Below are 44,455 nucleotides of genomic sequence, written 5' to 3'. Positions count from 1 at the left end.
CATTACTTTAAAGGCTCTGTCATAGAGTTTTCGTGTGCTACTCATCTTGCTTACAGATTAAGTTCAACTATATAATAAAGATAGCAATTGATCTTAACTTGATGTCCACTTAAAGATAGCAACTACATTGTGTATAATTCTATGCAATCAATCTATTGCGGTGAATTCCGATCAGATTTTGTTTTTGCTGTGAATGATGCGCAAGAGAAAAAATGACCAGAGTTCCGGTCAAAATAAAATCTGCGGTTAGTTATGTGCACCCATGGAAATGATCGGAGTTCTAGTCAAAAGCAAAATTGCCGTGATTAAAACGTAATTCATTAGCCTATAGATAGGACTGCTTTGCCATTACTAAAAAACAGTTTGCGGTGAACTATGCACAAATTGGAAATTTTCTCTAAAAACAGTCACTATCTTTTCCTAAGATTCGGAATGACTTAGATACCTTATTAATAAAAAAGGAGATACTTAAGAGTATCTCCTTTTTTATTAATAGTATAAAATCTCAGGCTACAGCCCGAAGAGCATCAGGTGTTGGTTCATTCTTACTGGTTTGTAATTGGCTGATCCAGGTTTGAGCAGCATTTAAGTCTGCAAATACTCTTAAAGGTACTATTCCGGATTGCTTATTCTGAAAATCGCTTAATGAAACAGACATAAAGAAATCTTCAGGCATAACATTTGCGCAGGCCTGATAACCTATTTTGATCATTTTGGGCATATATTCTTCATCCAGCCATTGCGTAATAGCTCCAAACCCACCTTCATAATCTCTCAGATCTGCAATCACATAGTTAGCTTCATAATAACGGAATGTTTCCCATATTCTCTCAAATCCACTTTTAGCCTCATCTGCTGATATGTAACCAGACCAGGAAGCTATAACTGCATTCAGTTCACGATTGTAACCTACAGATAGATATGAAGATTCCATATATTCATTTATTTTATGTATCAAAGGTGGTCTTTTTGATACATGTATTCAATTCAAGAATGGCTAAAAATTACACAGAGCAGGTATTCATTAAAAAAGTGTGCCTGAACCTGGATTCGTAAGTTTATCGATAGCTTTTTTGGCGATAAAACTCCTTTTTAAGTTTATTCTCCGATAGGCATCATATAACTAACTGATTCTCTTATTAATAATTGAGCCCAAAAAAGGTAAACCTTAAACGCCTTCTTTTTTCTGGAAAAACATAGATTGTCAGAGTAGTATAATAAAAAGGTGTGAAAAAGGAGGTTTTCTGTAAAAAAGATATTTTTCTTACAAGGAAAGATGTACCATATAGACGAAATAAAAATAACAGGCTGACTACTTTTCAGTGTCAATGGGAATATATGGGGTTAATACGGGGCAGAATATAAGTCTGGAATGTAGAATGAAATACTAATTGGATACTTCAGGGATAAGGATTTTTCCATCTTTCATCTCTAACTTCCGATCTGCCATATTAGCCAACTCTTCGTTGTGTGTGACAATTACAAATGTCTGGCCAATTTCATCTCTGAGTCTGAAAAAGAGTTGATGAAGTTCCTGGGCATTTTTGGAGTCAAGATTGCCACTTGGCTCATCAGCAAAAACTACCAGAGGTGAATTAATAAGGGCTCTTGCAACAGATGTACGTTGTTGTTCACCACCAGACATACGGGACGGAGTATGATCGAGACGGTTTTTGAGACCCAGCATAATCAATAATTCTGTCGCCCTGGCCTGTACTTTTTTAGCATCTTTATTACTTAAGTAGCCTGGAATACAGACATTTTCAAGTGCAGTAAACTCAGGAAGAAGATTGTGGAACTGGAAAATGAAACCTATGTTCTGATTTCTGAAATCCGCCAGTGCAGAACTGCGAAGATTCACAACGTCCTGACCATTGATACGTACAAGACCCGTATCAGGCTTATCCAATGTACCCATAATATGCAGAAGAGTACTTTTGCCTGCTCCTGAAGCTCCTACGATAGAAACAACTTCTTTGCGACGAATAACCAAGTCTATTCCTTTCAACACTTGTAATGTGTTATAAGACTTTGAGATATTTTTGACTTCTATCATGAATTATGGAGTATATGCACAAATGTATTTAATAATTCGGGAATATAGATACGTAATAGTTGTTTAGTTCTTACATTTTATTGGATAAATAATAGAGTAGAGCCCCTATATCTCACAATCTGTCAAAGTGGTTTTGTATAATTTATATGAGTATTAAACTAGTAATCAATATAATGCTTTTAAAGTCAGTATATCCATGATTTTCAGAAAATAAATGCAGATATAAATCCTCTGGTTCACCTGTACATACTTCCTCGGGATAATCGCTATCAATTAAAGCCGTGATATATTTATATTTAAATCATACATTCTGATATTCAGGATATTTTCCTTTCATCCCTTTATAGTAAGATTTCATCACTTCTACATCTTTTTCATAATCTCCAGTTGGATAAAAAACAGCCTTCAGCCCAGTTGTTTTTCTACCATAATCAAGATATGCCAGTACTATTGGTACATTGGCCCCCATTGCCACTCTATAAAAACCTGTTTTCCAATCTTTGACATATTTTCTGGTTCCTTCTGGTGGTATTAATAAAATCATTTCATTATGCTTGTTAAGCTCATCAATCATGGCATCTACTAAACCTCCATGTTTGGAACGGTCTACAGGAATTCCACCAAAGGCACGCATAATAATACCAAGAGGAAACCGAAACAACTCTCTTTTGGCAAGATAGTTTGTCTTGAGACGAAGAATAAGTAATGCTGCCATAGCAATAGGAAAATCCCAGTTGCTGGTATGTGGCAAGCCTATCATTACATATTTCTTCAATGTTGATGGAACTTCATTCTTCACTTTCCAGCCTATAAGCCAGAAATATAGCCGGGCTATAAAACGCATCATACAATAAGGATAAATCAACAATCAGCTAGCTGATATTTTTCCTGCGAAAATATGTGTTGTATCTGTTTAAACAAAACACATATTTTCGCCTTTTGTTTTATGGTACCCTTATTTTATTAAGCGATATAATTATTTGTATGATTCTGGCACACAAATACATTAACAGCAATCTATTGTTTCAGGTGCTCTATTTCCCTTCCCTTTTGTTTTTCTTCGTATAGATTTTTCAATTGCGGAGCTATTTCTTTTGTGTATTTATAACCAATAGAGAAGAGTTCCTGGGCTTTGCTGGCATCTAGTGTTGTAAAACGACAAAGTTCTGGTGGTTCGATGAAATAGTCACAGCGCAGGATTCTATCCTGGATATTATTTTGGATAGCTAATAATAAGCTGCGTTCCATAACTGTACGCATGTTAATTATTGGTAAGGTGTTTCCACATGGGTTACTATGTACACCCACTATAAAATTGCATTGATTGAGCAGAGGTTCTACGGGCAGATTATTGAGTATACCCCCATCGACCAGCAACTTATTGCCAACACGAAGTGGTTCAAATAAAACGGGTATACAACTGGAAGCCAGAATAGGTTGGATCAGAGGTCCGGAATTGAAGTAAACAATTTCGCCGGTCTGTATCTCGGTAGCATTAATCGTTAGTGGAATGTTGAGTTGTTCAAATGAATTATGGGGAAGATATGTTTCCAGAAATTTTTCTATTTTTCCTAGTTTCAGAAAGCCAGTTAATTGTGTTGAAAGACTAAATACAGAACGTATCTTAGCTTTCTGAAAAATATCCATAATATCTTTGGGCAGGTAGCCATTAGCATATAAAGCACATACAATACTCCCTGCACTTGCTCCCGACAGTCTTGTTGGGACAAAGCCTTCTTCCAATAACGCCTGAAGTACACCAACATGTGCAAATCCTCTTGCACCTCCTCCAGACAATGCCAAACCTATTTCCATATTCTAGCCCTGTATATGTTTATAAGATAGTTTATTACTGATTTGTTAGTGAAAGCCATTCTGCAAGTGCTCCCTGATTTTCTATCCGAATACCTTTTTCTGTATGTTGTACAACAGCACACTCTATAATGGGGTCATGCTCAAAGAATAATATCCATTCTTTCTCCACTGCCCGATTAAGAATAGTGGCTTTTTCATCCATTGTCAGAAGGGGCCTTACATCATAACTCATTACATAGGGTAACGCAATATGTCCTGCAGAAGGAATAAGATCGGCCATATACACGATGGTTTGATTACCAATCTGTATTTTAGGTAATAACATCGCTTCTGTATGGCCTTCTACAAACAGAAAGTCTATATTGGCAAAAGGGGAGGTTTTCCCTTCTTCAATCCAATGCAACTGACCACTTTCCTGTAAGGGTAGAATATTCTCTTTTAAGAAACTTGCTTTTTCCCGAGGATTAGGTTGTATTGCCCAATGCCAATGTCTGGGTGTAGACCAGTAACGGGCATTTTTAAAAGTCGGAAAATATTTCGTCTTATCTGTATTAGAGCTTACAGCTCCACCCACATGATCAAAGTGCAGGTGAGTCAGAATAACATCTGTAATTTCATCTGGAGAAAATCCGGCTTTCTGTATAGACTGTAACAGGCTGTCTGTACCATGCAGATAATAATAGCTGAAAAATTTTGCATCCTGTTTATTCCCCAAACCCGTATCAATCAGGATCAGACGATTGCCGTCTTCAATTAACAAACACCGCATTGCCCAACTACACAGATTATTTTCATCAGAAGGATTAAGTTTTTGCCAGATACTTTTGGGTACAACTCCATACATTGCTCCTCCATCCAGTTTAAAGAAGCCAGTATCAATTACATGAACCTGCATAAAAGAAAAAGTCGTTAAAGAGTTACAAGCAAGTTATTAGTTTTTCACATATAACCTACCATTCTCTATTAACGACTTTCCAATGGAGATATTTTCAGTAAATGAACTTCTATTAATCTTTGAATACACCCATTGAACCAAATTTTTCAATGCGTTGATTAATTCTTTGCTGAGGGCTTAGTGCTCCAAGCTCTTTCAGTGTATCTGTAATTACTTGTTTAATTGTTTGTGCCATACCTGTAGTATCTGTATGCGCACCACCAAGAGGTTCTGGAATAATGCCATCTACAAGACCAAATTGCTTCATATCTTCAGCAGTTAACTTCAGGGCTTCCGCTGCTTGCTCTTTGTAATTCCAGCTACGCCAAAGAATTGACGAACAGGATTCTGGAGAGATAACAGAATACCATGTATTTTCCAGCATTAGTACCCGGTCACCTATACCAATTCCCAAGGCTCCTCCCGAAGCACCTTCTCCAATGATAATACAGATTACAGGTACTTTCAGCATAAACATTTCGCGAAGATTACGGGCAATAGCTTCACCCTGTCCTCTTTCTTCTGCCTCAATACCTGGAAATGCGCCTGGAGTATCTATAAAAGTAATGATCGGTTTGCCAAACTTTTCTGCCATTTTCATCAGACGTAATGCCTTTCGATAGCCTTCCGGGTTGGCCATACCGAAATTACGTTGTTGGCGTTGCTTGGTATTACGCCCCTTCTGCTGACCAATGAACATTACTGTCTGCCCTTCTATGGTACCAAATCCACCCACCATTGCCGGATCATCCGAAACGGTACGATCTCCATGTAATTCTATGAACTGATCAGTAACAGAATAAATATAATCAAGGGTATAAGGCCGATCAGGGTGACGAGAAAGCTGTACCCTTTGCCAGCGCGTCAGATTTTGATAGGTTTCTCTTTTTAATTTCAAGATGTTTTGTTCCAGCGTCTTAACGGCTGATTGCATCTCAGGATCAGAACCTTCTGCGAGCTGCTTCATATCAGCTAACTTTGCTTCAAGTTCTGCTATGGGTTTCTCAAAGTCCAACAGCATGTGTGTGTAATTTGTTGCAGGGGTGCAAATTTAATAGTTTCCGTCAGAAAGTAAATGTGTGTGTATGTAAATTGAAAATCTAAACTGCAAAATACTGATAGTTAGTTCATTACTATGTAAATATTTTTATAGAAAACAGTATACCAGCCCCAAAAACACACACTAACTTGACTTTTGGACACATGTAAGAAACGAATAGATTATCCGTTATTATAAAATAACTATTTGTAGATAATCTATACTCGTTTTGTAGACTTTTAATATATTTGTAAAAATATACATAGACATGTTATCAAAGAAAGCTAAATACGCCCTTAAGGCGCTTTTTGTTCTTGCACGTGACTTTGGAAATGATGCAACCTTGATTGCTGAGATTGCTGAGCAAGAACGAATTCCTAAAAAATTTCTGGAAGCAATTCTATTAGATCTAAAGAACCATGGTATTTTATTTAGTCGTAGAGGGAAGACGGGAGGATATGGATTATTAAAAAGTCCGGATCAGATTACAATGGGCCAGGTAGTACGTATCATAGATGGACCACTTGCGTGGGTTCCCTGTGCACGGCAAAATGGATACCAGCCTTGTGATGAATGTAACGATGTGGAGACTTGTTCTATCCGGATTACTATGCGTAAGGTACGTGATGCAACTGCTGAAATTCTGGATAGTACAACACTTGCGGATTGTGTGCGTCTGGAAAAAGAACCCTTAGACTGGATCATTTAAGTGTATAAACAAATAGTGAATCTGGAGAAGATTGATGCATTATCCTCTTTTTCAGATTCGTTATTAATGTCCACTCCCGAATATCTTACCAAAAATAAGGTTCAGCACCTCCACAAAGATCAAGCCGATTACAATCCATTCCAATCGGGTACTTTCTCTGTTTTGTAGCAAATCTGTGAATAACTCAAGGTTGTCCTGAACTACTCTCAGCTCATAATCCAACGCTCTGAATCGGGTATTGATATCAAACATTTCCCGTAATCCATGATCCAACTTGGATAAATATTCACTTTCCCAGACTACATCTGGAGAGTTGAATACATATAGATTGTCTATAATACTATTCTTTACGTTGATAGTACGGCCAATGAAACGCAACAAGTTCTTGGGAGAAATTTTTACCTTACCCGCTTTTTCCAGTTCTTCTGCAAATCTTTTGGTTCCTTCCAGAATATCATCCCCTAACGATTCGTATGTTTCCAGCGCAACAGATTGAGCTGTATTTAACATAATAACTCGCACTGCATGTTCATTTATTTCAGGAACGATGAGAGACGTATAATTAAATGTGAGCTTTTTTTGTGGATTTACTTCTACCAGCAAGTCTTCCTTAAAATCCTCACGAACGGGGCGCTCACAAAAATTTTTTAAAAAACGGATTAAATCGCTTTTTTCGACTTCTGAGTGATCTACAAACACAACTACCCCATAGTTGAGAACATATAAGTATTTACTATGCTCCAGAACATAAAACACTTCATAGTTAGTTGCCAAGTAGGGTTCGCCTGTAAACTCGGAACGAAATGATTTAATGTTGATTTGTTCAGCAACTTGAAATGCTTCAACTTTTAACATAGAATGCGTTTTTATCGCAAGATAGTAATTTATGTTAAGGGGCTACTTCTTACTTATCAAATATGCAGGATAAGGCCTGTCGAAAACGCACAATCGGATACCAATGATAATTCCTGAAAATAAAATCAAAAAATATTTTATACGACATGCAACCATCTATCTGTTTTATGGGTCATGTATACAAAATCAACTTCATTAGATTGAAGTGAAGAGGAGTTTTGTGATCAGACTCCCGAAAGTTCCTAACTTTCGGGAGTCTCTATTTTTATGCTGATTTTGTACTATCAGATAGTATGTGGCTGTAAGGCAAAGTGAGGATTCTCAATAATTCCAACAACATTTCCCCACAAATCCTTCACAGAGGCAGTTTTTATTCCCTCTCCAACTTCTTCTGGCTGTTCATGTACTACTGCTCCTGCAGCAATAAGTTTATAAAAAGACAACTCAATATCAGAGACACCCCAATAGGTAACAACATTATCCGATTTAAAAGGAGAAGATTGTTCTTCTGGTTGTAGTCCTAATTCGTAGCCACCAACATTGAAACCAACATAATAGGATTCATCAAAATAAGGAGAAATTCCTAAAACCTGTGAGTACCATTCTTTTGCTTTGATAATATCATTGACTTTATAGATGGTGGTTCGGAGCCCAAGAAAACTTTCTTTCATGGAAGTAGATGTCTTTTAGTCTGACTCAGAAGATGAAGTATAGGTATTGCAGCAATAGCCACAGAGGACTCATACGTGGGAGTGGGTTCTATGGTTCGTTATTTTAAGGTAATCTACCGAATATTTTGTCTATTTTACAAAACTACGTATCCGTTTGGCTGTATCTGCCAATGCATCCTGACTTATTTGCAATTTAGGCTTACTAAAATCCATGTCATGCATAGAATTTAAAGGAATCAGATGTACATGAACATGAGGAACTTCAAGGCCTATAACAGTGACACCAATGCGTAGGCAAGGGATAGCTTGTTGAATAGCAGGTGCAAGGCTTTTACAGAATATCATTAATTCTGTATAGATTGTATTGTCCAGATCGAAAAGATAGTCTGTCTCCTGCTTCGGTACTACCAGTACATGCCCCTCAGCTACAGGACTAATATCTAAGAAAGCAAAACAATGTTCGTTTTCTGCTATTTTGTGACAAGGGATTTCACCAGCAATGATTCGGGAGAATATGGTAGGCATGCTAAAGTATGTTTACTGATTATCAGGATAAATGAGTTGTCCAAAAATAATATCTTTTTGAACACATATCTGAATTATACTAATAATCAGTAAACGAAAAGTTCTTAGCGGGTAATATCAACTACTTCAAATTCCATTTGTCCGGCAGGGACAGTAATAGAGGCAACTTCTCCCACTTTCTTTCCTAACAATCCTTTTCCAATAGGAGACTGCACTGAAATTTTTCCGGTTTTAAGATCTGCTTCTTCTTCTGATACTAATGTATAGGTTACAGTCGTTCCATTTTTCTTATTTTTGATCTTTACTTTTGACAAGATAGATACTTGAGATGTATCAATAGAAGACTCATCAATCAGACGTGCATTCGCTACAAGATCTTCTAACTTTGAGATTTTCAATTCCAATAATCCTTGTGCATCTTTTGCTGCATCATATTCTGCATTTTCACTTAGATCACCTTTATCACGGGCTTCCGCAATCTGTCTGGCAATATCCGCACGGCCTTTAGTTCGTAGCTCTATCAATTCATCCCGAAGCCTGGTTAATCCTTCTTGCGTGTAATACGAGATCTTACTCATCTTTTTATATGTTTAAGTTGTTTATTTTTAATTGAATCCAGTGTATATATGACAATAAAAAAAACGGCTGTAACTACAAGCCGTCCTACAAAACGTATACCAATAGCTTTGCAGAACCTGTTAACCAAATCCTGAACCGGACGAGTAAAACTGGTCCGGAGAAATCAAATGGGACGTTATCTCTTGCATTAGTATAAACAAAAACAAACCGCAAGAGCCAACTACTCTTGCGGAAGTCTGTAAGATAAACGCTAAAATACGAATTTCGGTTGAATAGAACAAGTGACTTCTTCGAAAGTTATTATTTGTTATTGGGTTTATTCAAAAAGAAGAGTTCTTATTTTGTATTATATATAGGGAAAGTATATTCCTGATAAAAGAAGTTTGGGAAGCCAGTTGAAGGATACTACTTTTGATGAAGAGTTGGACAAGTCATTTATATATCTAACATTTTTTGTTATGCGAATCATATTTATGGGTACGCCTGAATTTGCAGTACCTAGCCTGGAAATATTGGTAGAGAATAATTACAATGTAGTTGCAGTAATTACAGCTCCTGATAAACCAGCAGGAAGAGGATTAAAGCTGGTAGCTTCACCCGTAAAAGAAGCTGCTCTTAAACATAGTATTCCTGTACTACAGCCTGAAAAACTGAAAAATCCTGAGTTTTTAGAAGAATTGAAAAGCTATAAAGCAGATTTGCAGGTAGTGGTTGCGTTTCGAATGCTTCCGGAAATTGTTTGGAATATGCCTCCCAAGGGGACTTTTAATCTGCATGCTTCTTTATTACCTGATTATCGTGGAGCTGCACCTATTAACTGGGCTATCATTAACGGGGAAAAAGAAACGGGTGCCTCAACTTTTTTTCTGCAACATGAGATAGATACAGGTAATATTATCTTTCAGGAACATGAACCTATCTCTGAAACAGATAATGTAGGAACTGTCTACGAACGTTTGATGCATAAAGGGGCGAAGCTTGTCCTTAAAACTGTTGCAGCTGTAGAGACAGGTAATTATCCTCAGATACCTCAGGACTTGTCTAAGCCAGTAAAGATGGCACCCAAGATTTTTACAGAGACATGTGAAATCAATTTTGAACAGTCAGTAGAGCAGGTATACAACTTTGTAAGGGGACTTTCCCCCTATCCAGGTGCCTGGACTAAAGTAAATGGGAAAACATGTAAAATTTTTCAGGCAGAGAAACTCTATACTACAGATGGAGGAACTTTACAGCCTGGATCTGTTTATTCTGATAATAAAACGTATCTGCGATTCAAGACTACAGATGGATGGATTGAAATAAAGGAATTGCAGATGGAAGGAAAAAAAAGAATGAAGATAGATGAGTTTCTGCGAGGAAACACAATTGCACAATAACTCAAGATATATAATAGTGTGCAACGAACTATGCACAATCTAAATGATGATCAGAAATCTGTTCATGGCCTCGCTGTCAGCAAAAGTAAATGGATTTCTAGTTAAAAGTATTTTTGACCATTATTCAAATCATTTTTGCGTTTGACTGGAATACCGATCACTTTCAAGAAATATTCGAATAATGGTCAATTTTTATTTTGACCTAAACTCTGTTCACTTTCACAGATGACTGGAGTTCCGGTCACTTCTGCCAATGACTGGAATTCTGGTCACTTTGGAAAAATATCAAGCTACTGATTATAATTTCACCCTATCAGAAATCTGATCGCTTTATTTAAGTATCAGGACTCTGATAATCTTGAGATATAACCAGAATCCTGATAACTCACTGTCCTCGCTATTACAGAATACAACTTCCTAATACATTCTCAAATAATCTGATGAGTATCCTTGATTACGTTCATCACAAAAATACTCTGCATGTATCGGATACCTTTGATTTCACTGAGTTCATTGATATAAAAGGTATGATAGTCATCCATACTCTCTGCAATGATCTTAAGCATAAAGTCAAATTCCCCTGAGATGGTATAACATTCAATGACAGATCTCATTTGAAGAATAGCTTCAATAAATCTTCCCCCTACTTTTTTAGTATGCTCCTTTAAGGATACATAACAGATAACCATAATCCCTTTACGTACCAAACGACGATCAACCAGAGCAGCATATTGCTTAATCACTCCACTGTTTTCCATCCGCTTGATCCGATCATGCACAGGTGTTGTACTCAGGTGTACTTTAGCAGCTATTTCTCTTACTGTGCTTTTCGCATTTTCCTGTAGTAAGCGCAAAATTTCATAGTCTTTAGAATCCAATACCAAAGCCGGACTGGATATATGTTCTGCTGAGGTAGTATTATATGTACTTGCCATGTATACTTGTTCTGTTTAAAATATAATAAATATACAAATGTTCTGTATTTGCTATTTCTAATAGTACTTATATAAGCACTATGTAACTTTGCATAGAACAAATGTATATACTTGTGATTAACAGAAAAAATATTATTCTTATTGTAGCTTCAACTGCCATATTCTTTGAAGCATTGGATATTGCCATCTTAAATCTGGCAATGCCATTGATTAAAACAGAATTTGGGGTAGCTAATGAAACCATCCAATGGCTACAAACTATATATCTGTTGTTCTATGGCGGTTTTCTGGTTGTGGGAGGGACATTGTCGGATGTAATGGGGAGAAAACGAATATTTCTGGCTGGGAGCACTTTGTTTCTGATTACCTCATTAGGAGCTGGTTTAGCTCCCTCATTTTTCTGGTTAATGGGATTCAGAGCATTACAGGGGTTAGCTGCAGCTATGGCCATGCCTTCTGCTATGTCAATCATTACCAATACATTTACAGAGACTCATGAACGCAATAAAGCATTAGGCATCTTCAGTTCATTTGCAGCTATAGGATCTGGATGTGGGCTTTCTCTGGGAGGGTTAATTGCCACCTATTTTGGCTGGCAGTGGATTTTTTTCATTAATGTACCAGTTATCGCCGTAGCTCTATATATGGCCTACCAATATATAGATAACGATCAGACTACTGATGACAAAAATAAACCTGATATCTTGTCAGGAGTTTTGTTAACATTGATAATTGTTGCATTATCTTATGTTGTACATGATCTTGCAGATATACAAGAGAATTTTATTAGTACAGGAGTTATGCTTCTGTTAATTTCGGGAAGTTTCTGGTTGTTTGTATACAGAAGCAAGCGTCAAACTACTCCACTGATTGAATTCTCTTTATTTCAACATCCGATTACCATTTTAGGTAATGGGACTTGTTTGCTATTAGGAGCTTTCTTTTCTGGTTATCTATTCCTCCTATCTCTGATACTTCAACAAAATATGCACTTCAGTGCAGCTAAGTCAGGTTTATTACTGGTCCCATTCAGTATAGTATCTTCTCTGATTTCTAAGTTTTTGCTACCTGTATTGTTGAAAAAGATGAATATAGTTCAGATTGGAATACTTGGTATGACCCTGATGCTGACAGGAGCTTCATTGTTGCTGACAGTATTCTGGCTGGATTATAACCTGTTTGTTCTTCTTGCATCTGTCGCATGTGTTACAGGAAGTGGTATGGCAATCTGCTTTCCAAGCTTGACTGCTATGGCAATTCAGAAAATCCCCAATGAGAAACAGGGAGTAGGTTCCAGTATATCTACCACCGCATATTTTATGGGAGCAGGATTAGGACTATCTATATTAGCACTGTGTATGCAAATTGGCCATGCAGAAGGAAAAGTAACTCCTCTACCTGTATCTGTACTAATTATATATGCTCTTATAGCTATAGCATGGATGTGGATTTATCAACGGCAGCTACAAATGCAGTCACAACTTTTGTATAATCATTAGAAGGTAATTGACAGACATAAAAAAAACTCCACTCATAAAATGAATGGAGTTTTTTTCCGTTTGTTCAATTAAATTAAGCTTTAATCTTCTCACGTTCAGAAACTTCAGTCTGGAGACGGATAGATTCTGTATGAATAAGTTTAAACATCTCTGCTACAAAATCTTTATTGATTTTCATCTTCTCAGCCCACTCAGGACGTGTTTTGAAGATTTCAGACCAACGATCCTGTTGAAATACAGTCACATTGTGCTCGCGTTTGTACTCTCCGGCTTTCTCTACGATGTTCATACGTTGAGCCAGGATTTCCAGTAGTTCACGATCAACATCATCAATCTGATGACGCATATCTTCCAGATGGTTGATAAACATAGCATCATCTGATGTAGTCTGACGGGTTTTCAATGCTGCCAGGATTTGTTCCAACGCAGCAGGAGTCACCTGTTGTGCCGCATCACTCCATGCATTGTCAGGATCAAGGTGAGATTCGATCATCAAACCATCATAGTTCAGATCGAGTGCTTTCTGAGATGCTTCGTATATAGCAGTTCTTTTTCCTGTGATATGGCTTGGATCTCCGATAATTGGAAGATCAGGGAATAATGTCTTTAATTCAATAGCAATCCCCCAAAGTGGCTCATTCCGGTATTTCGTTTTCCGATGAGTAGAGAATCCACGGTGAATAGCTGCAATATTACGAATACCAGCATTATAGATACGTTCAATAGCACCAATCCAAAGAGCAAGCTCAGGGTTAATTGGGTTTTTGATCAAAACTGGGATATCTACACCTTTCAATGCGTCTGCCATATCCTGAACTGTAAAAGGATTTACAGTAGAACGGGCTCCAATCCATAGAATGTCTGCACCATACTTAAGCGCTTCTTCAATATGTTGAGGAGTAGCAACTTCAGTAGCAAACGGTAGTCCTGTAGCTTCTTTTACAGATTTGATCCAAGGTAAAGCTGCTGCTCCATTGCCTTCAAAAGTACCAGGTTTGGTACGAGGCTTCCAAATACCCGCACGAATAGCACTTACATTAAGTTTTTTAAGAGCCAAACCGGTATTTACCAATTGCTCTTCAGTCTCAGCACTACATGGACCTGAAATGATCAAAGGCTTCTTCTCATCCTTATTGATCCAAGCTGACAGAGGATTGAACGTTAGTTTTTGTTTTGACATTGTATATTACTGGATTACTAATATGCGGTTTTGATTAAACAAGCGATCAGTTTTTCTAAACTAACAGGTAGATTGGCTTTTAAGTTTGGATATAATTAGCAATTTAATGGATTAGGTCTTAATTACAAATAAATATCTGGTAAAAACTTTTATAACTGCGTAGATTTTGCATCTAACAAAGCATGTATTGCATATTTTTCAGTAAGCAAAACTACTTACTTATTTTATCTATAATTGTCTCTACTAAATTAACCTTACTGACTAAAATGTAACCTTTCCCTATCTAAAGGTTTTCTGCTTTTCCTTCTAGTCACTACACTATATAATCCGAAAAGGTAGTATTTTGCGCCAAACAAGAATATATACACTATGAAGATTATCTTTTTAGACGCAGAAACATTTGGAGAAGTTCCTTTGCTGTCTTCCCTGAAGGAATTAGGTGATCTTATAATTTATCCTGTAACTACTCCTGACCAAACGCTATCGAGAATACATGATGCGGATATTGTTCTTACAAACAAAGTGGTATTAGATCGTGCTGTACTTGAAAAATCGACTCACTTAAAGCTTATTTGTGTAACGGCTACAGGTATAAATAATGTAGATGTTACATTTGCTCAGCAACGAGGTATACTTGTTAAGAATGCTGTCGGATATGCGGTTGACAGTGTTGCACAACATACGTTTACATTATTGCTGGCGTTGCAGGAACAGATTCTCTACTATGATCAGTATGTAAAGTCAGGAGGCTATACACAAAGTCGCACTTTTACACATCTGGAGCGGGAATTTAGATTATTGAAAGGAAAACGTTTAGGTATTATTGGATTAGGAGATATTGGGAGAGGGGTTGCACATATTGCAGAAGCATTTGGTATGGAGGTAGTATACCATTCCATATCAGGTAAGCAACGTCCCGAGAAATATAAACATGTCAGTTGGGAGGATCTTTTACAATTATCAGACGTAATTTCTGTGCATTCTCCATTAACAGAGCAAACACGAAACTTGATTAATGCCGCGACATTACGTCAAATGAAGTCTACTGCCATTCTTCTTAACCTTGGTAGGGGTGGCATAATTAATGAGACAGATTTGGCAAAGGCTATAGATGAAGACCAGATTGCAGGTGCTGGACTGGATGTGTTTGAACGAGAGCCTATGACTATTCAAAATCCTTTATTATCTGTTCAAAAGAAACATAAGTTAATTCTAACTCCTCATATTGCCTGGGCTGCAGTAGAAACTCGGGAACGTCTTATGGAAATTGTTATTGATCATATTCGTAATTTTGTGCGCAATGGCCAGATGCAGCAATAAAATTACCTGTCTATCTTTATTTTTAACTCTTTAACTGTTGCAATGCGTATTACGCTTGATAATGTAGGAAGAAAATTTAATCGGGACTGGATATTCCGAAATATAAATCTTACGCTTGAATCTGGTAATGTCTATGTCATTACCGGACCGAATGGAAGTGGAAAATCAACCTTTCTGCAGATACTGGCAGGGAATTTGCCACTTACAGAAGGAAAGATCTCTTATTCCTTACAAACAAAAATTGTTTCTGAAGACAACATTTTCCGGCACATTTCCGTAGCATCGCCATACCTGGAATTGATTGAAGAATTGACATTAACTGAAGTAATAGAATTTCATTTGAGATTTAAGCAATTAAGGGATAATCTGAATGTAAATTCTTTTATAGAAAGAATTGGATTGCAGAGATCAAAAGATAAGTTTATCAGCAATTTTTCGTCTGGAATGAAAACACGGCTAAAGTTAGGATTAGCTTGTTATTCTGATACACCCATTCTTTTATTGGATGAACCTACTTCTAACCTTGATACAACAGGAATTGCCTGGTATCAGAAATTAATTTCAGAAACGGTACAGAACCGCTTAGTAATTTTATGTTCCAATCAGGTATATGAATACGAATCATTTGGAAATATACTACATTTTGAAAATGGGCGTTTACTTCAATAAAATCTCACTTCCCAACCGCAGAGGATCTTATTCTATGTGATACGTTTACACAATTACATACTTTTCTACCAATTTGTATTGAACTATCCCTAACCTGTTACAACCATCAATCGGGTCTAAATTTATAAAACTCACTCATCCTGCATGCGGTTATTATTGGCGTTTCTCTTTCTGCCTGTTCTTTATGTTCAGGCTCAATACACTTCTTTATCTGACCATCCGGTACATTATTCTCTTGCTTATACTGACACATCTTCTGGTTCATCAATAGATACTAGTCAGCTACTGTCAGATTACAACTATTCATATTCTACTTTCAGTCCAAAAGATGGTAATTCGTTGCTGGGTAAACTGCGTCAACGGAATTACGGAGCTCAATTAGGGTTTCAGCGTGGTGCGTATAACTTTTTAGAAATGGGGTTTGAGCATCACTGGAGAACTATCAGTCTGTTTAAACCACGTATGTTCTCAGTGGGAGGTTCTTTCGGATATAATTTCTGGGATAATACAGCTGAATATAAAGTGGGTGTATGGTACAAAGCGGGAAGAATAGCTTTGACATATGGAGCAAACCTGGTCTATGCTACTAACTTTAAACAAGGGAAATTGGGGGTTGCACCTGTTGTTGGTTTCAGGCTGTTAGGATTTCATTTGACTACAGGATATAATGCTTTCTTCAATGGAGATGAAGAATTTAAAGAATACAATCAGTTCTATGTATCGTTGAGATATTTCTTCCCTATTGATAATACGTTCAAATGGAAGAAGAAAAATAAAGGGAAAGATAAAAAAGAATTCAGATGGCCATGGCAAAAGAAGTAGGTAGGAATAGTTACTATAAAAAAGTATAAAACGTTTTAATAAACTTATCTGGTGTCTATGCGTATTGTTTGCATTTCTGATACACATGGTGCTCATAGTGAAATAGCCATTCCGGATGGGGACTTACTTATTCATGCAGGAGATATTTCCAAAAGGGGAAAGGAACCTGAAATTATTGACTTTAATGACTGGCTTTCTACATTGCCACATCGTCATAAAGTGATTGTTGCAGGAAACCATGATTTTTTATTTGAGCGAAACGCTAAACGGGCAGAGGCACTACTTACCCATGCAGTCTATTTACGTAACACAGAAGTTAAGATAGAAGGTCTTACCATATGGGGATCACCTATTACCCCCTGGTTCTTTGATTGGGCATTTAACCGTCAGCGTGGTGCTGATATACGGAAATATTGGGACAGGATACCCATTAATACAGATATACTTGTAACACATGGACCTCCTCGGGGTATTTTAGATAAGACAGACCGGGGAGATACTGTTGGTTGTGATGACTTATTGGAAGCTGTATGGAAGATAAAGCCAAAACTTCATTTGTTTGGACACATCCATGAGGCCTATGGTCAGATAGAAGTAGACAACATGCATTTTATCAATGCCAGTATCATGAACCTGAACTATAAGCCTGTGAACGATCCGATTATAATAGACTTATAAACAATTAGTTGAAAACATGTACCTGTTCCCATACAATCTTCAGAAATAATTTTTCCGGTGGAGGTGTCTTCTGGAAATGAAGAAGGTAGAGTGATATATTTCTGGCTATTTGTACATCCCATAACTCATACATCCCCAGGTAATAAACTTTCTTAAGTTTTCCTGTCAGGTCGGCTTCTATCTCCTGACAGATTTGTATGGACTCTGCTCTTATACATACCACATCCTGCTTGTTAAATAGAGAAGATTGTTGTTTTATTCTTAGATAGGGTTGCAGCTTACTTATAGGTATAATATTGGCATTACCAAAGAAGCTGGCAACATAAGGTGTTACAGGCTGATTATAAATATGATGCGGTGTTCCAATCTGAATAAGAGAGCCATCCCGCATCACACCGATTGTATCAGAAAGCGTTAATGCCTCTGTTGTATCGTGGGTGACAAATATAGCAGTAGTACCACTTTTCCGAATAATATCACTCACCTCTTGTTTCAACTCCTGTCGGCGAAGAATATCAACATTACTGAATGGTTCATCCAGTAGCAACAACATAGGCTCATCTGCCAATGCACGAGCTAAGGCCACCCGTTGCATTTCTCCTCCGGATAATTGACGAGGTAATTTGTGTTGTAATGCGGATAAATCACATAGATCTATCATTTTATCCAGCCTATCTAGTTGGTATTGCAGATCATAGCCTTTGAGAGAATACAAAATATTGTGACGAATGGATATATTGGGTTGTAAATTGAAGTTTTGATGTACCAACCGTATATGTGTATGTCCAGGTACAAGATTTTGAGAAGGACCTGTTATAGTTTCTTTTAATAAACGAACACTACCACTATCTGCATCTTCCAGTCCAGCAATGATTCGTAATAGAGTAGTTTTACCACTTCCACTCTCTCCCACCAACCCAAATATTTCTCCTTTCTTTACCGCTAGTGTTATATTTTTAATAGCTGGATCAAATTGTCCAGAATAAGTTTTGTTTAAATCTTTGACTGTTAGTATATTCATTAAAAGTTTAAAGGCAGTGCCTGTTAATTTATACTCAGAATAAGTAACTCCAGAGCACATATAATATACAACATGTACTCATCTTTATTTAACAACAGATTGTAAAAAAACCTCACTTTGTTTCAAACACATTCCGCTAAAATTAGTTTATCTGTTTAAATGACAAATTTACAGGTATTTGTTTGAACTGAAACTTTTCTTTATGCTGAACCTTCAGGTGACCATAGATACAAATTCGGGCTTTTGTTTTGGTGTTGTTTATGCAATTGAAATGGCAGAAGACATTCTTGATGAACAGGGGTATCTGTATTGTCTGGGAGATATTGTGCACAACGATGAGGAAGTGAATCGTCTGGAGAATAAAGGTCTGAGAATCATTAATCATGATCAGCTAGCTGATTTGCAAAATGAAAAAGTCTTGATCAGGGCACATGGAGAACCTCCTTCTACCTATGAGCTTGCACTAAAAAATAACATTGAATTAATTGACGCGTCTTGTCCAGTAGTGTTAAAGTTGCAAAATCGTATCAAAAATTCGTATGATAGAGATGATAGCATATTTATTTATGGAAAACATGGACATGCAGAAGTGGTAGGGCTACTTGGGCAAACCAACAATGAGGCAGTTGTGTTTCAGGATTTATCTGAATTAAATCCAAAGGATATGCCCAGACGTATTACCTTATACAGCCAGACTACTAAAAGCACAGATAAGTTTTATGATATAACAAAGAAACTAAAAGAAGAAGGCATTGAAGTGGAATCCAATGACACTATATGCCGTCAAGTGTCGAATCGTGATAAAGAATTACGTCTCTTTGCTAAGCGCTTTGACAAGATTATTTTTGTTTCTGGTTCTAAATCTTCAAATGGAAAAGTACTCTTCAATGTTTGCAAAGAAACCAATCCCAATACTTTCTTTGTATCTAAGGTGACAGACATTACCCCTGACTGGTTTGCCACGAATGAAACGGTGGGCATTTGTGGTGCTACCTCTACTCCTATGTGGTTAATGGAAGAAGTCAGAAACGCAATTTGTAAGCTATAATTAATTGTTATTCAATAAAATACACTACAAGGTCTTGTATTTATGGGATCAATGTTTTTAATTTTGTATCCCTACTTAGAGCAGAGAAACATCTGGAAATCCTCGCATTAATCTTAACAATTACAAACCCTACAAAATCTGTTATATATGTTTCCCCTTTGGATAAATATTTTGATTGCCATCTCCACTTTTTTTCTGATGGAAGGTGTAGCATGGGCTACTCATAAGTATATTATGCATGGACTCTTGTGGAACTGGCATAAATCACACCATGCCCCTTACGCAGGAACATTCGAAAAAAATGACTTGTTTGGATTGGTGTTTAGTGTACCAGCAGCTGCTAGCATAATGGCAGGTATTGAGTTTGCTGAGTTGAGATTTTTACTGTGGGTAGGAATGGGTATTACAGCGTATGGTATTTTTTATGTATTGTTTCATGATGTATTGGTTCATCAACGCATCAAACACGGATTACGTCCTGAGAATAAATACCTTCGTCGAATGATCCGGGCACATAAGATTCACCATAAATGTACGACAAAAGAAGGGGCTGAAGCTTTTGGATTTTTATATGCACCTCCAAAATATGAAGCTTCAGTATACAAGTCAAAAGATGTTAAACAGTCTGATCTTATAGCTAATCAGGAAAGCAGACATATCACTCAATAAAGATCTGATAAAGCCTTAGGAAATTTACTGTTCATTGATTCTTTCCAGGAAAGACAGAATTTGTTTAACCTGTTTTGGATTGTCCAGATTATGAAATTGAATAGTAGCAGGTAATGCCTGAAGAATGTGGTTTGCAGCAGGATGAGTACCCACAGTAAATACTAGTATCTTTGTTGTATGTTGTATAAGCTTAGTAAATAATAAACGCAACTGCCCCAAAGGGAAATCTCCCTCCTGTTCCATCTCGATGATGATGGCAGCTTTGGCAGATTTCTCAAGTAAATCTGTGGCATAGCTAATTATAACACTGTCAGAATGATTATCACAATCATATATGATTAAATCTTTCGCATCCTTTCTTATGAGATCTAGAATACTATTCTGATAACACTGGGGGATAGGAGCACCTATTCTGAGAGACAAAAGGAGATTCATACTAAACAAATGGCTGATAAATAAAACTTTTCAAACAATTTGAGCAGAAATTTATCATTTGTGCAACAAATTGTGTTACTACTACGTTGTAATTTTCTAATTTTGCAGTTAAGCCCTTACAAGAATCCTAAATTTGGCGTCCTTAAAAATATAAATTCAGAGTCTGGCACTTCTGTAGGCTTGGATTCGTTTTTATAATAGTTCCTCAAACTGAGCGATGTAGTAAATTACATTCATGAAAGATTCCAGAAGATTTGTAATACAAGGTATTTTTATACTTGTTGGTATTGTTTATTTAGTACGACTTTTTTATTTACAGGTTGTTGATGATAATTACAAATCACAAGCCGATGACAATGCCATTCGGAGAGTAATTGTCTATCCACATAGAGGTCAGATTCTGGATAGAAACGGCAAACTGATTGTAATCAATGAATCGGTATATGATATCTCTGTCATTCCTAAAAAAGCCAAAATCGATGACACGCTAAGTTTTTGTAACACAATGGGAGTTACACGGCAGTATTTTGATTCGGTAATGACTATTGCAACACGATCTAAATATGCTAGAGGACGACCTACTGTTTTTTTGAAACAGCTATCTGTGAATGAGTTTGCTCATATTCAGGATCGTTTAATCAATTATCCGGGATTCTTTTATACTTCGCGTGCTGTCCGGAAGTATCCTCAACCCACACTCGCTAATGCTCTTGGATATATAGGTGAGATTAGTGAGAAACGCCTCGAAAATCAGAATTACTACAGACAAGGTGACTACATAGGTATTTCAGGTGTAGAGTCGTATTATGAAGAACAATTACGTGGACAGCGAGGTGTACGTTATGTCATGGTCAATGTAAATGGTGTTGAGAAAGGTGCTTTTAAAGAAGGAACTTTTGATACCTCTGCTGTTGCTGGTGAAAACCTGATTTCATCTATTGATTTAGATCTCCAGAGATATGCAGATAGTTTAATGACTAATAAGATTGGTAGTATTGTTGCGATTGAACCTTCTACCGGCGAAATACTTACTATGGTATCAGCTCCTAGTTATGATCCGAACTTACTGGTAGGACGTTTGTTTGGAAAGAACTTTAGTGAGTTACAAAAGAATCCTTACTTGCCAATGTATAACAGGCCTATACAGGCAGTATATCGCCCTGGATCTATCTTTAAGCTGGTACAATCACTGGTTGCTTTGGAAGAAGGGGTAATTGATCCGCAATCTCAGTTTGCCTGTATCAAAGTACCCATGAAATGTCACAGCCATCCAAGTGGACATAATGACTTGCACAATGCGATCGAGTGGTCCTGTAACCCCTATTTTTACAATGTTTACCGACGTATTATCTATGCACAAAGTAGTGGTAATAACTGGAGAGATGCCCCGATTGGCCTAATGGAGTGGAACAAACATGTAAAAACGTTTGGATTTGGAACAAGGCTGGATGTAGATATGCCTAACGTAAAACGAGGGTTTATTCCAGATACAGCTATCTACAACCGTTCCTATGGAAAATCTCGCTGGCAGTTCTCAAACTTTTATTCAGTAAGTATTGGAGAAGGAGAACTAAATGTAGTTCCTATCCAGATGGCGAACCTTGCAGCAATTATGGCTAATCGTGGTTATTATTATACACCACATTTGATCAAACGTATAGGTAAAAATGGAACCCCTCTTCCTCAATATCAGGAAAAACACCACACAAGTATCAAACCGGAGCATTTTCAGACTGTAGTTGATGGTATGGAAGATGCCGTAAAACGAGGAACGGTTTGGTCAAAGGCACGTATTCCGGATATTGTTATGTGTGGAAAAACCGGAACCTCACAAAATAAAAAAGGAGAGAAAGATCACTCTGTGTTTGTCGCCTTTGCACCAAAAGACAATCCTAAAATTGCATTGGCTGTATATGTTGAGAATGCAGGTTTTGGTGGATTTGCAGCAGCACCTATCGCCAGTTTGATTGTAGAGAAGTATTTAAAAGGCCACGTAGACAGAACTTTACTGGAAAAAGATTTCAAGTTGCGTAATTATATGCCTAAGCCTAAAATTGATCCTAAAGCTCTTAAGAAGGATAGTACAGGCTCTAAGCCCAAACCTTCACTTCCTGGTTTTCCTAAACCAGATACCAGCAAACAAACCAAACCTATTATTGTGAGCAATCGCGCCAAATCACCTACTGAGAAAAACTGATCATTTCATCAACACTTTATATTCAAAAGAAATTATGCTTTATGCTCAGCCCAGGCCTGGACAGGAAATCTCAACAGGAAAGTTAGACTGGCTCACTGTGGGCTTGTACACTGCCTGTGTATTTGCAGGCTGGTTCAATATCTTTGCTGCTGTATATGATCCGGAACTTCACCAAAGTATTTTTGACTTTAGTTTTAATTCGGGTAAACAATTATTTTGGATAGGGTCATCACTGGTTCTGATTCTATTAATTATGATTGTGGACTTCAAGTTCTTTGAAGCTTTTGCTTACATTTTTTATGGGCTAATTGCTGTTGCATTGATTGGCGTAATATTTCTTGCCAGAGATGTGCATGGTGCAAAAGCCTGGTTTGAAATAGGAAGTGTTCGGATACAACCCTCAGAGTTTGCCAAATTTGTAACAGCACTTACGCTGGCAAAATATCTGGGTGATAACGAAATAAAATTTGATGATACCCGAACTCAGCTTGTTTGTGGCGCTATTATCGGCATTCCGGCTTTATTAATATTAAAACAGAATGATACAGGATCTGCTCTGGTCTTTGGGGCCTTTATCCTGGTTCTGTATAGAGAAGGCCTTACTCCATGGGTATTAATACTTCCTATTATTGCTGCAGTTATTGTTATCTTATCATTGATAATAGAACACCTATATCTTCACATTGCAGTCTGGGTTATTATAGGGCTGGTAATTCTTAATCTGCGTTGGAAGAGCCCCCGAAACATACTCATGTCTATTGGAGGGGGAGCTTTTGTAAGTGCAATGATTGAGTTGGTTGGTTTCTTTATGTTTAATGTATTGCAAGCTCACCAGCGAGATAGAATCATGGTTTTATTAAAACCTGAGACCGTTGATCAGAAAAAAATTGGCTGGCAGGTACTTCAGTCTAAGATTGCTATTGGTTCGGGAGGCTTCTGGGGAAAAGGATTTCTGAATGGTACACAGACCAAGTTTGACTTTGTACCTGCACAAAGTACAGACTTTATTTTTGCTACTATTGGTGAAGAACACGGATGGATTGGTGGATTAATCGTATTTATCCTGATTATAGGTCTTCTTTGCCGTATTGTTTCTCTGGCAGAACGTCAACGGGATCGCTTTTCGCGGGTATATGGATATTCAGTTGCCTGTATTCTATTCGTTCACTTTGCGGTAAATCTTGGAATGGCAATTGGATTGCTTCCTGTAATTGGGATTCCTCTTCCTTTCTTTAGCTATGGTGGATCATCCTTGTGGTCTTTTACAATTTTACTCTGGATCTTCTTAAAGCTAGATTCTCATCGTATTGAGGTGTTAAGCCGACTTTAATAATGATAGTACATAAAAGTAAAAAGGGTGGGTATCTGATACCCACCCTTTTTACTTTTATATCTGACATCCTCTTATTCTACAACACCTTTTCTCCATTCTTCAACAACTGGATACCAGATAGGTTCATATTCTACATAACGTACTAGTTCATATGCCTCTTCTGTAAATGCATTTGGACGGCGCATGAATGTAAAGTTTATTTCTGAAAAATTGGCATTCTGAGTATACGTCCATACTTCTTTGTCTTTTAGACGGGTCACCTGGTCTGGTTGCCCTAACACAATGTATATCATACCCATATCTGTTTTCCAGCCTTCCTTGTAACTGGAGAATAATCTATTTGCTGTTGCTACACGACGATAATAAGCTCTAATACTTCGCTTGGCACGCGTTTCACTATTACTGGTCAAACGCAACCAATAAGTATCAAGTGTCTTCTTAGGTATAGTTGTTGTTTGCAATTCTTTCAGTTCGTTCTTCGTACTGATATAAATAAGTGGTTCTACCAAATCCTGGGGATGGGTGTATCTTGGATAACGCTTGTCACCTATCCAGATACTAACTCCTGAATTTTGGCTGGTATCTTCCTGAAAGAAGTATAAGCCAGGTTTTGAGAGAGTAAAGGATTGATCGGTAGAGACAGTAAATAAACTATCAGGTGCTAAAGTTTTGGGAACGTTTTTAGCTGCACTACCCATAGGAGAAGGTGCAGGTTCAAAATCATGACTATAATGCGTTACTACCATTGAGCGTTTGGTATGGTTCAGATCTGCAATCTGAAGTGTATCTGTTTGTGTAGCAAAGTTGCGAATCATAGGGTATTCACCATATTGATCGAATATGCCATAGGTATCACTCAAACGGGTGGAAGTAAATTTTAGCGGAACATCGTGTAGCACCTTTTTGGATGCTGTCAGATTATTGATTTCCAGGAGAAGAAGTGCTGTAGGTACTTGCAACTTGGGAACTGTAAATGAAAACAAAAAACGGTTGTCTTCTAACTTGGTAAGATCATCAACTGTCAGACGAACATTTTTGCGCTGTAATATATCCCGACTACTATAATCGGGTAGAATAGCATAATTGAAAATAAAATCGCTGACAAAGCGTTGAGGTGTCATAGTCTGATAGTTACCCAGTATTTGGGCTTCAACAAATACCCTAACAGCAGTATCCTGAACCAGTGTTTTGGTTTTGGGTATAAGTGAAATTTCTTCTGTTACAATGGGTTTATTAGGATTGCTGACAGGCTTGGATGCAGGAGGTCGTGAACAACCAGCTACGAATAATGCTGCGCCAAGAAAAAAATAATAGAGTTTCATTGTATATGTAATTTATAGACAGAACAGGCTGCAATCAAAATAGTATCTTTTCAAACTGAAAATCTCAGTGTTGTATAAAAATGATTACTTTTGTAAAAGTATATTCTAAAAGTAATGAGTTTTCACAAACACATTGATAAACATTCGCAAAAATAATACCTTGTTAAAAACGAAATTACCCATTAGTTTATTTTTGTGACACCATCGTTCTTACATTTCTACTATAGTTAGTTCAATTAACCATTTATTGACAGGCCTATTTTCAATTATGGAACTGATTAATCCAATTTATACAGATGCAGCTAAAGTAGAAAAGTTAGCTGCTGAATTTCAGACTAGTAAGCCATATAAACATCTGGTTCTTGATAATTTCTTTCGTCAGGAAGTAGCGGATAAGCTATATGAAAATTTTCCTTCAGTAGAGAAGTTGACAAAGCACTGGAAAGGAATGAATGAAAATAAGTCTGAAGGATCTAACTTTTCTGATTTTGATCCCATCTTTACTCAGGTGCGCAACGAAATTATGTCCCCTGAGTTTGCTCAATGGATGGAGAAGGTCACAGGAATCAAAGGCGTATTTGTGACAGACGATAGTTTAGGAACTGGTTTGCATCAGGGTAGCGATGGAAGCTTTCTGGATATACATGTTGACTTTAACATACACCATGTAAAGAATGTCTATCGCCGTTTGAATTTTCTGGTATACCTGAATAAGAACTGGAAAGAAGAATATGGTGGAGGAATGGAAATGTGGAATGCAGATATGACCAAGATGGAAAAGGTTGTAATGCCTATACTGAATCGGGTGTTGATTTTTGAAACCAGTGAGATTTCTTATCATGGATATTCAAAAATTACATTGCCTCCAGGAGAAACAAGAAAATCATTCTATACTTATTTCTATACTCCTATCACAGATCCTACTATACTGAATAAATACCATGATACAATCTTTAAGCCTAAGCCGGGAGATAGTACATTAAAGAAAGTAGGAACTAATACAAAAGAAACACTTAAAAACTTTATCAAAGGCCAATTAAAAAGGGCAGGCGTGAAGTTCTAGATTTATATCTGGCAGTTGTTTTTTGAAGAGAAGACTTTTATCAGCTAGTTATACACTGCAAATTATAAAAAACAAAAACGAATGTCTTTTAGTACAACAGAGATAACCTCACACGAAATTATATCGGATAACCCGATACATCAACGTTTGTTGTTTGCATATTATGAAGCAACAACTATTACTAAAGGTCAGTTGCTGGAGGTAGGTTGTGGTGTGGGCAGAGGAATTGCTATTTTATCTGAGGCTTGTGATAAATATACCGGTATAGACAAAAATGAACAGTTGATAGAACAATTGCGTCAAACCTATCCCAATGCGTTATTTATTGGCCAGAATGTTCCTCCATTACAAAAGATACCTACCGAAAGTTATGATACAGTAGTAGCTTTTCAGGTAATAGAACACATTGAGGATGATAACCTGTTTGTAAAGGAATTACACCGGGTGTTAAAACCAGAAGGTAAGCTTATCATTACAACTCCTAACATCAAACGTTCGCTAACTCGTAATCCCTGGCATGTTCGGGAATATAAGGCACAGGAGTTAATTTCCCTCATGAAAAAGTACTTTACAAAATTGCAGACGTTTGGAGTGCAAGGAAATGAGAAGGTAGAGGCTTATATGGAGCAAAACAAAAAGGCAGTAGAGAAAATCACAAAATATGATATTCTGAATCTGCAATACCGTTTACCTAGAGCACTACTGCAAATTCCATATGATATTCTAAATCGAATGAACCGGAAAAAATTGATGGATAGTAATACAGGATTAGTAAATGAGATCCAGTATACCGATTATTTCCTGGATGATAATATTGAGACCTGTCTGGATTTCTTTTATGTAGCAGAAAAATGTAATTGTTAGTGAACTATTGAATCTAAAAATAGAACATACAACTATATTTTACTAGCATAAAAACCTCTCACTAAATGAGAGGTTTTATATTTTGCAGACAAAACACTTGTTTTACAAATCATTACCAAATCCTTATACCTATGTCGTTGACAGGCCAGCAACTTATCGGATACGAATACTCTCAGCAAGGAAAACAGACCTTTACAGGCATTAATCCCAGAAATAATGAAGCCTTATCACCTATATTTCATGAGGCGACTAAAAATGAAGTAGATCTGGCAGTTCACAAAGCGCATGAAGCCTTTAAGATTTACAGACGCCTGAGTGATAAACAAAAGGCACAGTTTCTGGAAAAGATTGCCGAAGAAATAGTGGAAATAGGGGATGTATTACTTGACACAGCTTCATTGGAAACAGCCTTACCGATAGCTCGTCTGCAAGGTGAACGTGGTCGTACTGTTGGACAACTTCAGCTGTTTGCAAATCTGTTGAAAGAAGGTTCCTGGGTAAACGCACGAATCGATCTGGCTCAGCCAGATCGTACACCTCTGCCCAAACCAGACATTCGTCAGATGGAAGTGCCCCTTGGACCTGTAGCCGTATTTGGAGCCAGTAACTTTCCATTAGCATTTTCTGTGGCAGGTGGAGATACGGTATCTGCATTAGCGGCAGGTTGCCCTGTTGTTTTTAAAGCTCACCCTGCCCATCCTGCTACTTGTGAGTTAGTTGCTACAGCCATTCTGAAAGCAGCCAAGGCTTGTCAGTTACCTGATGGTGTATTTTCGATGGTGCATGGACTCACACATGAACCGGGAATGGCCTTAGTAACACATCCACTAATTCAGGCAGTTGGCTTTACCGGATCTTTTAGAGGAGGAAAAGCTATATATGATGCAGCAGTCCGGAGAAATATTCCTATTCCTGTATATGCAGAAATGGGCAGCACAAATCCTGTATTTATATTGCCTGAGGCTCTGGCACAGAAAAAACAGAACCTTGTATCAGGTTTGACAGGATCTATTACGTTAGGAGTAGGACAGTTTTGTACCAACCCTGGAGTAATTGTGACTGAGAGTTCCAGTGAAAGTGAAGCTTTTATTGAACTACTCACCAGCTCTGTTGAAAGTTCTCCAAGCGGCGTTATGCTTACTGCGGTTATCAAAAATACCTATCAGAAGGGGATCGAACATCTAAGTATGAATCCTGATGTTAATGTCCTGGCAGGTAGTTTACCTCATACATCTGATACAGAAGTATCCTCTTACTTGTTGGAAACTACAGCACAGGCTGCGATTGAGAATCCTGCATTACTGGAAGAAGTATTCGGACCATCCTCTCTGCATGTTCAAGCCCAGTCAAAGGAAGAAGTATTGAAACTGGCAGAAAGTCTGCAGGGACACCTTACCACAACTATTCATGGAACAGAGAATGATCTGAGAGAATATGCTGAACTAATAGATATTTTAACACAAAAAGTGGGAAGGCTTATTATAAATGGATATCCAACAGGTGTAGAGGTAACACATGCCATGACACATGGTGGACCTTTCCCTGCTACCACAGATTCGCGTAGTACTTCTGTGGGAACAAATGCTATCTATCGGTTTGTGCGTCCGGTAAGTTTTCAGGATCTGCCTCAATTTCTTTTACCGGAGGCGCTACAAGACAAAAATCCTCTTGATATATGGCGTATGGTTAATGGAGAATACAAAAAATAATGAGCTGTAAATCAGAGAATAATCTAGTGGTGATGTATGTCTATGTATACCTATATAATAAGATGACATAAATAGATTACTATACACTTAGTATATTGTATTAACCAGGATACTTAAAAATGCTATTGGTGGAGGGAACTGAATTGTCTGTTTTTTTCGTTTCACCAGTTACCACTTTGGCAACCAAATAAAAAAACTATTTTTTAGTATCTGAGTAGGCATTCTCATCACGACTTTAATCAGTAACTAATACGAAGAAATTAATTTATTAACTCAATGACATCTCGTTTAGAAGAATTATACCTGGAAGGTGAACAAGCAATCAAAAATGGTGACTTTGTAGAGGCAATACATAAACTGGAAGAAATGCTTTCTGAAGATCCCCAATCCTGTAGAGCGCATAACTCACTGGGGTGGCTTTATAAAACACAATTAGATGAATATGAGAGAGCAGAGATGCATTATAAAATGTGTTTAAAATATGCCCCCAATTATCCTCATGCCTATTGGAATTATGTGTATTTACTTACCGATCTGGAAAGATTTGACGAAGCTTTAGAATTAATGCAAAAGGCACTACATGTTTCTTCGGTAGATAAGCCATCTGTACATAATCGCCTGGGAATCATTAATGAACTTCAGGGTAATTATGATGCAGCTATTTCCTGTTACAAACAAGCTATCCGTTTGTCTCTCAGCAATGACTTTATTGAGGACTGTAAGAGAAATATAGAACGCTGCGAGTATAAAACAACATTATAAGAAATAGAGCATCAGATCGCCTTTACACTATTGCTGGAACAGAAATTTAGATAATATAACAGGCGACAAAAACGAAAGTTAGAAAAGTTTACAGATATCGGCTACTATAACAAGGTGGGATGAAGAGCAATCAGTTCAACTTACTGATAATTAAGTTAAAATAATAGGCAGTGTCAAAACTTTTTATGACTTTTGTTATTGAAATCCATTAAGATTTTTCATAAATTTCATTCATAAAATAAATCTGTATTATCAGGCTTTTTCAATAAAACCAATTGGTCTGTATACTATCCTACAGTCTTACATTTTTTGAGATCCCCTGAAACAGAGTTCTGACATTTTCTCTTATTCAATGTCGCGGAGGACGGTGATTATGATGCTCAAGTTTTTATTGTTGTTCATTATATGTTTCGTTGCGTTTACATGGGTGTTATTTCGTGCCTTACGAAGAAGTTATTTTCCACCCCATAACGATGATGATGGCGGTACGCCTGTGGATGCTGTTTTTCCAACCTTTGATCCTCCTAGCGGTCACGGACTTGATGACTGGCTGGTAGATAGACCTCCTGTTGATAGAGAAACACATAACAGACCTGTGCCTCAAAGAAAAATTTAATTGCCGAACCCGATACCCAATCCAGAAGGTATCGGGTTTTTTCTTAAAAAAGATATTATTTTTGAATTTTGTTTTTAATAATTCGGTTATTGATAGTTGTAAAATATTGATAATCGGAAACATCATAACTTCTTATAAAAAATGAAAATTGTCAAAGTTGGCTTGATCCAAACAACTTGTAGCGCTGATCCTCTTGAGAACATGCAGAAGACGACAGCACGCATTCGTGAGACTGCCGCACAGGGAGCTCAAATTATATGTTTACAAGAGTTGTTTCGGTCTTTATACTTTTGCGATGTGGAAGATTATAACAATTTTCTGTTGGCAGAGGCTATACCCGGCCCTTCAACTCAGGAACTTGGCGAACTGGCAAAAGAATTGAATGTTGTAATCATTGCTTCATTGTTTGAAAAACGTGCAGAAGGTTTATACCATAATACAGCGGCAGTAATAGATGCAGATGGTACCTATTTAGGTAAATATCGCAAAATGCATATTCCAGATGATCCTGGTTATTATGAGAAGTTTTACTTTACTCCAGGTGATCTTGGCTATAAGGTATTCGATACAAAGTATGCAAAGATTGGCGTATTGGTTTGCTGGGATCAGTGGTACCCGGAAGCAGCTCGTATTACCTCTCTGATGGGTGCTGAAATGTTATTTTATCCTACAGCTATTGGCTGGGCAGGCACTCAGGATCAGGCAACTAATGACGAGCAGTATGGTGCATGGCAGACCATCCAACGTAGCCATGCTGTAGCAAATGGCATACATGTGATTTCTGTGAATAGAACAGGAAGCGAAGCTGGAATGGAATTTTGGGGTGGTTCGTTTGTAGCTAATCCATTTGGCCGCGTATTGTATCAGGCTCCACATGATAAAGAAGAAATCCATGTACATGAGATCAACTTATCTAAAACAGATTATTATCGTACTCACTGGCCGTTTATGCGTGACCGCCGGATTGACTCATACGCCCCTGTAACAAAGCGATATATTGATGCAGATTAAATTTTGTAAACCCCACTGAAGAGTGGGGTTTATATTTTGTGTATAGTAGATTATGAAAGAAAGAGTTGGATAATAAAGCTAGGGATTAAGATATAATCTTTAGTGGCATAGTTATTTATCATGTTTCCGTAAACAAATATCATAAACTATGCTTTCAGAAAACTCACCTAAATTAGAACATACCTTAAGCCCACTAACGGCCTGTACCAATGACTTACAGGCAAAAGGCTTTACTACTAACTTTAAGGTAGAAGATGATGTGTTGAAAATTGTTGGTTCAGATAAAGCATATCAGCCTGAACAAATAAAGATTGTAAACTTCTTTCGTTTTGAGGGTACTTCAGATCCTGGAGATATGACTATTCTGTATGCGATTGAAACGGATGATGGAGTAAAGGGAGCTTTGGTAGATGCATTTGGAACCTATGCCAATCCAGATATTGATAAGTTTTTGCAGAACGTGCATGGAATTAACAAGAAAAATACCAATACTCAGGTGACACCTGAAGATCTTGCCAATGATCATTCACAAGATAACAGTGATCCAAAGGTATTTGAGAACTCTTAATGTTATTCAGTTAGAGAAAATTATTACATTACTAACTATATAAAAGTAATCCCCAAGACAGTCATTATGTTTTGGGGATTACTTTTTTACTGCGAATTCTCGTCTTTCTTTTTTAGAACAGGTTTAATAATCGGCCTGGCAGGTTTTTTAGGTGTACTTTCCTGTGCAGGTAATGAATTATCTGCATTTTCAGAAGTGACAGATGATATATTGATTTCCTGATCCTGCTTTGTTTCTTCTGAAGGTGCTGGAGATTTTTTGATAACAGGCCTGATTACAGGCTTTGCAAGCTTGGGTGGTGTGCTTTCAACTTTTTCTGTCTCGGGTGATTGAGTATTTTCTACAGAACTCTCTGATTCCGATACATCAGATGCCGGTTTCTTTAGTACAGGTTTTATAATTGGTCTGGCTGGTTTCTGAGAAATTGTCTCTGATGACAAAGGTTTTTCTTCTGATACATTGGTATTTGCATCTGTTTCAATTTTGTCAACTGTTTCTGATTCCACCTTCTTTACAACAGGTCGCATTACAGGCTTACCCGGTTTTTTCACAGGCATATCTGCTGGTTTTTCGGCAACAGGTTCCTTTGTAGCAATAGGCTCTTCCCCTTCTGTTTCCTGTATTTTATTTTCTATTGGCTTAGAGACAGCAGGTTTCATTACAGGTTTGGCACCCGATTTCTTCTCAGTAGCGATATCTGTTTGAACTGTTGATTCTTTCAAATGATATTGGCGTCGCAAGTCATTGATTACAAATTTCTTTTGAGTAGTAAAACTTTCCGGGTGCACTTGCTCAAAAATGTTTTTATAGTCTTCCCAACGTTTATGTTCCTGACGTTGAAAGGCTTCAGAATCTATTTTCTTGCCAGTAAGATATTCTTCAAATGAAATCATAAGACCTAACTATAATAAACAATACCTGCAATTTACTTAATAGTAAGCACTGATAATAGTATAAATTACTGTTCATAATGCAAACAGGCTGCTTTAAAAGCAGCCTGTTTGCATTATGAATTATTTCAATTGGTCTTTGATAAATTTACCAAATGCTTTTCCTGCATCTGCATAGGCTTCTGCAATTCGTAGACCGGTATCAAAATCATATCCGCCAAATGTTCTACCCAGTGCTTTCTGAAGTGATATTTTAGCAATAATATTGTTTTTGTTGCTTGTTTCTACAACCCATACTTCACCGTTTATCTCTGCATTTTTTCTCCATACCCCTACATTAAATCCAGGTTCTGTAGAGCTGGTATTAAAAATAAGTGTGTACTTGGTACCTTTTGGTGAAAGTTGTATTTCACTATGTTTTTCAAATAACTCATTAAATTTTGGTTCAAATCTATTTTTTCTGTCATCAACCCATGATTTAGCCCATTTATCTCCCCTACCTGCTTCTTTCTGATTGTACTCTGCTCTTTTAGTATCTACATAATCTTCTTCTTTATCAAATTTGCCTACTTTCATGTTATTATAAGTAAATTCCATAGTAAGAGATTTTTGCCCTTTTAACGCAGAAAGATCGCCTTCTATAACTTTAATTTTTTGGGCATAACTACTGATGGAAATCAATGCAACAAATAGAAATGTTGCAAACGTCTGAATACGCTTCATAAATTGGGTGGTGTGTTAGGTTAAATGTAGTGTGTAGATAAATTTATTTAAATAGATGATAGAGCAAAATTAATAAAATCTGATATTCAGAAAAATAACCCATACATCATTAGTATTTATTTGTATTGTTATGGAGTTTCTGGATACAACAAAGATGTATAATAGGTATCAAATGAAGTACATTGAAACATCAACTCCTCATAAAAATCAGGATACTGTCTTTGCAATTGTTCATAATAACGGTTGGTTGCGTAATAGGGATTTTTTACTTCTCTGCCTTTCTTATAATCATATATCGTTTCATAAAATTGATTTGTATATAATAGACTATAGAATTTACATCGGCCTGCCATTCGTAAACAAAGCGCCTTCTGGCTTTTATCTTTTGCAAATCCCTGTGCTTTCAAGTAAAAATTCATAGCACGTTCACATCCATAGTAATTTGCATTGTCAGGATAGGTACTATAAGGATGTTCCGCATAAGAATAGTCAGATACTTCATTTCTACTCCACCAATGTCGGGTCATAATCCAGGAGTTACCCCAGTAACTCATATTTAGATAACAATTAGCGGCTAAGAAATACCATTTTGCCCGATTGGACTCTTTTGGATTTTCTGCACGTTCTATAATATGAATCAGGCTATCCGTTAATGAGAACTTTGTAAATGAAGAAGTATGTGTTGAAGAAGAATCAACCTGATAAAAATTAGTATAAAACGGATTTGCCTTCAAATATGCTTTGTAAGATTCTTTGTCGGATACCCAAAATTCTTTACTAACCTTTTTAAAAGCATCACGAGCTTCGTAAAGTTTATTCTCTCGTAAATATTTAATTCCAAGCAGGTCTCTAATACGATCTTTCTCTTTCAGTAAATCTCTTGCCAGATAGGATTCCAGCTTTGATTTGGGACTTTTATCAAGAAAACTTAGTAGTTTTCCTATGTCAGGAGGAGTCGCTTTCTGATCTAAAAAGAAAAGATATGAACTATAAAAGTTCATTCCTTCTGTATTCATACCTGGCGTCCTGGTGTCATATTCATAAGAAATAGAATCTTTCTCACTGAAGAAATTACTCTCAAACCGAACAAAATCGAAGATTTTCGAATGGCATAAGCTGGCTCTTACAATATCACCCGCGTCCAAATACCGATTTGTTAATGCCATCATCAATCGGCTGAAGCTGCCTTTATAATGATACAACTCCATCTGATTTTTCTCTAGCCATTCTAATTCGGCCAATAATGTTGCATCTGTTTGTTGTGTAGGCTGCTTAGGGTTTAATTCAGCCACAATCTTTATCAGATGAGCCTGTGCTTCAATACGCTTGGAAAGTCCCTTTGCTGTCAATGTTTGGTGGATATATTCTGAGGATTTGTCAAACTCATTATTCATATAGGCGAGGTATCCTGCCATAACATTCCATAATGCAGGATTATGAATTTTATTTGTGTGAGTCTGCTCAATAAATGATAATACCTCAGCAAGATAGATCATATCTTTTTTATAATTCTTTAAGGTATATGCATTTCTCTCTTTTAGTGTATAGTCGTACAGATTTTGATTTCTGTAGTTAACAGCTGGGTCAAACTCTGTGTATCGAGGAGTTAAGATCCAATCCTCTACTTTGTTTATTTCCCGAATCAGTAAAGTTTCCAGTACATCAGATGAAGGGTCTATAGTATAAATACGCTTGATTGCCGATAATGAACGACCAGGATTATGTAGTTCATTCATTACCAGAATGGTTGCCTTCTCGTGATTAGTCTTTGCGTATTTAAGTGATTCTTGTGTATGTAAACGATTAAAAAACTGCCATGCTACTATCTTTTTATCATGTGCCTTGTCAAACACCTGAGATACCAAATAATTTTGATAGGCTTTGTCCTCGTACATCTCTGCGTAATGCCACATAGCCCAATAATAAACAATGCTTTGAGATGGATAGGGTTCGATATATTTTTTATATAGTTGCTTACCTAACGTATAATCACCCATATAGCGTGCTAATCGTACCAGTTGAAATCCATATCTGAACTGGAGAAATGGTTGTTTGGTTTGAGAGTAGAATTTTTCTCCTGAAGAGATCAACTCCTGATATTCTTTTGTATCATTTGTTTTTTGTCGGCTCCAGGGGTCTTCGTTATATATGCTGTTTACCACTTCGCAGTTTTTGGCAAATTGTAGGTATTGGAGTGTTTCTTGGTTTTTAGTTCTGATTAAATGTTCAATAAACGGATTGCCAGCAAACATCTTTTCTTGAGGTAACGCCATGTTTTCTGTAAAGTCTTCCGGAGTCACATAGTTCAGAATATAGTCGACCGCATGATGGCTGCCTTTAAATTGTGTGTATTTGATCCACTCATCGATATTCCTTCGATTAGAAATTTCACGATTTTCCAGGTTTTCATAATCGTACAGGAAGTAGGATGTGAAATAAAAAGGTTCGTATCGGCGATTGGCTAGTTGTGGATTAAACAAAACAAACCGATACGTTTCTGCTTCCGGGTACCACCCACAAGCAAATGCAATAGATTCAGCAAAGAAGCTTAGTAAAAGGAGTAAAAATACTTTAAATGCACTACCCCGAAAATTCTTAACTATCGATACCATGATCTTACTGATGGGATTATTATCTACCTATTTTACTTCTTACCTATTTGAGAAATTGGTATAGATTCTTTCCAGATCCTGGGTTTTGTACTTCTGAAGCAATTCCTCATCCAAATGAAAGAATGTAACTGTTAGATCGGTCTTTGCTGACAATGGCTTTAAAAACTTTGTAATCTCTTCTAGCTGAGAGGAAGAAATATCTTCAATCTTAAGTATATCTCCTTCTCTGAGATAAATATTGTTATACACAGTATCTGTAGTGACAGTAAACTGATTGGATGTATTCTTTTTGAGAAATAAACATTGTTCTGCTTTTGTGAGGCTTATATTGCGATCAATGTCAACATACTTATTATTCCTAAAAACAATACCCCATGAAAAAATAGGAAGAGCTATATCCAATGATAAAGGATAGTCTGTATGAGTAAGGTATCGTTTGGCTTCCTCTAGATCTAAAATAGAATTTTGCTCTTTTAGTTTATGCAGGTCAGTTAAATTATATACCATCAACATTCCCCTGTCTACTGGTGGAACACCTGCTTTTTCAAAGTATTTATATTGATACAAACGGATGGTTGCAGAAATGCGATACTTCAAAGTGTTTTGCTTAAATTCCTTTAGAAAAAGAAAGAATTTTTCTTTGGTTGATTGTGTCCAGTCACAATCAAACTGGATTTCCCTGAAAGTTTTAGGATACCGATTGTTAGTATTTTCTGTGATCATTTGATCAAGCTTTCTATGAACCTTACTGGCTAATTCGGGTATATCCTGCAACTTTACTTTCTCAAACGTGAAATTTGTAATAAAAACAGTAGGTACAATCTCCAGAGATAAAGAATCTGGAATTGCAGGGATAGTATCACACTGCTTGCACAAAGAATAATATTCTATTCCATTGTATAAGTCTGCTAAAGGAACGGCTCCTTTAACCGGATTATAACTCACATCAAAAAAACGAACATACAACTTCCTGACATGAAGCGAATCCATATAATTCTGTTCTTTCTCATTGATATCAAAATGAGTTTGCCAGTAGTAAAATGCTCTGGATATTGTGGTATTTTTGGATTTGCAGGTAAATAGTAGTGAGCTTGCTAAAAGCAGCAGAAGTATAGTTCTTTGCAAGAGGATAAGTAGCTAAATAATCCTCGAAATATACTTATTTCTGTACTAGATAAGAATAGCTGGACCAGACTTTTCTGAGAGATTATCTTGCAACAATCATCTTACGAACCTTTGTTCCATCGCTATTTGTAATTTTAAGGACATACATGCCCGTTGCCCATGAATTGACATTGATAGGCAACTCGACATTAGCCTGGGTTTTCTTTTTATCCATTAACCGTTTGCCAAGTAGGTTATATACACTTACTTCACTATCCTTCTCTGTAGTAATATAAACAATGTCACTGACAGGATTAGGACCTAAACGAATACCATCATCTGATTTTCCATCTCCTTTGATGCTGGTGTTTTTTAATATCAGTATTCCACCACCACCAGTTCCTAATACTAACTCAGGTAAACCATCGTCATTCAGATCTCCTGCCGCTGGAGTAATATAGGATGGCAGAGAAATGGTATCATATTCATTTAGAAACTGATTGAAAATGGTGTTTAGCTGTGGCGTAAAAGTGGCATCATCATTTGTACTAATACCAGAATAGGCTACAATACGTCCCCCATATGGCGCAGCAGATAAATTGCGATAAGCAGATAAAAGATCGGGTTTCCCATCCCCATCCCAGTCTGTTACCAATGGTGCTTCACTACGGTCAAAAACGTCCAGTGGCTGTTGTGCAAATGCAAAGTTCTTAATTGTAAAAACTGGCGACGAGTTAGAGCCAGTATTTTGATAATATTCCAGTTCTCCGAGGCTTTTCCCGAGTAACATATCCCAGTCTCCATCCCCATCAAAGTCATAAAAACAAGGTACGTGAGTACTTTGTAACGAACTAAATGAGATAACCTGTGATATCTCAGATGAAAGCTGGTATGGCTGTCCGGCAGTTGCCTGATTGAAGTAGATGTTGAAGGTGGTTTGTGTATTGGTTGTATTCATAAGCAGCAAATCTACAGCACCATCCTGATTCCAGTCCAGAAAGAAAGGCTTGAGATTGGATGATTTTAACGAAGATAGAGTCTGATAGTCGGCAGTTTTCAGCTGGAAGATTGCCTGGGCTTTAGTCCCAATGTTTTCATACAAATAGATAGAACTGAAAAGCTTACCATTTCCATTAGGCGTTCCTGCATTGCCAATAAATAGATCCAGATCTCCATCTGCATCATAATCAGTGAGCGCGGGGAAGGTCATCTCCCCCAGATCTATCATTGTGTTTTGCAAGAAGTTATCTTCTGAGAATACAAAGTTAGGGTTTGAATCAGTGCCTGTATTGGTGTATCGCCAGCTTGAGTGATTGAAATTCTGCAGATTGCCATCATTAAATTCAACATTGGGAGCGACAATAAGATCTTTCACTCCATCAAAGTTGAGATCTTCATAGAATGCAGCTGGAAATAAAAAACTGATAGGTCGGGATGCTGGAAAAGCGGATGTAAAGCTACTCATCTGCGCTTTCTGCAATGTCCCTGTATTGTTTAGCTGATATAGCGGATAACAAGAGACAGCTGAAAATAATAGTTCTTTTAGTCCATCATTGTTTAAATCCAGTGCCAGCAGAGCAGTACCCGCATGTTCTACCTTCTGACCGGAAAAACGTAAGTCTTCATCACCACAATTAATACCAAAAGTAAACTGCCCACAAACCTCTGTACTTTGAAATGCGCCCCAACAACGACTTATTGTTTTGAAATCCAAGCTATTGGGAGAACCTGTTCGTTCCATACTTTGATTCTGATAATAATACACTACATGACCTACCCCATCTCCTGCAATGAGATCTACATCACCATCATTATCAATATCCAGGATCACAGGTATATCGGTACCCAACACCGATAAATTTATTTCACCAGATGAACTCTCTGTCATTAATAAGTCTGTTACCAGAGTCCAGTTGAGTTGTCCGTTGGAAGATGTATTTCTGAAAACCTGAACACCAAAGTCTGTATAGGTAAACAAATCCCGCTGCCCATCATGATCATAATCAACAAGCAGCATCCAGTAACGGATGCTTGGAAATTGTGTTTCATAATAAGGGGTATATTTCCATCTATAGCTATTGCCATGTGGTTCTGCAATAAAAGTGTACACCTTATAGGTTGCTCTATCAAAAACAACAAGGTCTTCTATCTGGTCATTGTTTAATTTTAATCGGTTGTATTGAGGTGAGTTTAATCCTCCTAACCATGCATTTAGTAATGTATCTGAATCTGAATTTACTACTGGAATAGAAGTATCCTGTTGAAAGCGTATGGTCTGAGAAATGGCAGTAGAATAGAAACCTAAAAAGAGAAATACAGGTATAAGCAGGGTATACAAATTGACACCACCTGAGATCTTATTGAAAAGATAAAATACTAGTATGTAGAAACGATCCATAGTCTATTGTGTGCTAGCCTTTAAAAAGAAATTTGTCCCAAAAAATACGATCTTGTATTTTTGATCACTCATTAGTGTTTTCCCACTGATATTTTTATTGCAGAAATGAATATAGAAACTTTATACCAAAAGTATTTACAATGTAATGCCGTTTCAACCGACACCCGAAAGATAACGCCAGACTCTCTCTTTTTCGCATTGAAAGGCGGTAATTTTAACGGCAATGTATTTGCTGCAGATGCAATCTCCAAAGGTGCACGATTTGCAGTAGTTGATGAAGCTCAGTATGCAGTAAATGATCAATACATTCTGGTTGACAACGCCTTAAAAGCATTGCAGGACCTAGCCCGTTACCATCGGCAGCAATTGTCTGTGCCTATCATTGCTATGACAGGTTCAAATGGAAAAACTACTACAAAAGAACTTATTCAACGGGTACTAGCCAAAAAATATACTGTGTATGCAACTCAGGGCAATCTGAATAATTACATAGGGCTTCCATTAACTCTGCTATCCATTCCCAAAGATACGGAGATGGTAGTACTGGAAATGGGCTCTAATCAGATTGGAGACATCAACGAACTAACCGCTATCTGTGAACCTACGCATGGCCTGATAACCAATATTGGAAAAGCACACCTGGAAGGATTTGGAGGATTGGAAGGTGTGAAGCAGGGAGAAGGTGAGTTATATGATTATTTCAAAACCCATTCCGGAACTATCTTCGCTAACTCACAGAACACTATTCTACAGGAAATGCTGGCAAATCGTAGTCTTCAGGCTGTAATGTATCCATCTGCTGATGATTTTCTGCATTGCCAGTTACTGGAGTTTGCTCCTGATGTCGTGTATCAGGATGAGGATGGTGAAATTGTAAAAACACATCTTCCTGGAAAACATAACTTTGAGAACATTGCAGCAGCGTTATGTATCGGAAAACATTTTGGAGTGCCACTTCCTTTAGCTAATGAGGCAATCAGCGGGTATATCTCACAAAACAACCGTTCACAGGTACTCCAGAAAGGCTCCAATACAATACTATTGGATGCATACAATGCCAATCCAACATCTATGCAGGCATCTCTGGAGTATTTCGCTGCATTAAAAGCTGAAAATAAGATTGTCATACTGGGAGACATGGCTGAGTTGGGTGAAGAAAGTGCTCAGGAACATTTACATATAGGAGAAGTAGCAGGAAAAGGAAAATTTGATAAAATACTTTTATGTGGAAAGCTGATGCAAAATGCGATTGCTGGTGCCCCAGATGCCTATTACTTCATAGATAAATTCTCATTGAATAATTGGTTGATGGATTATAAGTTTGAGAACACTCACTTTCTGATTAAAGGTTCTCGCAGTATGGCAATGGAGACAGTTGTACAGTTCTTGTAAAAAATACTGAAACATCTTGGCCGCCTCTACAGATTACTAGTTTGTGGAGGCTTTTTTCTTATATGAGCCTTACAAAGTCGGATTCCTTTATTGGTTATAGTAAAAATATTTTTTCAACGAAAAAGTGTAATTCATATTAGAAGAGACACCAATATTCCTTTGTGACTTTTTCAATAAAAAATTAGATTGTTTTAGAGAAGTGTTTAGTGTAAATTAGGAGCCTGTTAGTCTACGTGTCAGATTAACATTTATAATTGTATACGCTTTAAATAATCTATTCTCATGTTTCAAGTCTTACAAACCTGCCGAACGATAGTGTGGATGGGTGTTTTTGTGATACTCAATCTTCAGACGTATGCGCAAACCAAGCCACAAACGAAAACAGCCTCTGCTGCAAAACCTATGAAATTACTGGTCTTTTCCAGAACAAAAGGTTTTCGACATGCTTCTATTCCAGCAGGTAAGCTGGCCATTATTAAGTTGGGAAAAGAGAAGGGGTTTGCTGTAGATACTACAGAAGATGCAAGCAAAATCAACGAAAAAAATCTGAAACAATATCGGGCAGTCATCTTCCTGAGTACTACCGGAGATGTATTGGACAATAACCAGCAGGCTGACTTCGAGAGATATATTCAGTCCGGGGGCGGATTTGTTGGCATTCATGCGGCTACAGATACAGAATATGACTGGCCCTGGTACAATAAGTTGGTAGGGGCTCAGTTTGCCTCTCACCCAGGAAATCCCAATGTACAGAAAGGAACAATGCATGTTGTAGACAAAAACCATCCGTCTACAAAAGACTTACCTGAACAGTTTGATCGTACAGACGAGTTTTATGATTTTAAATCCTATCAGAAAGATCTGGTTAAACCTCTGATTACTGTTGACGAGAAAACGTACAAAGATGGCAAAATGGGTGATTTCCATCCTATGTCCTGGTATCATGCTTTCGATGGAGGTAAAGTCTTCTACACTAACTTCGGACATACTAATGAAACCTTTACTGAAGATCTATTCCTGAAGCATTTGTGGGGAGGGATTCAGTATGTAACAGAAGGGCAGACAATCGACTACAAGAAAGCCAAAAGTATGCGGGTTCCGGAAGAAAACCGGTTTAATAAGATCAATCTGTCCAGCAAGTTGGATGAGCCTACCGAGTTAGCTGTATTAGATAATGGAAAGGTATTATTTACAGAGCGGAAAGGTGCAGTAAAACTTTACAATCCCAAAACGCAAAAGACCAAACTGGTTGCTACTATTCCTGTATACAAAAAGTTTGAATATGGTTTAATGGGTTTAAACATAGATCCTAATTTTAATCAGAACCAATGGGTATATATGTATTACTCTTATGATGTGGCTCCTGATACAGCCAATCGTTTGGTTCGGTTTAAATTTGATCCAGTGAAAGACACTATCTTACTGAGTACAGAACAGGTAATCATGAAAGTCCCAGTAAAACGGACAGATTGTTGTCATACAGGAGGATCTATTGCATTTGATAAACAAGGTAACTTGTACTTGTCTACAGGAGATGACACCAATCCATTTACACAAAAAGGATATGCTCCATTGGATGAACGGCAGGGACGTGAAGGTTGGGACGGACAGTATACTTCGGCCAACAGTAATGATCTTCGTGGTAAAATTCTGCGGATTAAAGTAAACGAAGATGGCACCTATTCTATTCCGGAAGGAAACTTATTTCCCAAAGGTACTCCCAAAGCCCGTCCGGAAGTATATGTGATGGGAAATCGTAACCCTTACCGGATATCAATAGATCAACATACAGGCTATCTGTACTGGGGAGAGGTAGGACCTGACGCAGGTGAAGACAGTGAAAGACAAGGCCCTCGTGGCTATGATGAAGTAAATCAGGCTCGCAAAGCAGGTTTCTTTGGATATCCTTATTTTATTGGTGACAACAAACCGTATCGTCATTTTAATTACGCAGATAGTAGTTCGGGTGAGTGGTTTGACCCACTGCATCCTGTTAATAATTCGCCACACAATACGGGCGTAAATCAATTACCTCCGGCACAAAAGGCCTTTATCTGGTATCCTTATGCTGAGTCTCCAGATTTTCCCCTTGTAGGCAAGGGAGGGCGTAATGCAATGGCAGGCCCTGTCTATTATCCTGAAGATTATCAGGATTCGAATGTAAAGTTTCCTTCTTATTATGGAGGTAAGTTCTTTGCATATGATTGGATGCGTGACTGGGTTATGTCTGTGACCATGAATGAACAGGGAGATTTTGTAAGTATGGAACGTTTTCTGCCAAACACTAAATTCAGCCATGTTATTGACATGCAATTTGCTAAAGACGGTTCTTTGTATACCTTGGAATATGGACCTAACTGGTTTGCTCAGAATGATGAGGCTATGTTAAGTCATATTACCTATAATGCTGGTAATCGTATTCCTGCTGTTGTAGCTACGGCTTCAAAAAAAGCAGGCGCGGCTCCACTGACAGTCAGCTTTTCATCTAAGGGAACTGTAGATTATGACGATGATGCATTAAAATATGAATGGACTTTTGCCCCAGGAGCGCCTAAAAGTGCATTACAGAATCCGTCATTTACCTTTACAAAACCAGGAGTGTATAAGCCTGTTCTCAAAGTAACAGACGCTAATGGAAATGTTGCCACTACTCAACTGGAAGTAAAAGTTGGAAATGATGTACCTCAGGTAGATATTGCTGTAAAGGGAAATAAATCTTTCTTCTGGGATAATGAGCCTGTTGATTATGAAGTAAAAGTGTCAGACAAGGAAGATGGAGATTTGAGCAAAGGAACCATTCAGAAAGAAGATGTAGCGTTGAATATTAACTATCTGGAAGGTTTTGACAAAACAATGATTGCACAAGGCCATCAGATGAATACAGGCTTTATTACAGGCAAACGTCTTATTGAATTGAGTGATTGTAAAGCGTGTCATTCTATCGACAAGAAATCTATAGGACCCGCTTATTTAGATGTTGCCAAAAAATACAAAGGCAAATCGCGCATTGCACCTCAACTGGCAGATAAAGTGATCAAAGGAGGTGGAGGTGT

Annotated in this window: 40 protein-coding genes (1 of these 40 cut by a window edge); 20 read left to right on the top strand and 20 right to left on the bottom strand. The window is 37.4% G+C overall.

Translation table 11 applies throughout. From position 1 onward, the window contains the following. Nucleotides 1–505: 505 nt before the first annotated feature. From QNI15_RS22745 to QNI15_RS22720, 6 genes are all read right to left on the bottom strand, one after another. Nucleotides 506–934: a hypothetical protein gene (locus tag QNI15_RS22745; RefSeq protein ID WP_313991163.1), complete on the bottom strand. Its 429-nt coding sequence runs from the start codon at nt 932–934 to the stop codon at nt 506–508. Between the two features lie 453 nt (nt 935–1,387). Next, nucleotides 1,388–2,056 (bottom strand): ABC transporter ATP-binding protein, encoded by a 669-nt coding sequence (locus QNI15_RS22740; protein WP_313991166.1) that lies wholly within the window; start codon nt 2,054–2,056, stop codon nt 1,388–1,390. Between the two features lie 301 nt (nt 2,057–2,357). Next, nucleotides 2,358–2,903 (bottom strand): lysophospholipid acyltransferase family protein, encoded by a 546-nt coding sequence (locus QNI15_RS22735; RefSeq protein ID WP_313991168.1) that lies wholly within the window; start codon nt 2,901–2,903, stop codon nt 2,358–2,360. Between the two features lie 170 nt (nt 2,904–3,073). Next, nucleotides 3,074–3,871 (bottom strand): patatin-like phospholipase family protein, encoded by a 798-nt coding sequence (locus QNI15_RS22730; RefSeq protein ID WP_313991170.1) that lies wholly within the window; start codon nt 3,869–3,871, stop codon nt 3,074–3,076. A 34-nt stretch (nt 3,872–3,905) separates the two neighbouring features. After that, on the bottom strand, nt 3,906–4,766 hold the full coding sequence (locus QNI15_RS22725) for an MBL fold metallo-hydrolase (RefSeq protein WP_314033701.1): 861 nt from the start codon (nt 4,764–4,766) through the stop codon (nt 3,906–3,908). A gap of 112 nt (nt 4,767–4,878) precedes the next feature. Beyond that, complete coding sequence (locus tag QNI15_RS22720) at nt 4,879–5,826, bottom strand: acetyl-CoA carboxylase carboxyltransferase subunit alpha (protein WP_313979341.1); 948 nt, start codon at nt 5,824–5,826, stop codon at nt 4,879–4,881. 286 nt (nt 5,827–6,112) lie between these two features. On the opposite strand from QNI15_RS22720, the gene QNI15_RS22715 reads away from it, so the two are divergent. Then, on the top strand, nt 6,113–6,553 hold the full coding sequence (locus tag QNI15_RS22715; protein WP_313979343.1) for an RrF2 family transcriptional regulator: 441 nt from the start codon (nt 6,113–6,115) through the stop codon (nt 6,551–6,553). A 63-nt stretch (nt 6,554–6,616) separates the two neighbouring features. Here QNI15_RS22715 and QNI15_RS22710 read toward each other — a convergent pair whose 3' ends face one another. The 4 genes from QNI15_RS22710 to greA all read right to left on the bottom strand — a co-directional run bounded on the left by QNI15_RS22710 (nt 6,617) and on the right by greA (nt 9,182). After that, nucleotides 6,617–7,408, bottom strand: a complete 792-nt coding sequence (locus QNI15_RS22710) for an RMD1 family protein (protein ID WP_313979346.1) — start codon at nt 7,406–7,408, stop codon at nt 6,617–6,619. A gap of 284 nt (nt 7,409–7,692) precedes the next feature. Beyond that, on the bottom strand, nt 7,693–8,079 hold the full coding sequence (locus tag QNI15_RS22705) for a VOC family protein (RefSeq protein WP_313991174.1): 387 nt from the start codon (nt 8,077–8,079) through the stop codon (nt 7,693–7,695). 129 nt (nt 8,080–8,208) lie between these two features. Beyond that, a complete protein-coding gene (locus QNI15_RS22700; protein WP_314033699.1) occupies nt 8,209–8,604 on the bottom strand; it encodes an HIT family protein in 396 nt (131 codons plus the stop codon). Between the two features lie 104 nt (nt 8,605–8,708). Then, nucleotides 8,709–9,182, bottom strand: a complete 474-nt coding sequence (greA, locus tag QNI15_RS22695) for a transcription elongation factor GreA (protein WP_313979352.1) — start codon at nt 9,180–9,182, stop codon at nt 8,709–8,711. A 459-nt stretch (nt 9,183–9,641) separates the two neighbouring features. On the opposite strand from greA, the gene fmt reads away from it, so the two are divergent. Next, nucleotides 9,642–10,562, top strand: coding sequence for a methionyl-tRNA formyltransferase (gene fmt / locus QNI15_RS22690; protein WP_314033697.1), 921 nt, complete (start codon nt 9,642–9,644; stop codon nt 10,560–10,562). A gap of 428 nt (nt 10,563–10,990) precedes the next feature. Here the strand turns inward: fmt and QNI15_RS22685 are convergent, their stop codons facing one another. Continuing rightward, a complete protein-coding gene (locus QNI15_RS22685) occupies nt 10,991–11,497 on the bottom strand; it encodes an Lrp/AsnC family transcriptional regulator (RefSeq protein ID WP_313991181.1) in 507 nt (168 codons plus the stop codon). Nucleotides 11,498–11,610: 113 nt separating this feature from the next. Between QNI15_RS22685 and QNI15_RS22680 the strand changes: the two genes are divergently transcribed. Continuing rightward, nucleotides 11,611–12,996 (top strand): MFS transporter, encoded by a 1,386-nt coding sequence (locus QNI15_RS22680; RefSeq protein WP_314033694.1) that lies wholly within the window; start codon nt 11,611–11,613, stop codon nt 12,994–12,996. A 73-nt stretch (nt 12,997–13,069) separates the two neighbouring features. On the opposite strand, the gene QNI15_RS22675 is transcribed toward QNI15_RS22680, so the two are convergent. Next, on the bottom strand, nt 13,070–14,176 hold the full coding sequence (locus tag QNI15_RS22675; RefSeq protein WP_313979362.1) for a bifunctional 3-deoxy-7-phosphoheptulonate synthase/chorismate mutase type II: 1,107 nt from the start codon (nt 14,174–14,176) through the stop codon (nt 13,070–13,072). Between the two features lie 369 nt (nt 14,177–14,545). On the opposite strand from QNI15_RS22675, the gene QNI15_RS22670 reads away from it, so the two are divergent. The 4 genes from QNI15_RS22670 to QNI15_RS22655 all read left to right on the top strand — a co-directional run bounded on the left by QNI15_RS22670 (nt 14,546) and on the right by QNI15_RS22655 (nt 17,665). Continuing rightward, nucleotides 14,546–15,496, top strand: a complete 951-nt coding sequence (locus QNI15_RS22670) for a D-2-hydroxyacid dehydrogenase (RefSeq protein WP_313991187.1) — start codon at nt 14,546–14,548, stop codon at nt 15,494–15,496. Between the two features lie 42 nt (nt 15,497–15,538). Then, the gene (locus QNI15_RS22665) at nt 15,539–16,165 is read left to right on the top strand and encodes an ABC transporter ATP-binding protein (RefSeq protein ID WP_314033692.1); all 627 of its coding nucleotides are present in this window, start codon (nt 15,539–15,541) and stop codon (nt 16,163–16,165) included. A 144-nt stretch (nt 16,166–16,309) separates the two neighbouring features. Next, a complete protein-coding gene (locus QNI15_RS22660) occupies nt 16,310–16,987 on the top strand; it encodes a hypothetical protein (RefSeq protein WP_314033690.1) in 678 nt (225 codons plus the stop codon). A gap of 57 nt (nt 16,988–17,044) precedes the next feature. Beyond that, nucleotides 17,045–17,665 (top strand): metallophosphatase domain-containing protein, encoded by a 621-nt coding sequence (locus QNI15_RS22655; protein ID WP_314033688.1) that lies wholly within the window; start codon nt 17,045–17,047, stop codon nt 17,663–17,665. A gap of 4 nt (nt 17,666–17,669) precedes the next feature. Here the strand turns inward: QNI15_RS22655 and QNI15_RS22650 are convergent, their stop codons facing one another. Continuing rightward, nucleotides 17,670–18,686, bottom strand: a complete 1,017-nt coding sequence (locus QNI15_RS22650; protein ID WP_314033686.1) for an ABC transporter ATP-binding protein — start codon at nt 18,684–18,686, stop codon at nt 17,670–17,672. A 202-nt stretch (nt 18,687–18,888) separates the two neighbouring features. Between QNI15_RS22650 and QNI15_RS22645 the strand changes: the two genes are divergently transcribed. Further along, nucleotides 18,889–19,734, top strand: coding sequence for a 4-hydroxy-3-methylbut-2-enyl diphosphate reductase (locus QNI15_RS22645; RefSeq protein WP_313979375.1), 846 nt, complete (start codon nt 18,889–18,891; stop codon nt 19,732–19,734). Nucleotides 19,735–19,881: 147 nt separating this feature from the next. After that, on the top strand, nt 19,882–20,403 hold the full coding sequence (locus tag QNI15_RS22640) for a sterol desaturase family protein (RefSeq protein WP_314033684.1): 522 nt from the start codon (nt 19,882–19,884) through the stop codon (nt 20,401–20,403). Nucleotides 20,404–20,427: 24 nt separating this feature from the next. On the opposite strand, the gene QNI15_RS22635 is transcribed toward QNI15_RS22640, so the two are convergent. Further along, nucleotides 20,428–20,838 carry a hypothetical protein gene (locus QNI15_RS22635; protein ID WP_314033682.1) on the bottom strand — a complete coding sequence of 137 codons (411 nt, stop codon included), beginning with the start codon at nt 20,836–20,838 and terminating at the stop codon, nt 20,428–20,430. 235 nt (nt 20,839–21,073) lie between these two features. Between QNI15_RS22635 and mrdA the strand changes: the two genes are divergently transcribed. Both mrdA and rodA read left to right on the top strand, forming a co-directional pair. After that, nucleotides 21,074–23,035, top strand: a complete 1,962-nt coding sequence (gene mrdA / locus QNI15_RS22630) for a penicillin-binding protein 2 (protein ID WP_314033680.1) — start codon at nt 21,074–21,076, stop codon at nt 23,033–23,035. 34 nt (nt 23,036–23,069) lie between these two features. Further along, complete coding sequence (gene rodA, locus QNI15_RS22625; protein ID WP_314033678.1) at nt 23,070–24,365, top strand: rod shape-determining protein RodA; 1,296 nt, start codon at nt 23,070–23,072, stop codon at nt 24,363–24,365. 74 nt (nt 24,366–24,439) lie between these two features. Here rodA and QNI15_RS22620 read toward each other — a convergent pair whose 3' ends face one another. Continuing rightward, nucleotides 24,440–25,690 carry a GWxTD domain-containing protein gene (locus tag QNI15_RS22620; protein WP_313979390.1) on the bottom strand — a complete coding sequence of 417 codons (1,251 nt, stop codon included), beginning with the start codon at nt 25,688–25,690 and terminating at the stop codon, nt 24,440–24,442. Between the two features lie 268 nt (nt 25,691–25,958). Between QNI15_RS22620 and QNI15_RS22615 the strand changes: the two genes are divergently transcribed. The 7 genes from QNI15_RS22615 to QNI15_RS22585 all read left to right on the top strand — a co-directional run bounded on the left by QNI15_RS22615 (nt 25,959) and on the right by QNI15_RS22585 (nt 32,283). Next, on the top strand, nt 25,959–26,753 hold the full coding sequence (locus tag QNI15_RS22615) for a 2OG-Fe(II) oxygenase (RefSeq protein ID WP_314033676.1): 795 nt from the start codon (nt 25,959–25,961) through the stop codon (nt 26,751–26,753). 81 nt (nt 26,754–26,834) lie between these two features. Beyond that, on the top strand, nt 26,835–27,617 hold the full coding sequence (locus QNI15_RS22610) for a class I SAM-dependent methyltransferase (RefSeq protein ID WP_313991209.1): 783 nt from the start codon (nt 26,835–26,837) through the stop codon (nt 27,615–27,617). A gap of 131 nt (nt 27,618–27,748) precedes the next feature. Then, entirely contained in the window at nt 27,749–29,326 is a 1,578-nt protein-coding gene (locus QNI15_RS22605) for an aldehyde dehydrogenase (NADP(+)) (RefSeq protein WP_314033674.1), read from the top strand. Between the two features lie 276 nt (nt 29,327–29,602). Next, entirely contained in the window at nt 29,603–30,088 is a 486-nt protein-coding gene (locus QNI15_RS22600) for a tetratricopeptide repeat protein (RefSeq protein ID WP_313991215.1), read from the top strand. Between the two features lie 373 nt (nt 30,089–30,461). Beyond that, the gene (locus QNI15_RS22595; RefSeq protein ID WP_314033672.1) at nt 30,462–30,704 is read left to right on the top strand and encodes a hypothetical protein; all 243 of its coding nucleotides are present in this window, start codon (nt 30,462–30,464) and stop codon (nt 30,702–30,704) included. 141 nt (nt 30,705–30,845) lie between these two features. After that, on the top strand, nt 30,846–31,715 hold the full coding sequence (locus QNI15_RS22590) for a carbon-nitrogen hydrolase (protein WP_313979403.1): 870 nt from the start codon (nt 30,846–30,848) through the stop codon (nt 31,713–31,715). Nucleotides 31,716–31,863: 148 nt separating this feature from the next. Then, the gene (locus QNI15_RS22585; RefSeq protein WP_313979404.1) at nt 31,864–32,283 is read left to right on the top strand and encodes a hypothetical protein; all 420 of its coding nucleotides are present in this window, start codon (nt 31,864–31,866) and stop codon (nt 32,281–32,283) included. 86 nt (nt 32,284–32,369) lie between these two features. Here QNI15_RS22585 and QNI15_RS22580 read toward each other — a convergent pair whose 3' ends face one another. From QNI15_RS22580 to QNI15_RS22560, 5 genes are all read right to left on the bottom strand, one after another. Further along, nucleotides 32,370–33,176 (bottom strand): hypothetical protein, encoded by an 807-nt coding sequence (locus tag QNI15_RS22580; RefSeq protein ID WP_314033670.1) that lies wholly within the window; start codon nt 33,174–33,176, stop codon nt 32,370–32,372. A 120-nt stretch (nt 33,177–33,296) separates the two neighbouring features. Continuing rightward, nucleotides 33,297–33,896: a hypothetical protein gene (locus QNI15_RS22575; RefSeq protein WP_314033668.1), complete on the bottom strand. Its 600-nt coding sequence runs from the start codon at nt 33,894–33,896 to the stop codon at nt 33,297–33,299. A 128-nt stretch (nt 33,897–34,024) separates the two neighbouring features. Further along, complete coding sequence (locus QNI15_RS22570) at nt 34,025–36,508, bottom strand: hypothetical protein (protein WP_314033666.1); 2,484 nt, start codon at nt 36,506–36,508, stop codon at nt 34,025–34,027. Between the two features lie 39 nt (nt 36,509–36,547). Then, nucleotides 36,548–37,498: a hypothetical protein gene (locus tag QNI15_RS22565; protein WP_314033663.1), complete on the bottom strand. Its 951-nt coding sequence runs from the start codon at nt 37,496–37,498 to the stop codon at nt 36,548–36,550. 217 nt (nt 37,499–37,715) lie between these two features. Next, on the bottom strand, nt 37,716–40,010 hold the full coding sequence (locus QNI15_RS22560) for a T9SS type A sorting domain-containing protein (protein ID WP_314033662.1): 2,295 nt from the start codon (nt 40,008–40,010) through the stop codon (nt 37,716–37,718). A 105-nt stretch (nt 40,011–40,115) separates the two neighbouring features. Between QNI15_RS22560 and QNI15_RS22555 the strand changes: the two genes are divergently transcribed. Together QNI15_RS22555 and QNI15_RS22550 are read left to right on the top strand one after the other, a co-directional pair. Further along, a complete protein-coding gene (locus tag QNI15_RS22555; protein WP_313991237.1) occupies nt 40,116–41,402 on the top strand; it encodes a UDP-N-acetylmuramoyl-tripeptide--D-alanyl-D-alanine ligase in 1,287 nt (428 codons plus the stop codon). Nucleotides 41,403–41,684: 282 nt separating this feature from the next. Then, nucleotides 41,685–44,455, top strand: the 5' portion of a protein-coding gene (locus QNI15_RS22550) for a ThuA domain-containing protein (protein WP_314033660.1). The gene runs 640 nt beyond the window's last position; only the first 2,771 of its 3,411 coding nucleotides appear in the window; its start codon is at nt 41,685–41,687; the stop codon falls past the right edge of the window.

Source organism: Xanthocytophaga flava (genome assembly GCF_030068545.1).
Classification (GTDB): Bacteria; Bacteroidota; Bacteroidia; order Cytophagales; family 172606-1; genus Xanthocytophaga; species Xanthocytophaga flava.
This window is presented reverse-complemented; position numbering and strand designations above follow the sequence as displayed.

Excerpts from the sequence above, each read along its gene's own strand:
- QNI15_RS22745 (WP_313991163.1), bottom strand. The coding sequence starts at position 934 with ATGGAATCTTCATATCTATCTGTAGGTTACAATCGTGAACTGAATGCA.
- QNI15_RS22740 (WP_313991166.1), bottom strand. The coding sequence starts at position 2,056 with ATGATAGAAGTCAAAAATATCTCAAAGTCTTATAACACATTACAAGTG.
- QNI15_RS22735 (WP_313991168.1), bottom strand. The coding sequence starts at position 2,903 with ATGATGCGTTTTATAGCCCGGCTATATTTCTGGCTTATAGGCTGGAAA.
- QNI15_RS22730 (WP_313991170.1), bottom strand. The coding sequence starts at position 3,871 with ATGGAAATAGGTTTGGCATTGTCTGGAGGAGGTGCAAGAGGATTTGCA.
- QNI15_RS22725 (WP_314033701.1), bottom strand. The coding sequence starts at position 4,766 with ATGCAGGTTCATGTAATTGATACTGGCTTCTTTAAACTGGATGGAGGA.
- QNI15_RS22720 (WP_313979341.1), bottom strand. The coding sequence starts at position 5,826 with ATGCTGTTGGACTTTGAGAAACCCATAGCAGAACTTGAAGCAAAGTTA.
- QNI15_RS22715 (WP_313979343.1), top strand. The coding sequence starts at position 6,113 with ATGTTATCAAAGAAAGCTAAATACGCCCTTAAGGCGCTTTTTGTTCTT.
- QNI15_RS22710 (WP_313979346.1), bottom strand. The coding sequence starts at position 7,408 with ATGTTAAAAGTTGAAGCATTTCAAGTTGCTGAACAAATCAACATTAAA.
- QNI15_RS22705 (WP_313991174.1), bottom strand. The coding sequence starts at position 8,079 with ATGAAAGAAAGTTTTCTTGGGCTCCGAACCACCATCTATAAAGTCAAT.
- QNI15_RS22700 (WP_314033699.1), bottom strand. The coding sequence starts at position 8,604 with ATGCCTACCATATTCTCCCGAATCATTGCTGGTGAAATCCCTTGTCAC.
- greA (WP_313979352.1), bottom strand. The coding sequence starts at position 9,182 with ATGAGTAAGATCTCGTATTACACGCAAGAAGGATTAACCAGGCTTCGG.
- fmt (WP_314033697.1), top strand. The coding sequence starts at position 9,642 with ATGCGAATCATATTTATGGGTACGCCTGAATTTGCAGTACCTAGCCTG.
- QNI15_RS22685 (WP_313991181.1), bottom strand. The coding sequence starts at position 11,497 with ATGGCAAGTACATATAATACTACCTCAGCAGAACATATATCCAGTCCG.
- QNI15_RS22675 (WP_313979362.1), bottom strand. The coding sequence starts at position 14,176 with ATGTCAAAACAAAAACTAACGTTCAATCCTCTGTCAGCTTGGATCAAT.
- QNI15_RS22670 (WP_313991187.1), top strand. The coding sequence starts at position 14,546 with ATGAAGATTATCTTTTTAGACGCAGAAACATTTGGAGAAGTTCCTTTG.
- QNI15_RS22665 (WP_314033692.1), top strand. The coding sequence starts at position 15,539 with ATGCGTATTACGCTTGATAATGTAGGAAGAAAATTTAATCGGGACTGG.
- QNI15_RS22660 (WP_314033690.1), top strand. The coding sequence starts at position 16,310 with ATGCGGTTATTATTGGCGTTTCTCTTTCTGCCTGTTCTTTATGTTCAG.
- QNI15_RS22655 (WP_314033688.1), top strand. The coding sequence starts at position 17,045 with ATGCGTATTGTTTGCATTTCTGATACACATGGTGCTCATAGTGAAATA.
- QNI15_RS22650 (WP_314033686.1), bottom strand. The coding sequence starts at position 18,686 with ATGAATATACTAACAGTCAAAGATTTAAACAAAACTTATTCTGGACAA.
- QNI15_RS22645 (WP_313979375.1), top strand. The coding sequence starts at position 18,889 with ATGCTGAACCTTCAGGTGACCATAGATACAAATTCGGGCTTTTGTTTT.
- QNI15_RS22640 (WP_314033684.1), top strand. The coding sequence starts at position 19,882 with ATGTTTCCCCTTTGGATAAATATTTTGATTGCCATCTCCACTTTTTTT.
- QNI15_RS22635 (WP_314033682.1), bottom strand. The coding sequence starts at position 20,838 with ATGAATCTCCTTTTGTCTCTCAGAATAGGTGCTCCTATCCCCCAGTGT.
- mrdA (WP_314033680.1), top strand. The coding sequence starts at position 21,074 with ATGAAAGATTCCAGAAGATTTGTAATACAAGGTATTTTTATACTTGTT.
- rodA (WP_314033678.1), top strand. The coding sequence starts at position 23,070 with ATGCTTTATGCTCAGCCCAGGCCTGGACAGGAAATCTCAACAGGAAAG.
- QNI15_RS22620 (WP_313979390.1), bottom strand. The coding sequence starts at position 25,690 with ATGAAACTCTATTATTTTTTTCTTGGCGCAGCATTATTCGTAGCTGGT.
- QNI15_RS22615 (WP_314033676.1), top strand. The coding sequence starts at position 25,959 with ATGGAACTGATTAATCCAATTTATACAGATGCAGCTAAAGTAGAAAAG.
- QNI15_RS22610 (WP_313991209.1), top strand. The coding sequence starts at position 26,835 with ATGTCTTTTAGTACAACAGAGATAACCTCACACGAAATTATATCGGAT.
- QNI15_RS22605 (WP_314033674.1), top strand. The coding sequence starts at position 27,749 with ATGTCGTTGACAGGCCAGCAACTTATCGGATACGAATACTCTCAGCAA.
- QNI15_RS22600 (WP_313991215.1), top strand. The coding sequence starts at position 29,603 with ATGACATCTCGTTTAGAAGAATTATACCTGGAAGGTGAACAAGCAATC.
- QNI15_RS22595 (WP_314033672.1), top strand. The coding sequence starts at position 30,462 with ATGATGCTCAAGTTTTTATTGTTGTTCATTATATGTTTCGTTGCGTTT.
- QNI15_RS22590 (WP_313979403.1), top strand. The coding sequence starts at position 30,846 with ATGAAAATTGTCAAAGTTGGCTTGATCCAAACAACTTGTAGCGCTGAT.
- QNI15_RS22585 (WP_313979404.1), top strand. The coding sequence starts at position 31,864 with ATGCTTTCAGAAAACTCACCTAAATTAGAACATACCTTAAGCCCACTA.
- QNI15_RS22580 (WP_314033670.1), bottom strand. The coding sequence starts at position 33,176 with ATGATTTCATTTGAAGAATATCTTACTGGCAAGAAAATAGATTCTGAA.
- QNI15_RS22575 (WP_314033668.1), bottom strand. The coding sequence starts at position 33,896 with ATGAAGCGTATTCAGACGTTTGCAACATTTCTATTTGTTGCATTGATT.
- QNI15_RS22570 (WP_314033666.1), bottom strand. The coding sequence starts at position 36,508 with ATGGTATCGATAGTTAAGAATTTTCGGGGTAGTGCATTTAAAGTATTT.
- QNI15_RS22565 (WP_314033663.1), bottom strand. The coding sequence starts at position 37,498 with ATGGATTCGCTTCATGTCAGGAAGTTGTATGTTCGTTTTTTTGATGTG.
- QNI15_RS22560 (WP_314033662.1), bottom strand. The coding sequence starts at position 40,010 with ATGGATCGTTTCTACATACTAGTATTTTATCTTTTCAATAAGATCTCA.
- QNI15_RS22555 (WP_313991237.1), top strand. The coding sequence starts at position 40,116 with ATGAATATAGAAACTTTATACCAAAAGTATTTACAATGTAATGCCGTT.